Here is a 55,741-nt window from a genome sequence, read left to right as displayed (position 1 = left end):
CTGGCCCGGATGCCGGCCGATATCGCCCTGTTCCGCACGGTGGCCCATAATCCGCGCGTGCTGACGCGCTGGAAGGAGGGTGGGCTGCTTGACAGGGGTTCGGTCACCCTGCGGCAGCGCGAACTGGTGATCCTGCGCACCACGGCCCTGCTGAAGGCGGAATATGAATGGGGCGTGCATGTCGCTTTCTTCGCCGCCAAGGCAGGTTTCACACCGGCCGAAATCGCAGCTACGGTGCACGGTCAGGCCAGCAACTGGCAGGCCGAGGAAGCCATATTGATCCGACTGGTGGGGGCGCTGGTGCACAATGCTAGCATCGACGATGTCCTGTGGCGCGAAGCGAGCGCTTATTTCGATGCCGCGCAGATGGTGGAGATCATTTCGCTGGTGGGTTTTTACCACATGGTCTCGTTCATGGTGAACGCAACCAGCGTGGCGAGGGAACCCGGCACTCCGGCTTTTCCGACACGAGACGAGGCGGCTGCGGCTCAGTAGGCGAGCGCACAGCCGTCCTTGCGTGGATCCGAACCGGCCTGCAGCACGCCATTGGCGCGGTCGATCATGATGGCCTGGCCGCCGCCATGGGGCATTTCAGCCATCTTGATCTCATGCCCCAGCGCGGCGAGGCCTTTGAGTACGTCCTCACGGATGCCGCGTTCGGCCTCGAAACGGTTCATCTGATAAAAACCGCGGGCACAGTCGATCGCTTCCTGCACATTCATGCCGAAATCCAGGATATTGGTTAGGACGTGCGACTGGCCGACCGGCTGGAAGCCACCCCCCATCACGCCGAAGCACAGCCAGGGCTTGCCATCCTTCATCGCCATGGCCGGGATGATGGTGTGCAGCGGCCGCTTGTGCGGGGCCACGCAGTTGGGATGCGCCGGATCGACGCGGAAGCCGGTACCACGATTCTGCAGCAGCACGCCGGTTTTCGGGCTGCTCAGGCCTGTGCCGTAGGGCCAGAACAGCGAGTTGATGAAGGAACAGGCATTACCCTTCTCGTCCACCACGCTGATATAGACGGTATCGCGATAGGTGGTGCCGCCGGCCGGGCTCAGCACCGGCATCGCCTTCTTCAGGTCGATGCGGCTGCGCAATTCGTCGGCAAAGGCGGGCGACAGGATTTTCTCGACCGGCACGTCTGCGAAGGCCGGATCGGCGACATACGCATCACGCACCTGGAAGGCGAGCCGCGTGGCTTCCGCCTCGATGTGGAAACGCTCAATGCCCACCGGATCATATTTGCTCAAGTCGAAGCCGCTCAGGATATTCAGCATCAGCAGGGTGGTGATGCCCACGCCATTGGGCGGGATTTCCAGCAGTTCGACACCGCGATAACTGGTGCTGATCGGATCGACCCAGAAGGCCTCCTGGGTGGCGAAATCCTCCAGCGTATGGGTGCCGCCCAGGCTCCGCAGGTATTCCACCATGTCCTCGGCGACCCAGCCGGTGTAGAAGCCGTCGCGGCCCCTGGCCGCAATCTCCCGGAAGACTTTGGCATGCTCGGGCTGGCGGAATATCTCACCGGCCCTGGGTGGGCGGCCGTCCTTCAGCCACATGCGCGCCGTATTGGCATCGGCCTTTAGTTTGGCCTCGTTGCGGCCCCAGTCTGTGGCGACGCGCTCGGTGACGGGAAAGCCCTCTTCGGCGTGGCGGATGGCGGGCTGCAGCAATTCTGCCAGTGGCATGCTGCCGAAACGGGCGTTCAGTTTGCTCCAGGCATCTACAGCGCCGGGAATAGTGACGGCATGCACCGAAGTCAGGTCGATCTGCTTGATGCCCTGCTTCAGCAGATGATCGGCGCTCAGGCCCCGCGGCGCACGGCCGGAACCGTTCAGGCCATAGACCTTCCCGCCGGCACGCAGGTCGGTGCCGGCCGGCGCATAGAGCACGAAATTGTCACCGCCGATGCCGGTCGAACCCGGCTCGACCACGCATTGCACGGCACAAGCGGCGATGGCCGCATCGGTCGTGTTGCCGCCGTGGCGCAGGATTTCGATGGCGGCCTGTGTCGCGAGCGTGTGCGAGGTGGCGGCGGCGCCGTGGCGGCCCATCACGACGGAACGGCCGGGCAGTTGCAGATCGCGCATGTGAAATCCTGGCTGCTGAATCAAGACGGTGCTGCGCAGACTACACCAGCTTGTTTGGGGCGCGACAGACTTCCGCGTTCAGATATCGTCGCGTCGCGCACGCTGCTTGGCAAACGCATCGGCCGCCCGCGCTTCTTCGCGTTCGCGGCTGCGCAATTGGTACAATTGGTCCCGTCCGGCCTCGTATTGTTTCGGCCACGCCACGCCACGGTAGTCATAATCGGCAGCGGCATGCAGGGTGAAGTAAGGATCTGCCAGGTGGGGCCGGGCCAGAGCGCAGAGGTCGGCGCGGCCCGAGGCCACGATGGTGTTGACCTGGTCGGCGGTAGTGATCGCACCAACGGCGATGGTGGCGATGCCGGCTTCCTGGCGGACCGCATCGGAGAACGGAGTCTGGAACATACGGCCATACTGCGGTCTGGCCTCGGTTGAGGTCTGGCCGGCCGAGACGTCGACCAGATCGCAGCCATGGGCCTTCAGCATCTTCGCGATCGCTATGGAGTCCTCGATGCTCAGGCCGCGCTCGGGCACCCAGTCGACGGCCGATATGCGCACTGACATCGGTCTTTCCTGCGGCCAGACAGCGCGCATGGCATCAAACACCTCAAGCGGAAAACGCATCCGGTTCTCGAGGCTGCCGCCATATTCATCCGTGCGCGTGTTGCTCAGGGGTGAAATGAAATTCGAGAACAGATAGCCATGCGCCATGTGCAGTTCGATCAGGTCGAAGCCGGCATCGGTGGCAAGTTTTGTCGACTGCACGAAGTCGTCGCGCACGCGATCCATGTCGGTGCGGGTCATGGCTTTCGGCACCGGTCCGTCGGGCAGGTACGGGATGGCCGAGGCCGATAGGATCGGCCAGGCCTGATCGGGTGGCAAAGGCCGGTCGTAGCCGCCGGCCCAGGGCAGGCAGGTGGCGCCCTTGCGGCCGGCATGGGCCAGCTGGATGCCGATTTTGCTCCGGCTGTAGCCGTGGACGAAATCGGTGATGCGCCTCCAGGCCTTTGCCTGTTCAGCATTCCACAAGCCGGTGCAGCCTGGAGTGATCCGGGCCTCGGGTGCGATATCGGTCATCTCGGTCAGGATCAGGCCGGCACCGCCGATGGCGCGGCTGCCTAGATGGACCAGCGTCCAGTCATTTGGCACACCGTCGGTAGCCGAATACTGGCACATGGGCGACACCACCACGCGGTTTTCCAGTGTCATGCCGCGCAGGCGGAAGGGCGTGAACATGGGTGGAGGCGGGCTGGCCCCGGCAGGCAGGGTGGTGCCGGCCTGGCGGGCGGCTTTCTCGGCAAACCAGCGGTCGATCTGGGCGATGAAGCCGGGATCGCGCAGGCGCAGATTGTCATAGGTCACGCGCTTGGATCGCGATAGCAGGCTGAGGGCCAACTGGATCGGCTCGAAGTCGCGATAACGATCAGTCTGTTCGAACCATTCCAGCGAAACCTGGGCGGCATGCTGCAGGATCGACACTTCCGTCAGGCGGGCATCCTCGAAGGCTTTCAGCGCACTTGGCAGGTCCGGGTGGCCGGCATTCAGGGCGCGGTTCAGCGCAATGGCATCTTCCATCGCCAGTTTGGTGCCCGAGCCGATCGAGAAATGTGCCGTGTGCACAGCATCGCCAATGAGCACGACATTGTCATGGACCCAGCGCTCGCATTTGATGGTCGGGAAGGTGCGCCAGATGGAGCGGTTGCTCAGCAGCCGGTGACCCTTGAGGTGTGCGGCAAAGAGGGTCTCGCAATAGGCGATGGTATCGGCTTCACTGGCTGTATCGAGGCCCGCGCGGCGCCATGTTTCTTCGGTGGTTTCGACAATGAAGGTCGAAAGGCCTTCCTCAAAACGATAGGCATGCACCTGGAACAAGCCGTGCTGGTTGGCCTCGAAAATGAAGGTAAACGTATCAAGCGGCAAAGTTGTGCCTAGCCAGACAAACTTGTTGCGCCGCCAGTCCATGCTCGGGCGAAACCGGTCCTTCCAGGTTTCGCGAACCTGGCTGTTGATGCCATCGGCGCCGACCAGCAGGTCGCAATTGCGCCGCAGGGTCTCGAAATCATGCTGCTCGGTGCCAAATACGAGCTGGATGCCTTCTGCGGCGCAGCGGGCCTGCAGGATCTGCAGCAGGCGTTTGCGCGACAGGCCACAGAAACCATGACCACCCGAACGGATCGTTTCGCCCCCGGCCACCACGTCGATTTCGGTCCAGTAGGCGAAATTCTGCCGGATCGCCCCATAGGTGTTGGCATCCTCGGCCAGGAACTGGTTCAGCGTTTCATCAGAGAAGACCACCCCGAATCCGAACGTATCGTCCGGCTGGTTGCGCTCGTAGATGGTGATCTCGTGGCGCGTGTCTGCCTTTTTCATGAGCAGGGCGAGATAAAGTCCGGCCGGCCCGCCGCCAATGATCGTGACACGCATGGTTTTCCCCTGTCTGACAGACGGCGCAGGTGGGCGGCCGCCAGCAAGATATTTTATATTTAAAATATATTCCGGCAAGCTGGATTGGCGGGCCGGCCGAATTCAGGCTCAGCGCGCCTTGTGGGCCGTGGCTCCAAAACCGACCAGGGCGAGGCCTAGGGCAATCTTCGCCAGTGCCGGTGCCGGAATCGGTACAAAGCTGAGGTAGCGATAGCGGGCCAGCTCGGCCATGGCCATGCAGAAGGTTGCCAGCAGCAGCCAGCGGCCTGGCACCGGTCGGTAGCGGAGACCGGTCAGGGCCGCCAGCAACAGGACACCCAGCACGATCATCGGGAGGGGCAATATTCCTATAGGTAGTCGATCTGCCGCTACGGCAATCAGAACGGCCAGTCCGATACCGGTAAACAGGGTCAGGCGTTTGCTGCCCGGGGGAATGACCAGACTGAAGACGCCGCCCAGCGCCAGGGCGACCAGGCCAAGGCTGAGGGCCAGATATCGCAAATCGCCTTCCAGTCCGGTAAAGGCTGACCAGCCCAGGGCACTAGTGAATTCGGCGCCAGCGACGGCTGTGAACAGGAGCACCCCGACGCCCCAGAACAGGGCGGCGGGAAGGGGGCTGCGGCTGATCAGGATGAGGCCGGCTATGCCGCCCGTGAGGCAGGCGGCTTGGGCGATCAGGGTGATATCAGGCATGGCTGTACTATGCCCGGCCACCGCGCGCTTCGGCAAGCCGAGCAATGGTCCGGGCAATGGCCTTCCGGGGATGATGACCATCCCCCGAAAATCCCCCTGCGGTGAGACTTTCTGCGGGGTTGACGCATGCCTGGGGCGGGGCTATAACCCCCGCCTCGATTTGCGCCGCAAGGCAGTTCAACCATCGGAAATCACAAGCTATGGCTCAACACAAGTCCGCGGAGAAGCGCGCCCGCCAGACCAAGAAGCGTACGGCCGTCAACCGTGCGCGGCGCAGCAAGGTTCGCACCGCCGTCAAGAAGCTCGAAACCGCAATCGCCAGCGGCGACAAGGCTGTCGCCGTCGCCGCTCTGAAGGAAGCCCAGCCTGCGCTCGACAAGGGCGTGACCAAGGGCGCGGTGAAGTCGCGTACCGCCTCGCGCAAGCTGTCGCGTCTGAACGCCCGCGTCAAAGCTATGGCTTGATCGGCTGCCGCGCGGCAGCCCGCGCAGCAAAGATAGGTATCGGTTCAAAACATCGCCCGCCTGGTGACAGCGGGCGATGTTTTTTTATGCGACTGCGAAAGGCTTCATCGTCGATCTGCCGCGTTCGCGGACGTTTTCATCAAGGCGATTAGTCCGTGCGTTATACGCCCACAGCGTCAAAACGCCGGGGCAAGTTCCAATTCTGCAACAAGGAAAATTTTTTTCAGTGAGTCTTGATCTGTCCGCTTGCGTGGCCCCGGCGATTTCCCTTTAATGCCCTTGCTGCCGCGCGACGAAGAAGCCTGAAGCTGGCTCGTGAAGCGCTAGAAAGTGCTCCGCGATGCAAGGCGGACGGTCTTCGAAACCCGGTGGCACGCGTGACGGACAAGATAGATTTTTTAAACAATAAACGTGGCGCGAGGTTGGGGATGTTGGCTTCGGTGATGGCGGGGGATGAAGACTATGCTGGTGATGTCACGACTACCGAAGCCTGGAACCAGCTTGCGAGCGATCCTGACGCCCAACTGATAGACGTCCGAACCCAACCGGAGTGGAGCTTCGTCGGCACGCCTGATATCGGCAAGCTTGGCAAGCGCCCCATGTTCGTATCCTGGCAAGTGTATCCTGAAATGAGCGTCAATCCGCGTTTTGCCGATGAGTTGCGTGCCCATGGCGTTCGGCCGGGGCAGGCCCTGTTCTTTCTGTGCCGCTCCGGTGCGCGGTCTCGGGCCGCAGCAAAAGCAATGACGGCCGCGGGTTTCTCCCCCTGCTACAATGTTTCCGGCGGTTTCGAGGGCGACCTCGATGCCGAGAAGCACCGCGGACGATTGGGCGGCTGGAAAGCTGCTGGTCTCAGCTGGATTCAGAGCTGAGGTCGGTTATGGCGAAGTCATCCCATCCGCAGCCGCAGTCTGTCTCCATGCCCGCCGAACAGCCGGCCGACGGTGTACCCACTGTTCCGAATGGCGAACCGCTGGACGTCCAATGGCAGCGCGTGCGTGCCCGCCTGCGGGTTTCGTTCGGGGATGCCGCATTCAATTCTTGGCTCAAGCCGCTGGCGTTGGCCGACGAGGGCCTTGCCGATGACGGCGATGTTCATCTGGCCGTACCGACCCGTTTCATGCGGGACTGGGTCGCCAATCACTACAGCGAGCGCCTGCGTGAAATCTGGCGGTTGGAAAACGCCGCCGTGCGACGCGTGGTGATCCATGTGCGCCCAACTGGTGCCCTGCAGGCGCCGCAGGGCAAACCGGTCATGCCTGTGGGCGATCATCAGCCTGTTGCGACCTCTGTCGCTCGCCCGTCCGTTCCCCGCGTGCCGTCGACCCTGCCGGCTCTGCAGGTGCGCGACATGGACGATATAGAGCGCGAATTGTCCGCCCCGCTCGATCCGCGCTTCACCTTCGACAGCTTCATCACTGGCAAGTCCAACGAACTCGCTCGTGCGGCCGCATTACGCGTGGCTGAGAGCCCGACCGTGACCTACAACCCGCTGTTTCTCTATGGCGGTGTGGGCCTGGGCAAGACCCATCTGATGCATGCCATCGGCTGGCATATCCGCCAACGCTTCCCCGAGCGCCGGGTGGTCTATCTCTCGGCCGAGAAGTTCATGTACCAGTTCATCCGTGCCCTGCGTTTCAAGGATACGATGGCCTTCAAGGAGCAGTTCCGCTCAGTCGACGTACTGATGATCGACGACATCCAGTTCATCGCCGGCAAGGAAAGCACCCAGGAAGAGTTCTTCCACACCTTCAACGCGCTGTGCGACCAGAACCGCCAGATCATCGTATCGGGCGACCGATCGCCGTCCGACCTGGAAGGTATCGAGGAACGCATGCGCTCGCGTCTGGGCTGGGGCCTGGTTGCCGATATCCACCCAACCGATTTTGAGCTCCGCCTCTCTATCCTGCAGGCCAAGGCTGAGAAGAACGGTCTGACCAACATTCCGCAGGATGTGCTGGAATTCCTCGCTCGCCGCATCACGTCGAATGTACGCGAACTGGAAGGCGCGCTGAACCGTATCTCGGCCTATGCCAGCCTGGTCGGCAAGCCGGTCACCGTCACCTCGGCGCAGGAGGTGCTGCAGGATTTGCTGCGCGCCAACGACCGCAAGGTGACGATCGAGGAAATCCAGAAGCGTGTCGCCGAGCATTACTCGATCCGTTTCGCCGACATGCACTCGCCCCGTCGCGCGCGCGCCGTGGCGCGGCCCCGCCAGGTGGCGATGTACCTGGCCAAACAACTCACCTCGCGCAGCTTGCCCGAAATCGGGCGCAAATTCGGCGGTCGCGACCACACCACGGTGATGCATGCCGTGCGTAAGATCGAGGAGTTGCGGGAGATCGATGCCGCATTTGCGGAAGACATCGATTTGCTGCGCCGCAAACTGGAAAGCTGATTTTTAACAAATATTGTTTAATATCAATTACTTATTTGCAATCAGAGGCCGCCGTAAGGCGGCCTCTTCGCATATGCAAAAACGCTGTGGAACAGGGCCAAATCCCTCGCGTACAAAAGGGGGGTTTGGTATAGTCCTCGGACTCGGCAAAGCCTTGCCGGAACAACAAAAACATCACCGGTTTTCCAGCCATGAAACTCACCATCGAGCGTGCCGTCCTGCTCACCGCCCTGAGCCACGTCCAGAGCGTGGTCGAGCGCCGCAACACGATCCCGATCCTGTCCAATGTGCTGCTGGAAGCTGAGGGCGATCGCCTGGCGCTCACCGCCACCGACCTCGACATCGCCGTGGTCGAGAAGCTGCCCGCCAAGGTGGCGCAGCCCGGCGCCACCACGGTCCCGGCCCACACTTTCTATGACATCGTTCGAAAACTGCCCGAGGGCGCCGAGGTCGAACTGACCTACACGCCGGCTGAGCAGCGTCTCGACCTGCGCGCCGGCCGCTCCAGCTTCAAGCTGAGCTGCCTGCCCAAGGACGACTTCCCGGTGATGGCTGCCGGCGACCTGCCGCACAGCTTCATGCTGCCGGCCGAGCAATTGCGTCGCCTGATCGACAAGACGCGCTTTGCCATCTCCACCGAAGAGACCCGTTATTACCTGAACGGCATCTATGTGCATGCTGCCAGCAGCGCTGGCGTTCCGATGCTGCGCGCCGTGGCCACCGACGGTCATCGCCTGGCTCGCGTCGAGGCGCCGCTGCCGGCCGGCGCCGCCGGCATGCCCGGCGTGATCGTGCCGCGCAAGACGGTGAACGAGCTGCGCAAACTGCTCGAAGGCGGCGCCGCCGAGGCCAAGATCGAGCTGAGCGATACCAAGATACGTTTTGCCTTTGGCGATCTGGTCCTGGTGTCCAAGCTGATCGACGGCGCCTTCCCGGAATACGAACGCGTCATTCCGCGTGACAACGACAAGGTGATGGAAGTCGACAGCAAGGCGTTTGCTGCTGCTGTCGACCGCGTCGCCACCATCTCGACCGAGAAAAGCCGCGCCGTGAAGTTGTCGCTCAAGCCCGATGGTATCGAACTGTCGGCCACCAGCCCGGACCAGGGTTCGGCTTCCGAGCAGCTCACGGCTGCCTATAGCGCGAAACCGATCGAGATCGGTTACAACTCGCGCTATCTGCTGGATATCGCCAGCCAGATCGAGGGTGAGAATGCTCGCTTCCTGCTGGCCGACGCACTGGCGCCCACCGTTGTCCGCGATCCCAGCGACGACGGCGCGCTCTATGTGCTGATGCCGATGCGAGTCTGAGATTGGTGCGCAGCGCAGTTCTGGTTGCGGAACAGTCGTACGAAGGCGCGACAGCAGGCGGCACAGCCGTTCTCTCGCTCAGCCTGCGCGATTTTCGCAATTATGCCGAACTGCATCTGCGCCTGAGCGGTCAGCCAGTGGTGCTGACCGGTCCGAACGGGGCCGGGAAGACCAATATTCTGGAGGCACTCTCCTTCTTCAGTCCCGGTCGTGGCCTGCGCCGCGCCAGATTGTCGGAAGTGAGCCGCGTTTCCGGTCAGCCGCCGCGGCGCTGCTGGGCCGCCCATGCGGAACTTGCCAGCGCCATCGGCCCGGTGGAGATCGGTACCGGGCTGGCGGATGCTGCGGGCGACGAGGAAATGGCGGAGCGCCGTGTCGTGCGGATCAACGGCGAACCGGCGGCCAGCGCCAACGGTTTGGCTGAGTATCTGGATGTGGTGTGGCTGACGCCGCAGATGGATCGGCTGTTCGTCGAAGGCCTGTCGACGCGGCGCCGGTTCATGGACCGTCTGGTTTACGGTCTGGATGGCGGTCATGCCCGCCAGGTGGCGGCTTTTGAGCGGGCGATGCGGGAGCGCAACCGCCTGCTGAAGGTGGGCGGGGCTGACCCGGCCTGGCTGGCGGCGCTGGAAAGCCAGATGGCCGAGCATGGCGTGGCCGTGGCGGCGGCGCGGCGCGAGGCGCTGGGGCGGATCGAGGCCGGCATGGCGCTGGCAACCGGGCCGTTCCCGCGGGCGCGACTGGCGGCTTGTGGCCTGATCGAGGGCTGGCTGGCCGACATGCCGGCGCTGGCGGCGGAAGAGAAGTATCGGGCCAAGCTGGCCGAGCGGCGCGGCATCGACCGCGAGGCCGGCGCAGCCACCGAGGGTCCGCATCGCAGCGACATGGCGGTATGGCATGAAGAGAAGGACCAGCCGGCGGCGCAATGCTCGACCGGCGAGCAGAAAGCGCTGCTGATCGCCATTACGCTGGCCAATGCGCGTCTGATCCGCGCCCGGCGCCAGATAGCGCCGCTGATGCTGCTGGACGAGATTTCAGCGCATCTCGATGCCCGGCGTCGGACGGCGCTGTATGAGGAATTGCTCGCGCTCGGCGGGCAGGTATGGCTGACCGGCACCGATGACGACCTGTTCGCAGGGCTGGCCGGTCAGGCTGAGTTTTTCACGGTGGCTGACGGCGTGGTGACGCCGCGCGCCATTGGAATATGATCGGTTCTTAGTTGAGGCAGTGAGACCATGAGCGAAGCAGTGGCGCCGCGCGACGGTGAAAACGGCGAGAATTACGACTCCTCGGCGATCAAGGTGCTGAAGGGTCTGGATGCGGTTCGCAAGCGTCCAGGCATGTATATCGGCGATACCGACGATGGTACCGGTCTGCACCACATGGTCTACGAGGTGGTCGATAATGCCATCGACGAAGCCCTGGCCGGCTATTGCGACGAGGTCTATGTCGGCCTCAATCCCGATGGCTCCTGCACCGTGCGTGACAACGGCCGCGGCATTCCGGTCGACATCCATCCGGAAGAAGGCGTTTCGGCCGCACAGGTCATCATGACCCAGTTGCATGCCGGCGGTAAGTTCGATCAGAATTCCTACAAGGTTTCCGGCGGTCTGCATGGCGTGGGTGTGTCGGTGGTGAACGCGCTGTCCACCACGCTTGATCTGAAGATCTGGCGCGGGGGCAAGGCCTATGCCATGCGCTTCCGCCACGGCGACCCGGAAGCGCCGCTGGCCGAGGTTGGCGAGGCAGAGGGCAAACGCGGCACGGAAGTGACCTTCCTGCCGTCGACGGAAACCTTCACCAAGACCGAATTCGACTACGGCACGCTGGAGCACCGCCTGCGTGAGTTGGCTTTCCTCAATAACGGCGTGAAGATCGTGCTCGAGGACATGCGCGGCGTGGAGCCCAAGCGCGTGGAACTGCGTTACGAAGGCGGCGTCGAGGCTTTTGTCACCTATCTCGATCGTAACAAGACGCCACTGCACAAGCCACCGATCGCCATCCGTGGCGAGCGGGACGGCATCGGCATCGAAGTGGCGCTGGAATGGAACGATGGCTACCACGAAACGATGCTGTGCTTCACCAACAACATCCCGCAGCGCGATGGTGGCACCCACTTGGCCGGTTTCCGCGGCGCGCTGACCCGCTGCGTGAACAACTACGCCAACGAAAGCGGTATCGCCAAGAAGGAAAAGGTGTCGCTGACCGGCGACGATGCACGCGAAGGACTGACCTGCGTGCTGTCGGTGAAGGTGCCGGATCCGAAATTCTCCTCCCAGACCAAGGACAAGCTGGTGTCGTCGGAAGTGCGTCCGGCGGTGGAAAGCCTGGTCAACGAGATGCTGGCCTCCTGGTTCGAGGAACATCCCTCCGACGCGCGTCAGATCGTCGGCAAGGTGGTCGAAGCCGCCGCCGCCCGCGAGGCGGCCCGCAAGGCGCGTGAGCTGACGCGGCGCAAGGGCGCGCTGGACATCTCCTCGCTGCCCGGCAAGCTGGCAGACTGCCAGGAGCGCGATCCGGCCAAGGCCGAACTTTTCCTGGTCGAGGGTGACTCGGCGGGTGGTTCGGCCAAGCAGGGCCGCAACCGTGCTTTCCAGGCTGTGCTGCCCCTGCGCGGCAAGATTCTCAATGTCGAACGCGCACGCTTCGACAAGATGCTGTCCTCGCAGGAAATCGGTACGTTGATCACGGCTTTGGGTACCGGCATCGGCCATGACGATTTCGATCCGGCCAAGCTGCGTTATCATAAGATCATCATCATGACCGACGCCGACGTGGACGGCGCTCATATCCGGACCCTGCTGCTCACCTTCTTCTTCCGCCAGATGAAGCCGCTGATCGATGCCGGGCACCTCTATATCGCTCAACCCCCGCTCTACAAGGTCAAGCGCGGCCAGTCCGAGCGCTACCTGAAAGACGAGGCGGCGCTGGAGGACTTTCTGATCAACGAGGGGATCGAGAATGCCGTGCTGTATCTGCATGACGGCAGCCAGCGCGCCGGCAGCGACCTCAAGCTGCTGCTGGATCACGCCCGCATGGCCAAGGCTCTGCTGACCGCCATCGGCAAGCGCTACAATCCCTGGATCGTCGAGCAGGCGGCCATTCTGGGCATGCTGCTGCCTGAGATTGTTGCCGATCCGGCAAAAGCCGGACCGGCGGGCGCGGCGCTGGCCCGGCGACTTAACGCGCTGACGCCTGAACTGGAACGGGGCTGGGTCTGCGAACTCGCCGGCGAGGGCGCGCTCAGCGTGAAGCGCAGCCTGCGCGGCTATACTGAAAGTTATCTTTTGGACGGCCCGCTATTCCGCTCGGCCGAGACGCGCAAACTGAACGAGATGGCGGTAGAACTGCAGGCCGTGTATCTGCGGCCGGCCGAACTGCGCCGCAAGGACGAGGCGCATGTCGTGCAGGGCCCGCTCGACCTGCTTGAGCGTGTGCAGGCCACTGGTCGTCGCGGCATCACCATGCAGCGCTACAAGGGCCTGGGCGAGATGAATCCCGACCAGTTGTGGGAAACGACCCTTGATCCGGAAGCGCGCAGCCTGCTGCAGGTGAAGGTCGATCACGCCGAGGACGCCGACAACGTGTTCGAAACTCTGATGGGCGACGTGGTGGAGCCGCGCCGCGATTTCATCCAGAGCAACGCGCTGAATGTGGTGAATCTGGATATCTGAGCCGGGCTTTCCGTTACGATAGCTGCCCGGCCTGACGCTGGGGCAGGGTGCATGCACAGCTTGCAGCCGGCCGCGGCTGGGATAATCTGGCGCAAACAGAAAATCCGGAGGCGAGGAAATGGACCTGAATTTCACAGCCGAGGAACTGGCCTTCCGTGACGAGGTCCGCCGGTTCATTGAGCAGAATTTCGACAGCGAGATGCGGGCCGCCATGGCGCGCACCCGCACCGGCTACATTGCCAAGCATCTGCATATCCGCTGGCAGAAGGCGCTGAATGAAAAGGGCTGGTTGGCGCCGAACTGGCCGGTCGAATATGGCGGCCCGGGCTGGACGCCAACCCAGCGTTACATCTACGAACAGGAGATGAGTTCGGCGGGCGCGCCCATCGTGGTGCCCTTCGGTCCGCGCATGCTGGCGCCGGTGATCATGAAATTCGGCACCGAGGCGCAGAAGAAGAAGTACCTGCCCGATATTCTGGCCAGCAACACATGGTGGTGCCAGGGCTATTCCGAGCCCGGCGCCGGCTCCGACCTTGCCAGCCTGCAGATGAAGGCCGAAGACAAGGGCGACCATTTTCTGTGCAACGGCAGCAAGATCTGGACCTCCGAGGCCCAGCATGCCGACATGATCTTTTGTCTGGTGCGCACGGCGCAGACGAAAAAGCCGCAGGAGGGTATTTCCTTCCTGCTGATCGACATGAAGTCGCCCGGCGTAACGGTCTCGCCGATCATTACCATCGACGAGGGGGGCGAAGGCATGCAGGAGGTCAATCAGGTTTTCTTCGACGACGTGAAAGTGCCGAAGGAGAACCTCGTCGGCGAACTGAACCAGGGCTGGACCTGCGCGAAATACCTGCTGGAATTCGAACGGGGCAACGCCTATTCGGGTCATCTCAAGCGTCACTTGGCGCATCTGCGCAGGATTGCCAAGGCCGAACAGGCCCATGGCCGACCGCTGGCGCAGGATCCGGATTTCGCCGCCAAGCTGGCCCAGGCCGAGATGGACATCATGGCCATGGAGATGCTGGAACTGCGCGTGCTGGGCGGTACCAAGAGCGGTCAGAACCTCGGCGCGGCCTCTTCCATGCTGAAGACCCGCGGCACAGAGCTGCAGCAACTGGTCACGGAACTTTCGGCCGAAGCCGTTGGCTATTATGCCTCGCCCTTCACGCCGCTGATCGAAGGCGGCAACGAGCCGATCATCGGCCCTGACTACGCCGATGGCGCGGCGGCGCGTTACCTCAACATGCGCAAGGTGACGATCTATGCCGGATCGAATGAGATCCAGCGCAACATCATGTCCAAGCTGATCCTCGGGCTCTGACCGGCCTGCCTGCCGGCCCTCTGACCGGCAGGCGCCGCCTCTACGGGCTTGGCGTGGTCTGGCTGCATCCTAAATTCTGGCATATTCTCGGCCCGCATGGGGCCGGGACAGGATGGAGCAGGCCATGATTCGCGTTAGCATTCTTTTGACCGTTCTGGCGGTGGCGGCCGGTGCCGCCCTGGCGCCGCGCGATGGCCTGGCGGCCGACCTGCCGCTGATCGATGCCCATGTGCATTACAGCCACGATGCCTGGCAGATGGTGCCCACGGCCGATGCCATCGCCATCCTTCGCCGGGCCGGCCTGCGCAAGGTTCTGGTCTCCAGTTCCAGCGACGATGGCACGCAGAAACTATACGAGGCTGCGCCCGACCTGATCGTGCCTGAATTGCGACCCTATCGTAGCCGCGGCGAGATCGGCAGCTGGATGCGTGACGAGACGGTGTTGCAGCATATCGAGACGCGGCTTGCGAAATACCGCTATGTCGGGATCGGCGAATTCCATGTCTACGGCGCCGACGCCGACCTGCCGGTGCTGAAACGCGTGGTAGCACTGGCCAGGGAACACAGGCTTTTCCTGCATGCCCATAGCGATGCCGATGCGGTGGAGCGATTGTTCAGGCACGATCCCCAAGCCCTGATCCTGTGGGCGCATTCCGGGTTCGATCGGCCCGATGCCGTGCGGGCCATGCTCAGCCGTTATCCCAACCTTTGGGCCGATCTTGCTTTTCGTAGCGACCACGCATCCAACGGCAAGGTCGACCCAGCTTGGCGCGCGCTGTTCGAGGAATTCCCTGACCGGTTCATGGTCGGCACCGACACCTTCACGCCGGAACGGTGGTTCTATATCGAGGAACATGCCAAGTGGTCGCGTGCCTGGCTGGCCGATCTGCCTGGGGTGCTGGCGGAAAAGATCGCCTGGCGCAATGCCGAGGCACTGTTTGCGCGCACCGGCTTCAAACCAAGCCACTGACGACCATGCTGCGCCTCGCCCTGTTTGCCGCATTGCTGCTGGCGCCGCTCCCCGCCTGGGCCTGTGATCAGATTGCCGCCGCGGCGCGGGTGGTTGAAGGTCCGCGTTTCAAGCTGGTCGTTTTGGCCGATCCGATGCCGATTCCGCTCAACACGCCTTTTGCGCTGGATATCAGGCTATGCGAGGCCCGCCTGGCAGAGTTGTCGCGGTTGGCGCGTGTCGACGCCTGGATGCCGGCGCATCGCCATGGGATGAATTATGCCCCCACCGTTACCAAGCTTGACTGGGGACATTACCGGGCGGAGGGCCTGCTGCTGCATATGCCGGGCGAATGGGAGGTTGTTTTCGACTTCGCCGGTGCAGATGGCGAGCAGCGGCTGGCTTTCCGCTTCAATGCGGAATGATCATGCGCTGCACCTGGCTGGGCCTGCTCCTGCTGCTACTGGCCCCGGTTGCTGCAGCAAATGAACATCCCATCCCCGTTTTCGATCCGTCCCAGCTTCGGCTGATCCGAAGTTTCGGCCCATGGCCGCCACCCTTCCATGGCGATAGCGGCAATCCCTTGTCCGGCCGACCCGATGGCATACGGCTGGGCGCGGTCCTGTTTGCAGAATCTCGCCTGTCGAGGGACGGCGCGCTGTCCTGCCAGAGTTGTCACCAGCCGCAGCATGGCTGGGCGGAGCCCAAGCCGCGCAGCCACGGGCTGGAGCAGTTGGATCGCAATGCGCTCGGCCTGCTCGATAGCCGGCTGCAGCGCTGGTTCGGCTGGGACGGCGCCAGCGACAGCCTGTGGGCTGCGGCGATTCGGCCAATCCTCGACCCGCGCGAGATGGGGGGGAGCACCGCTGCAACGGCCGAACTGCTGCGGCGCGACCCGGCGCTGTCCTGCCTGGCCCGCCGATCGGATATGGCCGCGGCGTCTTCGCCAGATGACGAGGCGGTGCTGGTTCTGGCGGCCCGAGCATTGGCGGCATTCCAGGAAACGCTGGCCAGCGCCCGCACGCCTTTCGATGATTTCCGTGACGCTCTGCTGGCTGGCGATCTGGATGGCATGGCGCGTTATCCCGCTGCGGCCCAGCGCGGCCTATCCCTGTTCACCGGTCGCGGGCAATGCGCCACCTGTCACAGTGGTCCGGCCTTCACCAACGGCGAATTCCACGATATCGGCCTGCCTTTCTTCGTTACGGCTGCAGATGGTAGCCGAACCGTCGATCCCGGTCGGCATCGCGGTATCGCGCGATTGAAGGAAAACCCATTCAACCGGCTCGGACGCCATAATGCCGCCCCGCTATCGCAAGCCACGATCCCGGTTCGTCACGTGGTGCAGCAGCATCGCAATTTCGGCGAATTCAAAGTGCCGAGTCTGCGCAGCCTGCGATTCACCGCGCCCTACATGCATGACGGCAGCATGCCCGGACTGGCCGATGTCGTTCGTCATTATTCCGAAATGGACGAGGATCGCCTGCACAGCGATGGCGAGGCGCTCCTGAGGCCCTTGCGGCTGAATGCCCAAGAAAGCGCGGACCTGGTCGCATTTCTGGAAAGCCTGAGTGCTTCCACCGATGCGCCGGCCGCCGGCTATGATGCCTTGCTGGCCGATGCGCGCCGGTTATGCCCCTGAATTGATCCGGCGCAACGGCAGGGTAATGGTTGCGACCGTACCCCGGTCAACCTCGGAAGTCAGAGTGAGCCGTCCGCCATGCAGTTCGGCCAGTGCCTTCACCAGCGGCAAACCCAGGCCCGTGCCCTGATGCTCACGGGTTAGCACGCCGCGCACCTGGCCGAATGGCGCCAGCGCTTTCGGGATATCCGCCGCCGCCATGCCGATGCCTGTATCGTGCACACTGATGCTGAGAGCCCCATCATCGCTGCGGGCCGAAACCCAGGCCCGTCCGTCGCGGGGGGTGAATTTGACGGCGTTGCTCAACAGGTTGAGCAGTATCTGTCGCAGCATGCGTTCGTCGGCCGGTACCAGTGGCAATTCCACCGGCAAATCCTCGCTTAAGGTCACGCCGGCCTGCTGGGCCTGGCCGCGCATCATTTCCAGGCTGTCCTCGATGGTCAGGCGCGCATCCACCATCTCGATATGGGGTTCCATCCGGCCGGCTTCCACCTTGGCCAGATCAAGCACGTCGTTGATCAGTTGCAGCAGGTGCACTCCGGATTTATGGATGTCGTTGACATACTCGGTCTGCTTTTCCGACAAAGCGCCAAAATAGCCACCCAGCAGCGATTCCGAGAATCCGATGATGGCATTCAACGGCGTGCGGAATTCATGGCTCATATTGGCCAGGAAGGCGCTTTTCGAACGGTTCGCCACTTCGGCCATTTCCTTGGCACGCAGCAACTCGCGTTCGGTCGCCTCGCGTTCTGCGATATAGCGCGTCAAGGCCTCGGTGCGTTCCTCGATGCGCGCCTCCAGTGTATCGGCCAGTTCGCGCAACTGATCCTGGGCTCGCCGTAGATCCGTAATGTCGGAATAGGATGTAACGAACCCCACGCTGGCGATCGGCGTGCCGATCACCTCGATGATCCGGCCATTGGGCCGTCGCCGCTGGAAACGATGCGGTGCCATGCTGCGTGCCAGTTCGACCCGTTCCTCGATGAGCGATTCCACGTCGCCAGGGCCGTATTCGCCATGCTCGACATTCCAGCGTACGAAGGTCTCGAAGGGGGTGCCCGGCTTGGCGAAGTCTGCGGGGTATTCCAGCAGGTCGAGGAAACGCTGGTTGCAGACAAGCAGCTCCAGATTGGTGTCGAACAGCGTGATGCCGTGGCTGATGTTTTCGACCACGACATCCAGCAGGCGTTTCTGGTCCTGAAGTTCGGCCGTGCGTTCCTGTACCTTGCGCTCCAGCTCATGGTGCGCATGCAGCAAGGCCCGTTCGCTGCGCCGTATGGCGGTAATGTCGCTGTAGATCGTGACCCATCCGCCGCCGGGCAGAGGGGCGCCGCGGATGTCCAGCACCGTGCCGTTGGGGCGCTGGCGTTCCAGATGATGAGGCAGGAATTGGCTGGCCAGTTCGACGCGTTCGCGCACCAGCGTATCGATATCGCCAGGGCCGTATTCACCGCGTTCCGCATTCAGGCGGAAGAAGCTTTCTGCCGGCGTCCCGGGTTGCGCGAGTTCGTAGGGAAAGCCCAGCAGATCGAGATAGCGCTGGTTGCAAGCCACCAATCTCAGCTCTTTATCGAAGATGCTGATGCCCTGGTCGAGATGGTCGAGACCCTGCAGGAGCAGCGCATTCTGGTGCACGCCGCCGATCTCCGTTTCTGTTCAAATACGGATGTAGAATATTGCGCGGCGTCGGATATGGAAACCGCCATGAAAAAAGCCGCCCGGAGGCGGCTTCGTTCCTATCGCATCACCGATGTGTGGCTTACATCGAGCCTTCGCGCTGCGCACGCTTGCGGGCCAGCTTGCGGGCGCGACGGATCGCCTCGGCCTTCTCGCGGGCCCGGCGCTCGGACGGCTTCTCGTAATGACCGCGCAGCTTCATCTCGCGGAAAATGCCCTCGCGCTGCATTTTCTTCTTCAGCGCCTTCAGGGCCTGATCGACATTGTTGTCGCGAACCAGGACTTGCACGTCGGTTCCATCCTTTCGGGTTGGCAATAAAATTCCGGTTGCGGGGCGCCTAGCCCCGGCAAGTCGCGCCTTCTAGCACGCCCCCCCGGCTTTGTGAAGCGGCTTTATGCCCGCGCCGGGGGATAAAAGGGTCGGGGAAAGGCCCTTTTTTGGCAATTATTTGCAGATTCCAGGCTGCCCCTTGGCCAGTCGGGAACGCTGGCCTAGGTTAGAATTCATGGCAATCCTGAAAATCGCCCGCATGGGGCACCCAGTGCTGGCGCGGCCAGCCGACTCGGTGCCCGATCCCACCGCCCCGGAGATCCGGCAACTGATTGCCGACATGGTGGATACCATGGTGGATGCGCCCGGCCAGGGCCTGGCCGCGCCCCAGGTGCATGTGCCCCTCCGGGTGGCGATCTTCCTCACACCTGACGAGGGTGATGGCCAGCGGGAGCTGGTGACCCTGGTTAATCCACGCTGGCAGCCGCTGGGGGCGGAAAAGGACCTAGCTTGGGAGGGCTGTCTCTCGGTACCCGGCCTGCGCGGCCTGGTACCACGCTATACCCGCATCGCCTATGAGGGCGATCTGCCGGACGGTCGCCGGCTGGCACGCGAGGCGGAGGGCTGGCATGCCCGTGTGGTACAGCATGAACTGGACCACTTGGATGGCATCCTGTATCCGCAGCGCATGGCCGACCTTAAAGACCTGGTTTTCGAGAGCGAGTTGCGGCATCGCGCCAGCCTGCGCCCGCAGGAACAGGAAGATTGACGGAGGCTAGGATGCAGCAGGATAACCATCTGATTGCCGAAAAGCGCGCATTGCTGGAAGCGATGCTGATCCATGTGCCTTTCGATGGCTGGACAGCCAAAGCCATGGCGCAGGCGGCAAAGGATTGTGGCTATGAGCCCGGCCAGCTGGCACGGGCTTTCCCGAACGGAGCAGTCGAGGCGCTGGATTTTTGGGTGGCCGAAACCGACAGCGCGATGCTGCGCGTGCTGGAGGGGCGCGATCTGGCTGCCATGAAAATCCGTGAGCGGGTAAGGACGGCAGTTCTGGTGCGGCTGGAACTCGCGGCTCCGCATCGAGAAGCGGTTCGCCGCGCACTGAGTCTGGAAGCTCTGCCGCAGCACGCGCCGCGCGCGTTGCAGCAACTCTACCGTACTGTGGATGCAATATGGTACGCCGCAGGCGACACCGCGACGGATTTCAATTTTTACACCAAACGAATGCTGCTGGCTGGCGTTTATGCCGCCACGCTGATGCACTGGCTGGACGACAAGTCAGAGGGTTTCGCCTCCACGGCGGCTTTTCTGGATCGCCGGCTTGCCGATGTCATGCGCATACAACAGGCAAAAGGTAAGCTGGGCAAACTGCTTGACCGTTTGCCCAGTCCTTTTGAACGTGTCCGCCGCGCCTGAAGCGCAGCCGGCCGATATCACACCGACAGGCTGACCAGCCGTCCCGACTGGGCCGGGTTCTGCTGGCTGTTCGGAACGCCGTTGGACCCGTAGTTGATTGCCGAGTCGCGCGTGCCGGGAGACTGGGCCTGATCCTGCTGCTGTAATTGCTGGGTCAGGGTGTTGATGATGGTGCCGCCGTCATTTGTGCCGCCCGGCTGCGGGGTTTCGCTATCGTTGCCGGGACGGGTCTGCGGCACCGCATTGGCGGTCTGTGTCGGGGCGGGCGGTGCAGAGGGAGGCGCCGTGTTGATACGGCTGCTCTGGTCGTTGTTCTGCAGGGTGTCGCGCACGGCATTGTTGTCAGTCCCGCTGGCCGGACTAGCCGATGGCGGGCGGACCGGGAATTGCGGCGCGACGATGCCGGACGAAATGCTGTCGATGGCCATACCATTCACTCCACCCGGACGCCGCGCGATTCTGGCGCTCGTGCCGGCCTGACCGCCGTTCTCGGCGATCATGGAGATTACTAGCTATTAGTATAGGTCACGATCCCCGACTCGCCAAGGGAAACGGAGAGTCGATTTTACCACCTAAGGCTGCGGACTCTTGCCGGTTGGGTAGAGCCGGGTGACGTGCCCCATCTTCCTCCCGGGCCGGGCTTCGGCCTTGCCATAAAGATGCAGCTTGGCATTCGGCTCGGTCAGCAGGGCGGGCCAGGTTTTGACCTCGTCTCCGATCAGATTTTCCATCACGGCGTCGCACAGCCGTTCCGGAGATCCCAGGGGCAGGCCACAGATGGCGCGGATATGCTGCTCGAACTGCGATGTGATCGCGGCATCCAGGGTCCAATGGCCGGAATTGTGCACGCGCGGCGCCAGTTCATTGACCAGGATCGCCGTGCCGCAATCAAACAATTCAACCGCGAGCACGCCCACATAATCCAGCCCCTCGACCAGGCTGGTGGCGAGTTGTTCCACCTGCACGGCCAGTGATTCATCGATCACCGCCGGAGCATGGGTACGCCACAGGATGTGGTTGCGGTGAATGTTCTCGACCGGTTCCCACGAGGCGATGCTGCCATCCAGGCCACGTGCCAGCACGACTGACAATTCGCGGCGGAAGCCGATGAATCCCTCGGCGATCAGCGCATCGGATTTCAGTGCGGCAAAGGCCGGCGCGGTATCCTCGGTGGAGACGATCTTGAACTGCCCTTTGCCGTCATAGCCCATGCGGCGGGTCTTGAGTATCAGCGGCAGGCCAAGCGCAGTGGCGGCGGCGCAGAGATCCGCCGGATTGGCCACGGCACGGTAAGGGGCAGTGGCGATGCCGCGACTGGTGCAGAAATCCTTCTCGAACAGCCGGTCCTGGGTGATGCGCAAGGCCTCTATGCCGGGCCGCACCGGCACCAGCCCTGCTATCGCCTGTACCGGTTCGTAGGGGATGTTCTCGAATTCGTAGGTCACAACGGCGCAGCTTCTGGCGAAAGCGGCCATGGCGGCAGCATCGCTGTAATCGGCGCGCGTATGTTTCGCGGCGACTTCTGCCGCCGGCGGATCGGCTTCCGGGCAGAAGATGTGACAGTGATAGCCCAGGCGCGCGGCGGCAATCGCAAGCATGCGGCCAAGCTGGCCGCCGCCCAGGATACCGATCATGCTGCCGGGCGGAAGCGCGCTCATCTCAGGCCGTCGGCGTCAGCTTGATGGCCTTGGTCTGTCTGGCGCGCCATGCCTGAAGGCGCTTGGACAGGGCCGGGTCATTCAGGGCCAGGATGGCGGCGGCCAGCAGGCCGGCATTGATCGCACCGGCCTTGCCAACGGCGAGTGCTCCCACCGGGATGCCGCCCGGCATCTGCTGGATCGACAGCAGGGAGTCGAGTCCCTTGAGCGCCTTGCTTTCCACCGGCACGCCCAACACCGGCAGATGGGTCATGGCAGCGGCCATGCCGGGCAGGTGAGCGGCACCGCCGGCGCCGGCGATGATGACTTGGATGCCTCTGCCGGCCGCGCTGTGGGCGTAATCGTAAAGGCGTTGAGGGGTGCGATGGGCCGACACGATGCGATGCTCGGCCGGCACCTTAAGCGCCTTCAGGATTTCGGCGGCATGTTCCATGGTCGCCCAGTCAGACTGGCTGCCCATGATGATGCCCACCAAAGGCTTTTGACCGGACGAACCTTTACGCGCCGCCATCGTTTGCTCCTGTTGTGGAAAGCGGCGGATTATAGGGGGCGGGGTTGGGCTGTAAAGCGGTGCTGGGCGCCAGCTTTCAGCGGCCATGGTGGCCAGGCCGGCCGATCCATGATTTGTTAACGCCTGCCGAGGCAAGACTAAGGCAGGATACCGTCCGACCAGGCGGAGCATGACCAAGATCGAGGATCGTCGACCGGCAGGGCTCGGGCCCGGCGCCGCGCCTATCGGGGCGTCGGGCGGCGGCGCGCGCCCGATTGCCGTGACGGCTACGCAGGCGGCCACTCCGCCCCAGACCGTAGCCCAGCCAGCGGCCACCGCGACTGTGATGGGCATTCCCGAGCCCGAACTCACACCGCGCGTGCGCGACGCCATCATGCGGCTGATGGGCGAGGTCGACCAACTACGCAACGAGCTGAACCGCACCCGTCACCGTCTGGCCGAGCTGGAGCGGCTGGCCGACCGCGATACCTTGACCCCGCTTTACAACCGCCGTGCCTTCGTGCGCGAGCTCTCTCGCGCCATGGCCCATGTCGAGCGCTACAACCGGCCGTCCTGCCTGATCTACTTCGACCTGAATGGCCTGAAGGAAATCAATGACAAATACGGCCATGCCGCTGGCGATGCCGCCCTGATCCAGGTGGGCCAGATCCTGCTGGACAATACCCGTGAAGTGGATGTTATCGCCCGCCTGGGCGGCGACGAATACGGCGTGATCTTAAGCGAGACTGATGCCCAGCAGGGCCGCGAGAAGGCCGATCAACTGGCCGAGGCGATCCGCCGCCGGCCGCTGCATTGGGAAGGCAAGAGCCTGCCGCTGGATGCCGCCTATGGCGTCTATCCGCTCAAGCCCGGCGAGGATCCGGGCTCGGCCTTGGCCGCCGCCGACCAGATGATGTACAGCCACAAGCTGGCCCGCCGCGCCGCCAGGGCCTGATCTGCGACAGGGTCATCCCCATATCGGTCGACCGAGACCTAGATTTACGATGGCCAGAAACACCAAAAAAGATTAGAACATATAAAGAACATATCTGCGGAGCCCACAGGTCATGCCGGCTGACGATTTCACCGCCTATGCCTTGGATTGCCTGAATGCGGCCCGGGCCGGACCGGTGACGCGTGAGCGGCTGTTCGGCGGCAGCGGTCTGCGCATCGACGGAGATCTGTTTGGCGTGATCCTGCGCGGTACGCTCTATTTTGTGGTCGACGATCAGACCCGGCCGCGGTTCATCGAAGCCGGCATGGGGCCGTTCCGATACAGCCGCAAGGACGTGCAGCAGGCGATCGAACGCTGGTACGAACTGCCCGAGGATGTGCTGCTCGATCCGGCCGAGCTGCGCGACTGGGTAAGGGATGCGCTGGCTGCCTCGCGTCGCACGGCCAAGCCGAATAAGCCGAAGCGGTCCAAGGCAGGACAGGTTTTGGCGAAGCGCGCCGCGGCGAGGAATCGCGTCAGGAAGAACTGATCAGAAATCCTGTCGGCGCAGATCGCGCAGGGCCCGCATCAAGGGCAGGGCGCTGAATAGGGCAGCGATGCCGGCGGCCTCGGTCCAGTCGATTGCGCCCCAGCTCACAAGTCCGTCTGCCACCAAGAAAAACAGGATAATGGCCAGGGCCAAGAAGAAAACGGCGCCGGGCGAAGTCGTGGGCGAAGTCATGACGGTCTCCACGCAAGGGGAATGCGTGGAGGCTAGACGCAACGGCATCGATCCGCCGCCGACAAGGCTGTGACGGCTGTGACAAGGTTGTGACCAAGCGATGTTCAGCGCTTGCCGTAGCGTTTCTCGATTGCGGCATAGAGAGCGCGCAGACCCGTGGCCTCGGCGCCGAGTGGCCGGCCGGGGCGGGCTTTAGGGTTCCAGGCGAACATGTCGAGATGGGCATAGGATTTCGTCTTTGTCACGAATTCCTTCAGGAATAGGGCCGCCGTGATTGAACCGGCAAAAGGCGTATCTCCCGAATTGCTAAGATCACCCACCTTGCCCTCGATGTATTCGCGATAGGGCTGGTGCAACGGCAGGCGCCACAGCGGATCACCTACGGTGAGCCCCGCATCCAGCAGGGCCTGGGCCATGACATCGTCGGTCGAGAACAGCGCGGGCAGGTCAGGTCCGACGGCGACGCGCGCCGCGCCGGTCAGCGTGGCGGCATCGATCAGCCAGTCGGGCTTCTCGGAATCGGCCTCGGCCAGCGCATCGCCCAGCACCAGGCGACCCTCGGCATCGGTATTGCCGATTTCCACCGTCAGCCCTTTGCGGCTGGGCAGCACGTCGCCCGGGCGGAATGCATTGCCCGATATGCTGTTTTCCACCGCGCCGATCAGCACGCGCAGCCGCACCGGCAGCTTCATCGCCATGATGGCGGCAGACAGGCCCAGCATCACCGCGGCGCCGCCCATGTCCTTCTTCATCAGCAGCATGCCGGAGGAGGGCTTGATATCCAGGCCACCAGTATCGAAACAGACGCCCTTGCCGACCAGGGTGAGTTTCGGGTGCTTGGGGTTGCCCCAACGCATGTCGATCAGGCGCGGCAGGCGATGCGAGGCCCGGCCCACCGCATGGATCATCGGATAGTTCCGCTCCAGCAATTCCTCGCCGATGATGCAACTGAATTCCGCCCCGCCGATCAGTGCAATGGCCCGCGCGGCCTCAGCCAATTCGGCCGGGCCCATGTCCCCGGCCGGGGTATTGATCAGATCGCGGGCCAGCACGATGCCGTCATAAAGCGCGACGACGCGCTGCTTGTTGGCCTTCGCCGGCCAGATCAGGCGGGCGGACTTCCTCTCGATCTTTCTGTAGCGGTCGAAACGGTAATTCGCGAGTGCCCATCCAAGCGCCGCCGCATCGCCGGCTTTGCCGTCGGTTAGCCGGTATTCGCCGCTGGGTAGAACGGCGGCGATGGCGGCATAGGACCACAGGTCGGGCTGCTCGGGCAGGCCGGCGATCACGCGGGCGGGCCTACCGGTTTTAGCATCCGGCAGCACCAGCACCTGGCCAGGCTTGGCCTTGAAGCCCTGGCTTTCGGCCAGGCCGGGCACCGGCGCCTTCTCGCGCGCCATGCGGGCCGGCCATTGTTTGGCAGTGAAGGTGTCGACGGGGATGGCGACGGCGGCCTTGGCAGTAAGGGTTGCGGTCACTGGTGCCTCGGAAATGATGGGTATGGCAATGTCTGTGCGAATTGACCTGTCTCGTTTATAAGGGCTGCGCGACCGGAACGAAATACGCGGCCACAACCAGGAGCCCCCCGTGAGCGATCTTACCCTTGTCATCGGCAACAAGAATTACTCGAGCTGGAGCCTGCGGCCATGGCTGGCGCTGAAGGCCACCGGCCAGGCTTTCGACGAGGCCCTGATCGTCCTGCGTCAGGCCGAGACCAAGGCAAAGATCCTGGGGTATTCCGCCGCGGGCAAACTGCCGGTGCTCAAGCATGGCGACCTGTTGATATGGGACAGCCTGGCCATCTGCGAATACGTCGCCGAGACCTGGCCCGAAGCGAAGCTACTACCCGAGGACCGTCGTGCCCGTGCGGTTGCCCGCAGCGTGATGAGCGAGATGCATTCGGGTTTTACCGCACTGCGCCGCGATCTGCCGATGGATATTTGCCGACTGGGCAAGGCACCGGGGATACCCTCGGATGAAGCCCGGCACGACATCGCCCGCATTCAGCAGATATGGCAGGATTGCCGCGGTCGTTTTGGCGAAAAAAGCGGGGATGGCAGCGGCGATTTCTTGTTTGGCCGCTTCAGCCTCGCCGATTGCATGTATGCCCCGGTGGCAACCCGATTCCGCACCTATGGCGTATCGCTCGATCCGGTAAGCGCAGCCTATGTCGACGCCATCTATGCGCTGCCTGCGATGCAGGAGTGGATTGCCGCGGCCGCACAGGAGCAACCGCTTCCTGAGCCCTGAGGCCGCCCCCGGATCAGGTGATCAGCTTCATTTCGCGGTAAAACCTTTCGGCGCCGCGGTGCAGCGGGGTCGAGACGCCCAGCAGGGCGGTCCCCAGCCTGATCTTCTGTGCCATGGCCGGGCCGGCATCGAGGATGCGGCGGTTTTGTGGATGCCACAGGGCACGGAGGATCTCGTAGGCCAGATCCGCATCCAGACTCTCCGGCACCACCCATTGCATGCCGATGCTCAGTGTTTCGGTTTGGTCTACACCGGCATAGGTGGAGGCGGGGATCAGGTCCCGGCTGAAAAAATGATGGCGGCGCAGAGCACCTTCAATCTGCCGGCCGGCCAGCGGCACCAGATCGGCGATGCCGCGGTCGGTCAGGTCGCCCACCGTGGGCGCTGGCTGGCCCGAGATCAGGAAGAAGGCGTCCAATTCGTTACGCGCCATCAGATCTGCCGCCTCACCCGGGTCGACCTCGAGCATCTTCAGCTGCTGCAGCCGAACGCCATACGCTGCCAGAATGATCTCGGCATTGAAGCGGGTACCAGAGCCGGCGCGATCGATCGAGACGCGCTTTCCAACCAAGTCGCGCAATTCGGCAATACCGCTGCCGCGCCGCACCACCAAGTGCACGGTCTCAGGATAGAGGTTTGCCAGCACCCTGAGATTGGCCTGCTTGGCGCGCCGGAAATACAGTCCTTCACCCTGCCAGGCGCTGTATACTAGGTCGGCCTGGGCGAAGCCTGATTCGATGCTCTCGTTGCCGACTGCGGCGAGATTGGCGACCGATCCTGCACTGGACAGCGCCACCGCGATCATGCCGGGTACGCCGCAGGAGCCGCCCTTCTCGCAGGGCCGGCTGCCCGGCGGATTGGAGATGGCGGAGGCGATGGTGACGCCGACCGGGAAGGCGGTGGTGTGGGCCGAGCCGGTGAGGATGCGGAAAAAGCCGCCGGTGACGGGCGCGGCCGGGGCGGGCCTTTCCTGTGCCAATGCCAGGCTCGAGCCGATGGTCAGGCCCGAGGCGATCGTGCTGGCAAGGAAATCGCGGCGGCGCATAGTTTTATTATACGCCGGCCGCCGGGGACTGGCCAGCAAAGGTTCCGTGACTAGTCCTGAGATCCGGCGTGTTCGGCCTTGCGGTTCCGCGGCCGATCGAATTTGAGCTTGGCGGCCAGTACGGCCGCAGTGAGGCACAGCGTGACCAGGTTGGCGGCGATCAGGCCAGGCGAGCCGATCATCAGGCCGTAGACCAGCCACAACGCGATGCCGGCATTCATCAGCAGGAACATGATCAGCGAGATATCGCGTGCGGTGCGGCTGCGCCAAACTTTCAGCACCTGGGGCACATAGGCCAGGGTGGTGAGGAAACCGGCGACGAGGCCGGTGGACTCGACAAGTTCAGAGGGCATGGCCGCAGTATAGGCGGTCAGACGCGGGTGATGAAGGCGTTCTGCAGGCGGGCGATGGTGCTGCGCAGGGCGGCATCCTCGTAGGGCCGGGAGGGCAATTTGCCCCAGATCGGGCCCGGCCAGGCCGGATCTTCGCGGAACCGGGCGACGACATGAACATGAAGCTGGGGCACCATATTGCCAAGGGCGCCAACATTCAGCTTGTGCGGTTCGAAGCAGTATTGCAGCACCCGCTGGGCCTGGGCGATCTCGTTGATCAGCAGCTTGCGCTGCTTCTCGGTCAATTCGTGAATTTCGGTGATGTTCTCCACCGTCGGGATCAGCACCAGCCAGGGGTACTGGGCATCATTCATCAACTGCACGAGGCAGAGCTTCATGCGGCAGACCGGAAGAGTGTCCCGGCGCAACTGGTCATGCAGGGTGAACATCGTCTATCTTCGCTTTCTGAACGAGCGATACGCGTCGTGTATCGGCTGATAAACCATTCGCAGAGGACTTGTCCATGGCCGCGAAAACGCTGCCCGTATTGCGCGTGAAAGCACGCGAAGAGCGCCGTGTGAAGGGTGGACATCCTTGGGTGTACTCCAACGAAATGGAACTCGACGCCACGGCGAAAGCGTTGCCGCCGGGCACGATGGTGCGTCTGTTCGATGCTCACGGCGCGGGTATCGGCGTGGCAAGCTTCAATCCCCATTCGCTGATTGCCGCACGTTTGTGGTCCCGCGATACCGAGGCGCGCATTGATGCAGGTTTTCTCAGCGCCCGGCTGCAATTTTCAAAAATGCTCCGGGATCGCTGTTTCTCGTCGCCATATTACAGGCTGGTCCATGCCGAGGCCGATGGCATGCCCGGCGTGGTGATCGACCGTTACGACGATGTGTTCTGCCTGCAGGCCAACACCGCTGGCGCCGAGATGCTTACGCCGTTGCTGGTTGAAGCGCTGCAAACGATGTTCCGCCCACGCGCCATCGTGCTGCGCAATGACGCCGCCGTGCGCAAGCTGGAAGGCCTGGAACAGGAGATCAGGCTCGCCGCCGGTGCGCTGGACAAGCCGGCCATGGTGGAGGAAGGCGGCGTGCGGTTTGCCCTCGATCTGCTGGAAGGCCAGAAGACCGGCTGGTATTTCGACTTGGCCGGTGCGCGCGCCATCCTGGCCTCGCTGGCGAAAGGTCAGAAGATGCTGGACTGCTACTGCAATTCCGGTGCTTTCGCCTTGACGGCGGCGAAGGCCGGCGCAAAAAGCGTGTTGGGCATCGACCGGTCCGAACTGGCCTTGGCACAGGCAACGGATGCCGCGAAACAGAACGGCCTGGCGAAAATCGCGCGCTTCGAGAAGGGCGAGGCTTTCGACGCGCTGGAAAAGCTGAACCAGTCGGGAGAGCAGTTCGGCATCGTGGTCACCGATCCGCCGAATTTCGTCAAAAGCCGCAAGGATCTCGGGCCGGGTAGCCGCGCCTACCGCAAGCTGGCCAAGCTGGCCGCGCCGCTGGTGGCGCCGGGCGGATTGTGGTTCGTGGCCTGCTGCGCCCATCTGCTGCCGGGCGAGTTGTTCGCCAAGGAAGTGGCGATCGGCCTGAGCAATGCCGGCCGCAGCGGCCGCATCCTCTATCAGGGCGGCGCCGGCCCCGACCATCCGGTGCATCCGCACCTGCCGGAGAGCGCCTACCTGAAATGGCAGATCTTGCAGCTCGACTGAGCTAGCGCCGGTTCAGGCTTCTGAACCATGGTTCCAGACGGCGGATCGCTTCGTCGACCACGCTGGCATCCATGCAGAAGGAAAAGCGTAGGAAGCGGCGGCCATCGGCGGTATCAAAATCGACGCCCGGCGCGGTCACCACGCCGGTTTCCTCCAGCATGCGCTTGCAGAAAGCGACGGAATCGTCGCTGAAATCGCCGATATCGGCATAGAGGTAGAAAGCGCCATCGGGCGGTGCGAAGCGTGTGATGCCGAGGCGTGGCAGAGCGGCGAGCAGGGCATCGCGGTTCCGTTTGTAAGCCAGCACGCGAGGCTGCAGTTCCTCGTCGGCACTCAGCGCGGCCACGCCGGCAAGCTGGGAGAGCGTCGGCGCGGAAATCTGCAGGCTGCCATGCAGCGCCTCGATGCGCGGCACCAGCCGTTCGGGCAGCACCAGCCAGCCAAGCCGCCACCCGGTCATCCCCCAGTATTTCGAAAAGCCGTTGATCACGACGGCATCGTCGCCGGCCGAGAGGATCGTGTCGGCTGGCTGGTCATAGGTGACGCCATGATAGAGTTCGTCGACGATCAGCCACAGTCCGTGCAGGCGGCAGGCCTCATAGATGGCGCGCAGCTCGGTCGCAGACAGCATGGTGCCGGTGGGATTCGCCGGACTGGCGACCACAATGCCCTTCACCTGTGGCGGCAAGCTCGCGATCATCGCCGGCGTGACCTGGAAACGCGTGGCGGCATCGGTGGCCACCCGATACGGGATCAGGTCGAGCGCCTTCAGCGTGCCGCGATAGGCCGGATAACTCGGCTCCACCACGGCCACTGTGTCGCCGGCGGAAAAGCAGGCGAGAAAGGCCAGCATGAAACCCGATGACGTGCCGATGGTGGCGGCGACGCGCGAAGCCGGAATGTCCAGGCCATGACGGCGACGATAAAGCCCTGCTATGCCCTCGCGCAGCGGCATGATGCCGAGTGCCTCGGTGTAACCGAGCTGCCGCCCGCTGCCCAGCGCCTTCTGCGCGGCGGCGATGGCGGCCTGCGGCGGCGGCAGGGTCGGTTCGCCCACCAGCAGGTTCACCACCTCGCCGCCTGCCTTCACGCGGGCATTCACCGCCTTGAAGATCTCCCACATCTGGTAGATCTCCACATCGCTGCGCGGTGAAGGCTGGGGCCCAGTTTGGGGCGCGGTGAAAACGCGGTCGGCACTGGCGAGCATGCTGGTATCAATCCACTGAGAAGGTTACGGCTTCGATGCGATAGCCGTCTGGATCGAATATGAAGGCGGCGTAATAGGTCGGCGTGTATTGAGGGCGCAGGCCCGGGGGGCCATTGTCGCGGCCGTTCTGCGCCAGCGCAATGGCATGGAAGGCATCCACGGCATCGCGCGTATCGGACCGAAAGCAGATATGCAGCCCTGATTTTGGATCGTCGGGCACCGGGCTGGGGCTGGTGTCGAGCCAGAATTGCGGCCGGTCGCGGCCATAACCCAGGCCATGCGAGCCCTCATAAAGCCGTCTGTAGCCCAGCGGAAGCAGGACGGCATCGTAGAAACGGCCCGAGGCGACCAGGTCGCGCACCCCGATGGAAATGTGGTCGAACATGCCTATATAACCTCCTTAACGGTTAGTAGGAATGTAGCGGGACAACGCGCCATTGGCCAGCGCCACGCCCAGGCTGACAGCGGCGATGCCGGCCCAGGTTATCAGGGTCGGCCATTCGCCCAGCAGCGGAATGGCGAGTAGCGCGGTGAGGGCCGGTGTAAGGGCGCCAAAGGCGGAAGCGCGCGCAGCGCCCAGGCGCCGTACAGCAAAACCATAGGCGGCCATACTGAGCAGGCCGGAGGCGACCGACTGGAAAAGCTGCACGCCGATCTCGAACAACGGCGCAGCCAGCAGGCGGCTTTCCAGCGCCAGCAGGTAAAGCGGCAGATAGGTTAGGAAGGAGACGACATAGACCAGCGCGGCGGCCTGCCAGATGCCCAGGCCGCTTTTTTTCATGGCGATGGTGTAGCAGGCCCACATGGCGCCGGCAGCGACGAACATCAGGTCGCCGCGCCAGGTTTCGCCGATCCAGTTGCTGCCGATATCATCCAGCACCTGCCAGCCGCCGACCGCCATGGCACCGGCCAGCATCAGGCCCATGCCGAACCTGCGTGAGGATGTGAAGCGCTCGCCCAGCAGCAGCGCAGCCAGCAAGGCGGCGAACAGGGGCATCAGGCCGGGCATCAAGGCGCCGGCATGGGCGGCCGGCGCGAAGACCATGCCGCCGCTGCTGGTCAGGATGAAGGGTAGGCCGGCGCCGCTAACCAGCACGGCCAGCAGCAGCGGCCAGCGCGACCGGCCGATGGCCGCCGACGGGGCGCGCGGTGGATGCCGCAGCAGTACGGGCAGCAGGATCAGGGCCGGCAGCAGCAGGCGCAGGAATATCACATCCCACAGAGTCAGGCTTCCGGTGACGCCGAATCGGGTCGCCACAAGGCCTGCGGCCCAGAGGATGACGGTGAATAGGGCGGCCGCCCCGCCCAGCAGGCGGGTCGGTTCCGCCTGACGCGCTTCCGGGCGGGTCGGTGAGCCGGGGGCTGTGAGGCTGCTGTCGGTGGTCATGCTGGAATCTCAAGGTTGGAATGGCGGCAGAATGGCCTGCGATACCCAGGCATGTCCTTGCGATTTCTGCCTTATATGTCATAATTTGAGCAATACTATGGTATTTCTAGTTCACTTTTAGGCATATCATGCCAAATTCACCACTTGATGCTTTCGACCACAAAATCCTCGCCGCTTTGCAGGAGGATGGCCGGCTCAGCAATGTCGACCTGGCCGACAAGGTTGGTCTGTCGCCGTCGCCTTGCCTGCGGCGGGTGAGGCGGCTGGAGCAGGAGGGCTACATTCGCGGTTATCGTGCAGTGCTCGACCGTCGGAAGGTCGGATTGGGTCTCACGGTCTACGTCGATATCAAGGTGGAGAAACATTCCACCGAGAACGCAGCCATGCATCAGCGCCTTCTGGAGGCGATCCCTGAAGTGGTGGCAGCCCATATGGTGTCTGGCGAGGCGGATTTTGTGGCAGAGGTGGTGGTGCCCGATCTGGCGGCCTATGAGGAACTGCTGACCGAGCGGCTTTTAAGCCTGCCGATGGTGAAGGATATCCGGTCGAATTTCGTGATCCGGCCGGTGAAGACCGATGCCGCGCTGCCCCTCAGGCATCTCGATCGCGACGGATGACCGGGTACAATGCATAAACTGCCGTCCTCTCGACTCTTTTCGGGCGTCACCGTATAGTCCGGCGACCGCCGCAAAGCCGCCATATTGACCGCCTAATCACCGCCCTGCCGGAAACCGGCACAGGGCGGGGCGGAACGATACGGAGCGCTGCCGGCCAGGGTCGTGGTTCGTATCTCTCTGCAGGCTGTCATGCGCTATTCGGGACTTCTTGTCCTTTTCCTGGTTGCCGTCCTCAACCTGGCCGGCTGGGCCTACATGAATCGCCCGATCGAGCCGCGGCCCTGGGGCGAGGTGATCAACGGCGTCGACTATTCGCCTTTCCGCGCCGATCAGGATCCGCGCAACAACCGCTTCCCCACCGAGGCCGAGATCGAGCAGGACATGCAGTTGCTGTCCGGCCAGGTCAAGCAGATCCGGACCTACTCGATGCTGGAGGGCCAGGGGGAGATCGCCAAGATCGCAGGCCGCTATGGTCTGGAGGTGATGCAGGGCATCTGGCTCGATGGCCGCCTGGAACGCAACGAGCAGGAGGTTGAGGCGCTGATCGCTGCCGCCAGCAGCCACAGCAACATTCGCCGAGTACTCGTCGGCAACGAGACGATGCTGCGTGCCGACATGCCGCTTGAGGATCTGGTCAGCTATATCCGCCGCGTGCGCACCGGCCTTGCCGGTAAGCACATAGAGGTCTCCACCGCCGAGACCTGGGACATCTGGCTGCGCTATCCGCAGCTCGGACGCGAGGTCGATTTCATCGCCATCCACCTGCTGCCTTACTGGGAGGGCCAGGCGCCCGAAAAAGCGGTGGAATATGCGCTCAGCCGCTATCAGCAGGTCAAGGACGCCTTTCCGACCAAGAAGGTGGTGATCACCGAAATCGGCTGGCCGTCGGAAGGCCGCATCCGTCGCGACGCGGTGCCCAGCCCGACCAGCCAGGCCGCCTTCCTGCGCGGTTTTCTCAACATCGCCAACCAGCGCGGCCTCGACTATTTCATCCAGGAAGCCTTCGACCAGCCATGGAAGCGCAATATCGAAGGCTCGGTTGGCGCCTACTGGGGCGTCTACAATGCCGACCGCACGCCTAAGTTCCCCATGGTCGGCCCGGTCAGCGACCGGCCGCACTGGCCGCAACTGGCCGCGGCCTCGATCCTGCTGGCGCTGCCGCTGATGGCTTGGTTCCTGGCGCGCTGGTCGGACCTGCGCTTCTCGGGCCGCTTCTTTTTCATCGCCCTGATCCAGGTCGTCACCAGTGCGCTGGTGATGGTGGTGGATTCCGGCTTGAGCAGCTACATGAGCCCGGGCATCGCATTGATGTGGGCGATGCTGCTTCCCCTGCTGCTGCTGCTGTTCATGGTGGTGCTGGCAGAGGGGCTTGAGCTTTCCGAGGTGATCTGGGCCAATCGGCGCCAGCGCCATTTCCTACCTTTCAAGACCGATGTGGAACGCAACTGGCCGAAAGTGTCGATCCACATTCCGGCCTATAACGAACCGCCGGAGATGCTGAAGAAGACCCTGGATGCCCTGGCGCGGCTGGATTATCCGAATTTTGAAGTCCTGGTGATCGACAACAACACCAAGGACGAGAAGGTTTGGCGGCCGGTGGAGGAGTATTGCCTGGAGCTGGGCGAGCGATTTCGCTTTTTCCATGTCTCGCCGCTGAAGGGCTTCAAGGCCGGCGCCCTGAACTTCGCCCTGCGTCATACCGCCAAGGATGCCGAGATCGTTGGCGTGATCGATGCGGATTACCTGGTCGAGCCCGACTGGCTGAAATCCCTGGTGCCGTATTTCGACCGCGCCGATATCGGTTTCGTGCAGGCGCCGCAGGATCATTACGACTGGAAAAACGACACATTCAAGGAATTCATCAACTGGGAATATGCCGGCTTTTTCCAGATCGGCATGGTCCAGCGCAATGAACGCGATGCCATCATCCAGCACGGTACCATGACCCTGGTCCGTCGTGCCGCCATTGAGCATGTTGGTCCCTGGGCGGAGTGGTGTATCTGCGAGGATGCCGAGATGGGCCTGCGTCTGCTCGCTGGCGGCTGGCACTCGGTCTATACCGACCGCCGCTTCGGCTACGGTCTGACGCCGGACAGCTTCGGTGGCTACAAGAGCCAGAGGTTCCGCTGGGCCTATGGCGCGGTGCAGATCATCAAGCGGCACTGGCGCGACATGTTGCCGGGCGACGAGCGCAAGCTTGACCCGATGCAGCGCTATCACTTCATCACCGGCTGGATGCCATGGTTCGCCGATGCGCTTGGCCTTGTCTTTGCCATCGCCTCGCTGGTCTGGACGGTGGGCGTGCTGGTGCTGCCGAAATATTTCGAGCTGCCGCTGGCGCTGTTCCTTCTGCCGGTGGTGGCCGTGTTCGGAGCCAAGCTGGCGCAGTTCCTGTGGCTCTACAAGATCCGCGTACCCTGCACCCTGCGTCAGCGCCTTGGCGCAGGCCTGGCCGGTCTGGCGCTCACCTATACCATCGCCAAGGCGATGCTGTATGGCTTGTTCACCTCCAAGCTGCCCTTCATCCGCACCCCCAAGTACGAAGACCAGGCGGCGTTCGTGCAGGCACTGATCATGGCGCAGGAAGAAGTGCTGTTGGGCGTGTTGCTGGTGCTGGCGGGCATCGGCATGTGGAATTTCCAGGGTGGCGAAGACCCCGAGGCGCGCCTGTGGGCCATCGTGATGTGGGCTCAGTCGGTGCCATACTGGGCCTCGCTTGCGTTGGCGGCCATCAGCACCGCGCCAAAGTCCCCCAGCAAGGGGGCGTCGGTGCCGGCGCAGACTTCACCCACCGTCGGCGCCTCCGCCGAAGGCACGCCGGCCCAATGACCCAGGGCCCAGCGATGGCCGCAGCACCCCTCTAGCGTAACGGATTGAGACATGCATGCGCCGACGCCGCAGCCGGCCACCCGCTTCCTGCAACTCTTGCTGTTCGTCCTGCTGGCCGCCGCCCTGACCATCCTGGTCTGGTGGCTGCCGAACCGTGCCCAGCCGGCCGGGTACGGGCAGGGTAGCCAGATCGCCGTTGCGGCGAAAGCGAATGTCATCGAAAGCCTGTCCTTCGCGCCGTTCCGGCGCGGGCAGAGCCCCCTGACCCGTGTGTATCCATCGGCCGAACAGGTGGAAGAGGACCTGGCCAGCCTGAAGGGCATCGCCAGGGGCGTGCGGACCTACACCGCCCGCGAAGGACTGGAGGTGGTGCCCGTCAAGGCGGGACAATACGGCCTGCAGGTGATGCAGGGCATCTGGCTCGGTCGCGAATCCGCCATCAACGAAGCCGAGGTGGAGGCGGGCATCCGGCTGGCCAACCAGTATCCCGACACGATCAAGTCGGTGATCGTCGGCAACGAGGTGCTACTGCGCAAGGATCTCACCGTCGATCAACTCATCGCCCAGATCCGCAGAGTGAAGGCCGCAGTCAAGCAGCCGGTCACCTATGCGGATGTTTGGGAATTCTGGCTGAGGTTTCCGCAGCTTCTACATGAGGTTGATTTCGTCACGGTGCATTTCCTGCCCTACTGGGAGGACATGCCGATCGGTGTGGCGCATTCCATGCCGCATATCATGGAGGTCTACCGCCAGGTGCAGGCTGCTCTGCCCGGCAAGCCGGTGGTGATTGGCGAGGTCGGCTGGCCCAGCCAGGGCCGTTCGCGCCGCGATGCCGTCCCATCGCCGGTCGAGGCGGCATCCTTCATCACCGATTTTCTTCAGCTCGCCGAGCGCGAGGGGCTCTCCTACAATCTGGTTGAGGCCTTCGATCAGCCCTGGAAGGAACGGCTGGAAGGCACCGTCGGCGCGGCATGGGGCGTATTGGACGAACTGCGTGAGCCCAAATTCGAAATCGGCGGCATGGTTTCCAATCTGCCGCAATGGCCGCTCTTCGCCGGATTGTCGCTGTTGATTGGCTTGATCCTGATGGTGGTGCGTGCCCAGCAACTCGTTGCGCTGCCGCCGCGCGCAATGCTGGTCGCCGTGCTGTATGCGCAGGGGCTTGCCGCGTTGTTGGGCGCCACCATCGAGCATGGTCTTGAATACAATTATTCGGCCAGACACCTGATTGAGTTTGCCCTGCTCGCAGCCGTGCAGGGCGTTTTTGCCGCACTTCTGTTCGCCGAACTGCTCGACCGCCTCGCTGGCCTGTTGCCGGCTGGCGTGCCGCTGCGTCCATTGGGGCTGGCTTTTGCCGAGTTGCCTCGGTTTGGCCCGCTTTGTCTCGGAATGGGCCGGGGGAAAGCCGACCCCGAGACCCTAGCCAGCCATGCGGCATTGCTGCGCGCGCGGCTGGCGGAATGGATCTATGGCCTTTTGGCGCTGTGGGCGGTCTATCATGGCGTGATGCTGGTGGTGGCCGGTCGTTATCGCGATTTTCCCATCGACTATTTCCTGCTGCCGATTGCCGGCTTCCTCATGCTGCGCCTGCTCACTGGAGGCTTGGCGGCCGGAACTGCCGGCCTTGCTCTGACGGCCGGTTTCACGCGCCCCAAGGCCTCAGAGCCTGGCCGGCTGCGTATGGCTTGGGAAGCGGGCCTAGCCTTCCTGCTGCTCAGCCTGCCGGTGCTGGTGCTGCTGATTGAAACTTTACACAACAGGGAGGCAATTTACTGGTGCATCGTCATGGCTCTGTACGCAGCGCCTCTGCTGGGTAACCTCTTGGCCGCACAGAGTGTTGAGCTGGACCGGGGCGGGGCGGCGGACAAAGCATTTGCCCAATCCGCCCCCAGCCGGTAAAACCGACGCTCACCTATCTGACGTAACGTTAAGTACTGGGAGGATCCGAATGAGCTATATCCGCCGGACATTTGTCGCCGCCGCGGCGCTGTCCCTGTCTCTTGCTGTTGCTACCGGCTCGGCCAAGGCGCAGGAATTCATCAACATCCTGACCGGCGGCACCTCAGGTGCCTACTACCCGATCGGCGTCGCGCTATCGAACGTCTACTCCAAGGCGATTCCGAATGCCAAGGTGCAGGTGCAGCCGACCAAGGCGAGCGTGGAGAATCTCAATCTCCTGCATACCCGCAAGGGCGAAATCGCCTTCACCCTGGGCGATTCCTTGAGTGATGCCTGGAACGGCAAGGCCGATGCCGGCTTCAGCACCAAGCTGAGCTCGCTGCGCGCCATCGCCGCGATCTATCCGAACTACATCCAGATCGTCGCCAATGCCGATTCCGGCATCAAGACGCTTGCCGACCTGAAGGGCAAGCGCATCTCGGTCGGTGCCCCGAAATCGGGTACCGAACTGAACGCGCGCGCGGTGCTCGGCGCCGCCGGCCTGTCCTATAAGGACTTTTCCAAGGTCGAATATCTCGGCTTCGGCGAGTCGGTCGATCTGATGAAGAACCGCCAGATCGACGTCACCCTGCAGTCGGCGGCGCTGGGCGTGGCTTCGATCCGCGATCTGGCAGCTTCGATCGCCATCACCATCGTCGCCGTGCCGGCCGACCTGGTGCCGAAGATCGGCGATCCGGCTTATGTCGCGACCACGATTCCGGCCAACACCTACAATGGCCAGGCTGCGGCCGTGCCGGCGGTGGCGGTGAACAATTTCCTGGTCACCAACGACAAGGTCAGCGATGACCTGGCCTACAAGATGACCAAGGCGCTGTTTGACGATCTCGGCACGCTGCATGCCGCCCATGCCGCGGCCAAGGCGATCACGCTGGAGAACGGCCCGAAGAATGCGCCGGTGCCGCTGCATCCTGGCGCCGCCAAGTTCTACAAGGAAAAAGGGCTGATCAAGTAAACGATCTGCCACCTACTGCGAACGCCGGCGCCATATTCATGGTCGCCGGCGTTTTACATTCGGTTCGAAGGGGGAGTTTCCATGACCGCGAATAATGCCGTCGACAATAATGCGTCAGCCGTCGTCGATCGCGAGAATCCGTCTCACAGCCTGACCCAGTTGGTGGGCTGGCAGGGGCAGACGGTTTTTTATATCGCGGTAGCCTTTACCTTCTTCCAGATCATTACCGCCGCCTTCAGTCCACTGTCGTCGCAGGTGCTGCGCAGCATGCATGTGGGCTTTCTGTTGCTGCTCACCTTCGCGCTGTTTCGCTTCCGCAAGGGCCATGTTGAACGCGCACCCTGGTATGACTGGCTGTTCGGCCTGACCGGTTTTGTCCTGGCTTTCTATCATTGGATATTCGAGGCCGATCTGATCCAGCGCGCCGGAGATCCGACCATGGTCGACCTGGTGGTTGGCGTGATCGTGGTCGCCCTCGTGGTCGAAGGCGCGCGACGTATCATGGGCTGGGAACTGCCGCTGATTTGTGTGGTGTTCATTCCTTATGCCCTGTGGGGACGCTATCTGCCTGATTTCATGGTGCATCGTGGATTCGACCTGGATCAGGTGATCGACACGCTCTATCTCGGCACGGAGGGCATATACGGCACGCCGACCTTCGTTTCCGCTACCTTCATATTTTTGTTCATCCTGTTTGGCGCGCTGCTCGAACGTGCCGGGATGATCCAGCTGTTCAACGACATCGCGTTGGGTACGGTCGGCCACCAGAAGGGCGGTCCGGCGAAAGTGGCGGTGATCTCGTCGGGCCTCATGGGCACCATCAATGGGTCTGGCGTCGCCAACGTGCTGACCACCGGCCAGTTCACCATTCCGCTGATGATGCGCTTCGGTTACCGGCCGCAATTCGCCGGGGCGGTAGAGGCTACGGCTTCCATGGGTGGCCAGATCATGCCGCCGGTCATGGGCGCGGTGGCATTCATCATGGCAGAAACCATCGGCGTGCCGTATTCGCAGATCGCGCTGGCTGCGGTGATCCCGGCCCTGCTGTATTTCGGCTCGGCATTCTGGATGGTGCATTTGGAGGCGGGCCGCCGCAACCTGGTTGGGCTGCCCAAATCCGAATGCCCGAATGCCTGGGCCGCGATCAAACGGCAATGGTATCTGCTGCTGCCGCTTGTCGTGCTGGTTTATCTGCTGTTTTCAGGCTTCACGCCGCTGTTCTCCGGGACAATCGGCATGGCGCTGACGGCAGTGCTGATCCTCGGCCAGAAGGCCGTCGGTGCCGCGCGGGTCCTGCTGCTGCGGGTGCTGTTCTGGGTTGTACTCGGAATCCTGGCGGCAGTGCTCTACAAGGTGATCGGCCTGCGCATCGAGTCGGCTGCCATCGTGCTGGTGGGCCTGCTGGTCGTCGGCACCTGGTTCGTCAAGGGCGGCATCGAGACGCAGAAGCTGCTGCTGCAGAGCTTTGCCGATGCGGCCAAGGGTGCGCTGGGTGTCGGCATGGCCTGCGCACTCGTCGGCATCCTGATCGGCATCATGCAGATGACCGGTCTGGCCAACGACATCGCCCGCGCGATCCTGGCCGTGGCTGGCGACAATCTGCTTCTGGCGCTGGTGATGACCATGGTGGTCTGCCTGGTGCTCGGGACAGGCCTGCCGACCATTCCCAACTATATCATCACCAGCGCCATGGCGGCGCCGGTGCTGCTCGAGATGGGTGTCCCCCTCATCGTCAGTCACATGTTCGTGTTCTATTTCGGAATCATGGCCGATCTTACGCCCCCGGTGGCGCTTGCGGCATTGGCCGCCTCTTCGATCGCCAAGGAAAGCCATATGAAGATCGCCATCACGGCGACCAAGATCGGTATCGCCGGCTATGTCGTGCCCTTCATGGCCGTCTACACGCCGGCACTGATGCTGCAGGGCGGCACTTGGTTCGATACCGGATACGTCCTGATCAAGGCGGTGATCTCGGTCGGCCTGTGGGGCGGCGCTGCCAGCGCCTGGCTGCTGGGGCCGATGACGTGGCCAGAGCGCATATGGGCCACGGTGGCGGCCTTTATGCTCGTCGTGGCGCTGCCGATCACCGACGAGATCGGGTTCGCCCTAGCGGCGGCCTTCCTTGTCTTCCACTGGTGGAAGACAAAACGGGGCAGGGCCGTTGCCTGATGCCGGCGCTTTGCCTGGCGCTGGGCGCGGCGATCGCTGCCCTGGGTGCCGATGTGGCGGAGCTGCGGTGGACCCATAGCGTGCAGAAGACGGAATGGCGCGAGACATGGCGCGCCACCGGTGATGGTTTGCGTATCGAGCGCGCTGCCGTCCAGGGCAGCGGCGCTGGCATGGAGCCGGGCGAGGGCGCGATGCTGGAGCGTGGTTTCTGGGTCTGGCGGCCCCAGCGGCCGCCGCAGCCGGAGATCATCCTGACCCGATCGGGCTTCACGGGAAGCGACTGGCAGATCTGCATCGATGGTGTCTGCCGCACGGTCGGCAGCTATTTCCCAGGCAGCGCGCCGGATGAAAACGTGACTTTGAGGCCTTGCCCCTAAAGGGCCACAGGCAAGCTGCGCAAACGCTGGCCGCTGGCGGCGAAGATGGCATTTGTCAGGGCCGGCGCCACCGGCGGAACGCCGGGCTCGCCTATGCCGCCCGGCGGGGCATCACTCTCAACGAGATGCACATCAATGGGCGGCGTATCGGCCATCGAGAGCATGCGGTAGCTATCGAAGTTACCTTCCTGCACGGCGGCATCCTTCAGCGTCAGCCGGCCATGCAGGGCTGCGGTCAGGCCAAAGATCGCGCCGCCCGAAAGCTGGGCCTTCACAATGGCGGGATTGATCACGGTGCCGGCATCGGCGGCAATGGTGAGGCGGTCGATCTTCAGCTTACTATCGTGCAATGCCACCTGTACCACGATGGCAACGATGCTGCCGAAGCTTTCATGTAGGGCGATGCCGCGACCCTCGTTCTCGCCAAGCGGCGTACCCCATCCGGCTTTACCGGCCGCCAGTTCCAGTACGCGGCGATGGCGCGGACGGTTGGCCAGAAGCTGCAGGCGATAGTTCAGCGGATCCTGCTTTGCAGCATGGGCGGCCTCGTCGACCAGGCTTTCCTTTACGAAGGCCGAGTGGGAATGCCCGACCGAGCGCCAGAAACCGACCGGAACCGGCGTGTCGACGGCGACATATTTCACCGCCGTGTTGGGAATGGCATAGGTGTCGTCGAGACATCCTTCGATGGCGGTTTCATCCGGCCCTAGCCAGGTGGCGGCGGCGAAGATGCGCTTCATGATCGAGGGCGATGCCAGGGCGTGTTTCCACGCCACCAGACGGCCCTGGACATCCAGGCCAAGCTTGACCCTGTGCAAGGCGGCCGGACGGTAGAAATCGCGCCGCATGTCCTGCTCACGGGGCCACATCACCTGCACGGGCTTGCCGGCCACTGCCTTGGCCACGGCAGCGGCAACCGAGACAAAATCGGCCTCTGCGCGCCGGCCGAAACCGCCGCCTAGATAGGTGGTGTGGATGCGAACCCGATCTTCCGACACGCCGGTAACGGCCGCGGCGGCCTTCTGCGCCATGGTCTGGGCCTGGGTTGGCACCCATACGTCGACGCCATCCGGACCGAGTCGGACAGTGGCATTCATCGGTTCCATCGTGGCATGCGCCAGGAAGGGCAGGCGATAGTCGGCGCTGATCACCGTGGCTGCCGCGCCCAGAGCCTTGTCTACATCGCCAGCCTTGTGCGCTTCCTTGCCTTCGGTATCGACCATCGCGTTGAGCCGGCGCCAGAGCATGGCATCGTCAAAGCCGCCATCCACGTCAGGTCGCGCCCATTCTGCATGCACTTCATCGCAGGCCTGCATGGCACGCCAGGTGTTGTTGGCCACCACGGCAAAGCCGTCGGCCAGCCGCACCACGGCCTTTACGCCGGGGCGGGCCAGGGCGGCCCTGTCGTCCAGTCCCTTCAACGTGGCACCAAAGGCCGGCGCCCAGCGGATGGCGGCGAAAAGCTGGTCTGGTTCGCGTATGTCGAGCCCGAAATCAGCACTGCCGTTGATCTTGTCGATTATATCGACGCGCCTGTCATGCCGACCGATCAATCGCCAGGCAGAGCGTGGTTTCAGCGCCGGATCGCCCGCCGCATCCAGCGCGGCTGCCGCATCCGCCAATGCGCCGTAGCTGAGGCTGCGGCTGCCTGACCTGTCCAGAACCATGCCATTGTCGGCCCGGCATTCCGAGGCGGGTATTTTCCAGCGCTCGGCCGCTGCCTGTATCAGGCGCATCCTGGCTTCGGCACCGGCGCGGCGCAGGCTGTCATACCCGCCACGGATCGATGTCGAGCCGCCAGTCACCTGCTGGCCGATCAGTCGTCCGATCTGCTCCAAACCCCAGAGCGGCAGACCGCTTAACGATTCCGCCTTGCCGCCGCTCAGCATGCTCTTGATCATGTAGACATTGCGATAGGCCTTGTCGGCCGGCGCATTGCGGACAGTTACTTTCAGCGGATCGACCTCAAGTTCCTCGGCTAGCAGCGTGGTCAGACCGGTATGGGCACCCTGGCCCATCTCGGAACGGTCGATCAGGAAAGTGATGCGGTCGTCGCGGCCGATATGCAGCCAGGCATTGAAACGCGCGACCAAGGGAAGTGAAACGGCGCTTTGTCCGCGCGCCGCCTGCACCGGCAAAGTTGTCCCGATCAGCAGGCCGCCGGCAGTAAGCCCTGCGCCGCGCAGAAGGCCGCGGCGGGTGGGGGAGAACGGGCGAACGGCACGGTCTTCAGGGCGCGCGGGCGGCATCGATATCTCCCGTGGCGGCGGACCGGGCCAGAATACAGGGCGGCCCGGCTATCCGCAAAGATGCAATCAGACGGCCTTGTCTCGGTTGTGTTTCTGGCCCGGCAGGGCTAAGTCGATGCATCAGTCATAATGATACCGTCCGCCATGCCGTCCCCGTCCCTAGAAGTTGCCATCCGCAGCCAGCGCCTTGCCTTGGCCGGATTGGTGATTGGCGCGCTTGCCATTGCCTTTTCGCCAATTTTCGTGCGTCTGTCGGAGGTTGGGCCGACGGCTACCGGATTTTATCGCACCATTCTGGCCGTGCCGCCGCTCTGGCTGTTCTGGCATTTCCGTCCGGCCAGCGCAAAAAGCATGGACGCGCCGGGCCTGCCGCCGCTGAGCCTGATCCTGATCCCCGGTCTGCTGTTCGCTGGCGACCTGTTCTTCTGGCATCTGTCGATCCAGTACACCACGGTGGCCAACGCCACGCTGCTGAGCAACTTCGCCCCGGTGATCGTCACGCTCGGGGCCTGGCTGGTGCTGCGCGAGAAGATCACGCCATCCTTCCTGGTCGCCCTGCTGGTGTCGATCTGCGGTGCGCTGATGCTGGTGGGCGCCAGTTTCCAGCTCGGCGGCGATTATGTCTTTGGTGATATGCTCGCTTTCACCACGGCGATTTTCTACGGCGCCTACATGATCGCGGTAGCCAAGTTGCGCGGGCGGCACAGCACACAGCAACTCATGTTGTGGTCCAGCTTGGTCAGCGGTCTGGCCCTGCTGCCGATGGTATGGGTGATGGGCGAGGGCCTGCTGCCACCGACCCTGGGCGGCTGGGCCATCCTGTTCGGTCTGGCCTGGGTCAGCCATGCCCTGGGCCAGAGCCTGATCGCCCATGCCTTGGGCCACCTGCCGGCGTCGTTTTCCTCACTGGTGGTGCTGATCCAGCCGGTGGCGGCGGCATTCTTCGGCTGGCTCTGGCTGGGCGAGGGGCTGCAGCCGCTGCAGGTCGCGGGCGGCATCGTGGTGCTGGGCGGCATCCTGCTGGCCCGCCGCGCGCAGCTCAAGGCCGGCTAGGCGACCGAACCGACAGCGCGTTTCGCCGCAAAATCTACGAACCAGCCCAGACTGCCTGGATTGGCCATCGTGCCGGGATTGGAAACCTTTTCAGCCGGCTGGCCGAGCAGGATCTTCTTCACCGGCACTTCCAGCTTCTTGCCCGACAGCGTGCGCGGTACTTCCGCCACCTGGAAGATGTCGTTGGGAACAAAGCGCGCCGAGACCGTCTTGCGGATCGCCTGATTGATCCGCTCCTTCAGCGCGGTATCCAAAGCGATGCCCGGACGCAGGACAACGAAGAGCGGCATGTAGGAGTCGCGGCCCAGATATTCTAGATCGATGACCAGGCTGTCGAGGATCTCAGGCAGTTCCTCCACCGCACGGTAAATCTCGGCGGTGCCCAGCCGCAGGCCGTAGCGGTTGATGGTGGCATCCGAGCGACCGTAGATCACGGCGCCGCCGCGCGGCGTGATTCTGATCCAGTCGCCATGACGCCAGACACCCGGATACATGTCGAAATAGCTGTCGCGATAGCGCTGGCCGTCTTTGTCGTTCCACAGGAACAAGGGCATGGACGGAATCGGCGACACGCAGACCAGTTCGCCCACCTGATTGTCCAGCGGCCGGCCCTGGTCGTCATAGGCCTGGATGTCGGCCCCGAGGCAGCGCACCTGCATTTCCCCGGCATAGACCGGCAGCATGACACAGCCAGCGACGAAGGCGCCGGCGAAATCGGTGCCGCCGGATATTGATGTCAACCAAACATCCTGGCCGAGTTCGCCATAGACCCAGGCATAAGATTCTTCCGATAGCGGCGAACCGGTTGAACCGACACTGCGCAGCTGCGACAGGTCGGCGATCTGCCTTGGCTTCACGCCTGCTTTCTGGCAATTGGCGTAGAAGGCGGCGCCAGCGCCAAAGAAGGTGGCCTTCGTCTCGCCCACAAAGCGCCACAGCGTGGTCCAGTCCGGGTGGCTGGGGGCGCCGTCGTAGATGGCGATGGTGGCGCCGACCAGCAGGCCCGAAACCTGGGCGTTCCACATGATCCAGCCGGTGCTGGAATACCAATGAAAGATATCGTCAGGCCCAATGTCGTTATGCAGCGCCATCATCGCCATGATGACCATCAGGATGCCGCCATGACCATGCACGATAGGCTTGGGTAGGCCTGTCGTGCCTGAGGAATAGACCACCCAGAGCGGATGATCGAACGGCACGGCCTCGACGGCGAGGCTGGCCGGTTTCACGACTATCTCGGTCCAGTTGCCAATACGGACATTCGCAGACATGGCATGGGCGCTAATACCCGGCATCAGAATCAGGTCGGTCAAGGTTGGAAGGGCGGCGATCATTTGGGCCAGCACCTCGCCCTTGTCATGATGTTTGCCGTTGTAGCCGCAGGACGGCACGGCGAACAGCGCCTTGGGTTCGATCTGACGGAAACGGTCGAGTACTGCGTTCAGGCCCATATCGGGCGAGCAGACCGACCAGATGGCGCCAAGGCTTGCGGCCGCCAGAAAGGCGATGATGGTCTCTGGGGTGTTTGGCGCGTAGGCAACCACACGGTCGCCGCGCCCGATCCCCTGGCTGCGCAGATAGGCGGCCATGCTGCCGATCTTTTCGCGCAGTTCGCGCCACGACATCTGGCGCAACGATTGGGTTTCGGAAGCATATAGGATGGCCGGCCGCGCCTCGGTTTCATGCCGCAGCACCTGATCGACGAAATTCACCTCGGCGCCGATGAACCATTCCGCACCAGGCATCTCGCGCTTGCCCAGCACTTTCTTGTACGGCTTGTGGGCCTTGATCTCGAAATAATCCCATAGCGAGGCCCAGAAGCCTTCCAGGTCGTTGACCGACCAGTGCCACAATGCGTCGTAACCGTCGAAATTCCGGCCACGCTCGCGTTTCAGCCACTCCATGTAATGACGCAGGCGGCTGTCAGCGATGCGCTCAGCCGTCGGCGACCACAACAGGGCAGGGGCATCGTTCGCACTCATGGTTCCTCCGGAGACTCTCAAGCCTTTTCAATCAGCTTAGCGATCTCAGGGGAAAATGCACCATCCAGCAGGATGAAGGCCATGCGTGCAGAACTGGTTTCCGAAGGGTTTTCCCAGGCATGGTCGGTGCCGCGCTGTACCACCACGTCGCCTGCTTTCAGCAGCGTGCGCGAACCATCGTCCAGCACCAGGACGATCTCACCCGATACGACAATGCCGTAATCTACCGATTCCGTGCGGTGCATCATCGGATGCGGGCTGTCGGGCCTCCAGGTCGAGGCATGAGCCGAGCCGACCAGCGCGAAGGCGGCTTCCGCCATTTCGCGCGTCATCGGCGGGCGGCTGGCCTGTTTCGGGCCGAAATCGACGAAGCGGATGATGCTGCCTTGCTTCGGCGGCTCGATCTGCAGCGGGCGTCGGGTTGGGTCGGCACCGTTGTCGACGCGCACCGGACTGCCGGCGGTGTTCCAGATTTCATAGAAGGCGACGCCGATCTCGGGCTTGTCCAGCGTCGGCTGCATGGCGGTGTCCATGGCGACGACGGATTGGCCGTTGCTGTCATGGCCGGTGACGATGCGGCGGGGCGAGCGGTTCATGGGCGGTCCTTCCAGTGTACCATCGGCAGGCCGGCGACCGGGCTGCGGAACCACGGGATGTTGGTGCCGAACAAAGTCCCGATATACGCATTGCGCAGGTCGGGGCCGCCGAAGGTGATGCTGGCGATCCAGGGCGTGACGCTGCTGCGGGTCGCCATCAGCAACTCGGGTGTGGCCTTGCCAGCCTGATAGGCGGACTCAAGGGCTGCGATGGCCTGCGGATTGCCGTCATCGAACAGGGTCAACAGCTCACCTTCGGGCGTGAGCGCAACCAGCTTCTCGGCCATCACCAGCGTGACCCATAGATTGCCGAAGGAATCGAAGGCGCAGCCATCGGGGAAACCGGCCGGACCGAAATCACGGGGGCCGAATATCTCGCGGTTGCTCAGGCTGCCGTCCGAGTTGGCCCGGAAGCGGGTGATGCGGCGGCCGCAGGTTTCCACCGCATATAGATACTCCTCGCCGGCATCGAAGCGTATTTCGTTGGTGAAATGCAGGCCATCGGCCACAATGCGCAGGCCGCGCTCGTCGGCCAGTGCAATGAAACCATCGTCGATGCCCGGCCGGATCGCCTCCATCCAGTTCTTGATGCGGGTGGAAACGGTGAGCCAGATGCGGTCTTTCGAATCGCGCAGCACGAAATTCACTTTGCCGATGGGGCGGCCGTCGATTCTGTCATGCAACACGCGGCTGCGGCCCTCGCGATCCATCACTTCCAGCCGGTCGGTGCCGAAATTCGAGATCAGGATGTCGCCATTGCGGGCAAAGGCTAGGCCATTGGGCAGCGTGCCTTCGGTGAAGCGTTTGGCCAGATCGGTCGTGCCGGCGAAGTGGCTATCAGCCTGCTGGGCAATCAGGCGCTGGCTGCCGTCGGGGGCTATGCGCATCACGCCGCCGCGGGCATCGGCCGACCACAGCGTGCCATCGGGTTCGGCCAGGATACATTCTGGCCGCTGCAGGTCGTGGCCGATGAAGTTCAGGTCGTCGAGTGTGAGGCGAAAACCTTTCAGCGGGTTGACGGCAGTCATATCAGACCAGGGCTAGAGTGAGTTTCGGGAAGAGCACCAGGATGATCAGGGTCAGCAGCATGATCGCGGCAAAGGGCAAGGCGCCGACAAAGATGGTGCGCAGGGTGATCCTGGAATCGTTGAGCGTGCTCTTGATGACAAAGACGCTCAATCCGAAAGGCGGCGTCAGCAGGCCGATCTCGACGGCGACAATGGTGATGATGCCGAACCAGATCAGGTTCATGTCGAAGCCGCTGGCTATGGGGAGCATCAGTGGCAGCACGATCAGCAGAATCGAACTGGAATCGATGAAGCAGCCGAGGATGACGATCAGCAGGATATAGACGGCCAGGAAGGCGAAGGGACCGAGGCCGGCGGCGCTGATCTCCGAGACCAGGAATTGCGGCACGCCGGAAAGCGCCAGCATGCGGGTGTAGAGGCTGGCGCCGATGATCAGGAATGAGACGGCGACGGTGACATGACCGGTTTCGACCAGAACCTGCCAGAATTTCTTCGGATCCAGCTTGCGCTTCCACAGCGCAATCAGCAGCGCGCCGGCGGCACCCACCGCGCCGGCGTCGGTGGCGGTGAAAAAGCCGGCATAGATGCCGCCCAGCACCACTCCGATCAAAGCCATGATCGGCAATATCTTGGCGGCCATCTCGGCGCCGCCCATCAGCTTTTCATGAGCGGCATCGCCCTCGGGACGGCCGCCCACATATGACGGCCAGAAGCGTGCCATCAGCATGATGCCAACGGAATAGGTGAATGCCAGCAGCAGGCCCGGCACCACGCCGGCCATGAACATGGCACCCACGGAAACCTCGGCCAGGAAGCCATAGAGGATCATCAGCAGGCTGGGCGGAATCAGCATGCCCAGCACGGAGGAGCCGGCGACCACGCCGGTGGCGAAACCCGGCTTGTAGCCGTAGCGCAGCATCTCGGGCACGGCGACGCGGGTGAATACGGCGGCCGAAGCGATCGAGATCCCGGTAATGGCGGCAAACACGGCATTGGCGGCGACTGTGGCAACGCCTAGGCCGCCACGCAAACGGCGCAGTCCCTGGTTGGCGACCTCGAAGGCATCCTTGCCGATATCGGCGATGGAGACGAGGAACCCCATCAGGACGAACAACGGCACCACGCCGAAGATGTGGCTGGCGATTGAGTCCGAGGCGCCCTGGGCTAGCATCGACATGGCGACATCGGGGCTGTCTTTCAGCAGCCAGACGCCGATGAAGGAGGTGAGGCCCAACGCGACCGCGACATGCAGGCCGAGCCAGATCAGCAGCATCATGCCGGCCAGGGTGAGGAAGCCAATTTCAAGGCCGGTCATTTGCCACCTGCAAAAACGAAACGGAAATCCTGCCAGGCCATGACCAGGTATTGCAGGCCGGTGGCAGCCGAGCCGATCAGGATCAGTAGCCGGATTGGCCAGGTCGGGGCAGTGAAATCGCCGGCGGCGCCGACATATTCGCCGATCTCGATGGCTTCATTGAACGGCGCGATGCTGCCCCAGAAGATGATGGCGAGTAATGCCGCGCCGAGCAGGGCGAACAGGCCCTGGAGGGCGCGGCCGAAACGCGGATTCTTTACCAGAAGGGTTTCGATGACCATGTCGGATCGTGTCATGCGGCCGACCATGAGGGCATGGCCAAGCTGCAAAAACACGATGCCGACGATGGAGAGCGACAGCAATTCGGTGGTACCGCGCACGGGGCTGGAAAACAGCTCTCGTCCCAGGATGTCGGAATTGATCAGCACCATGAGGAGAAAAATCCACACGGTGCCGAGGGCGTTCATCGCCCCCAGCAGACGGGCATACATTGCGGCACCACCGAATTAAGCGGTTACTCTTTGCTCCAGTCGCGCGGGAACTGCACGCCGGCGGCGCGGATCTCGGCAACGAAGGCGTTCAGCACCTGGGTGCCCGGCAGGCCCTTGGCATCGAGATCCTTGGCCCAGGGCAGTGCCACATTGGGCAGCACGGCGGCCCATTGTTTGCGCTCTTCCGGGCCCAGTTCACGCACCTTGGCGCCTCCTTCCACCATTTTCTGCATCAGCGAGGCAGAGGTGGCGGTCAGCAATTGAGCGAACTTGGCGTCGTATTCGGCGCCGACTTCCATGACGATCTTCTGTGCGTCCTTGGGCAGCTTGTCGAACACGCGCTTGCTCATCACCAGTGCGCCGGCGAACTGGGCGCCGTAATTCACCTTGGTGATGTGGGGGGCAACCTCGGTCAGCTTGGCCGGAAAGGCCCCGGTGGCGAAGGTCAGCGCGCCCTCGGTCACACCGGTCTGGATGTCGTTGTAGTAGGTTTGCAGCGTGCCGGCGACAGCCACCGCGCCGGTGCCCTTCACCCAGTTGGCCGAGGGGCCAGGAGCGTTGATCTTCTTGCCGTTCAGGTCTTCCAGCTTGTTGATCGGGGTCTTGGTGAACAGGTGATAGCTGTCCAGGCCGGTGCCACCCAGGAAGATCATGTTGTTCTTGGTCCAGGCTTCGGCCATGGCCGGAATCTTAGCCTGCATATTCTTGATCGCCTTCGACATCACGGCGATATCGTCGGTCATGAACGGAGCGACGTAGGACACGTTCTGCAGAGGGAATTTCGGCGCCTCGAAGATGGTCGAGACGAAGGCCAGTTCGGCCAGGCCATCCTTGATCGCGCCGGATTCGCTGCCCAGCTTAACGGCGGTGCCACCCCAGGCCTTGGTCCACTCGAACTTCGCCTTGCTGCCGGCGGCGGCCAGGCGCTTGTCGACCTCGGGGATGAAGAATTCGTCAGCCAGCTTCACCCAGGGGAAGATCACCGGATGGCCCGCCACGGCGGTCATCTTCACGGTCTGGGCCTGCGCATGGCCTGCCAGCAGCAATGCGGCCGTGGCACCGATGGTGCAGGCAAGGGTCTTGATCGCGGTCATTGGTTTCCTCCCGAAGGTTATCCGCGGTTATTGGTTGACGGCATCCTCCAGTCGTTTACTGGCGCCGTCAGGGCCGAAACAAAAATGATAGGTATGGCCGAGGTGATGGTGCAGCATGGCGCAAGCCTCATCTGCCCTGCGTGCCAGCACCAGATCCATGAGCTGTTTGTGCTCATCCATGATCCCGGTGCCCTGTTCGACCAGGAAATTCTGCATCATGCCGTGGCGGTAGCGTTCTGCCTGATCATACAGCCTGCCCTGTTCGTCCAGCAGGCGCGGCGATCCGCAGGCGGCGACCAGTGCGACATGGAAGGCTTTGTGCAGTTCGCCGAACTCGGCCAGGTTTTCCACCGGTCGGCCGCCCAAGCGCGCGACATAACGGTCGAGTCGGTGATAGGCCGCCAGAATGTTACCTTCCCAGGCGTCGTCGCCGCGTTCGATGGCGCGCTGCAACGCCGCGGTCTCGATTACCTGGCGGGCCAGCGTGATATCGGCCAGGTCTTCAGGGCTCATGGCGGCGACACGGAAGCCGCGCTGGCTTTCCACCGAGACGAAACCCTGACTGATCAGTCGGGCCAGAGCCTCGCGCAGGGGGCTGGCACTCAGGCCGTAGCGGGTCTTAAGTTCGTCGATCTGCAGTTTGACGCCGGGCGGGAACAGACCGGCGATGATGTCAGTGCGAATATTCCGGTATGCGAATTCGGTCAGGCTGCCGGCTTCGGCCGCCAGATCGCGGATATCCGCTTTTGTCCTCCCATCAGTCATGGTGCCACTGTGAGAGTGCTGGGGGGCAGTGTCAACGACAAAAAGAAAAAAAATCGACAAAATTAATCTTCGTCGTTATTGTTGTGCCCTGCAAGCGGTCTGTCAGAGCCGGCCAAGGAGGAAATATGCCCCGTCGCTTCGTCGACCTTTCCATTTATCTCGAAAACGACGTGCAGTCCGATCCACCGGGCTTCAGCCCGAAGATCGAGTATGTCCGCCATCAGCAGAGCGCATCCGACGTCATCAAGTTCTTCCCTGGCCTGAAGGAAGAAGACCTGCCCGATGCGGAAGGCTGGGCGGTGGAGAACGTGACCCTCAACACCCATAACGGCACGCACCTGGATGCGCCGTATCACTTCCACTCAACGATGAATCACGGCGAACGGGCCTGGACCATCGACGAGGTGCCTCTGGACTGGTGCTTCGGCGACGGCGTGAAGCTCGATTTCACTCGTTTCCCCGACGGCTATGTGGTGACCGACAAGGACGTCGAGGCCGAACTGAAGCGGATCGGTTATGAACTGAAGGAACACGATATCGTCGTGGTCAATACCGCCGCCGGGAAGGCCTATGGCCAGCCGAACTATGTCAGCACCGGCTGTGGCATGGGCTACAAGGCCACGATGTATCTGCTGGAGCGCGGCGTGCGCGTCACCGGCACCGATGCCTGGAGCTGGGACGCGCCTTTTGTGCATACCGCCGAGAAATTCAAGGAAAGCCATGATGCATCATTGATCTGGGAAGGCCATAAGGCCGGCCGCCATATCGGCTACTGCCATCTGGAAAAGCTGCATAACCTGGAAGTCCTGCCGCCGTTTGGCTTCACTATCTCCTGCTTCCCGCACAAGATTCGCGGCGCTTCCGCCGGCTGGACCCGTGCGGTTGCTATTTTTGAAGAATAATGGCGCCATTTTCGAGGAATAATCAGATATGAAATTCTGCACTTTCAGCCATCCGGCGCGCGGTTCCATGCGCCCCGGCGTGCTCACCAGCGACGGCGCCGCAATCGTTGATCTGGGTGATGCTTTTCCCGACATGCTCGCCATCATCAAGGGCGGCGACGAGGCCAAGGCGAAAGCCCGCGCGCTGCAGGAGAAGGCGGAAATCCGCTTGCCGCTGAATGAAGCCAAGCTGCATGCGCCAGTACCGGTGCCCGAGCAGATCCGCGATTCCATGTTGTTCGAGAAGCATGTGCAGCAGGCAATGGAGCGCATAGCCATCATGCGCAAGCCATTGCTGGGTCCGCTGCTGGTCAAGCTGGGCATGATCAAGGTGGCACCGACCTGGTACCAGATCCCGATCTACTACAAATCCAACCGCTTCTCGGTGAATGGACCGGATGGCGACGTGATCTGGCCGCGTTACAGCCAGGTGATGGATTTCGAACTGGAATTCGGCTTTTTCCTCGGCAAGGGCGGCAAGAACATCAAGCCAGGCGATGCCCGCGATCACATCTTCGGCTTCACCATCTTCAACGACTTCTCGGCGCGCGATGCCCAGAGTATTGAGATGCAAAGCATGCTGGGGCCCTGCAAGGGCAAGGATTTTGATACCGGCAACAGCATGGGCCCGTTCCTGGTGACGCTGGACGAGATCGGCGATCCCTACAAGTTGCGCATGCAGGCGCGCGTGAATGGCGAGACCTGGTGCGACAGCAATTCCAGCACCATCCACCACAAATTCGAAGACCTGCTGGCCCGCGTCTCGGCCGATGAAACCGTGCATGCCGGCGAATTCTTCGGTTCGGGCACGGTCGGAGATGGCTGCGGCCTCGAGCATGGCCGTTTCCTGAAGGATGGTGACGTGGTGGAGCTGGAGGTCGAGAAGATCGGCATCCTGCGCAACCGCGTGGTCAGGCAGAAATAAAGGGCGTTTCCGGCAACCCCGGGATGTCGACGCCAATGCTGAAAATGCCGCCGGCCAGCGGCATTCTTGCTAGTTCTTCGGGCGTGTGTTTCTGCCGCGCCGTGGTGATAAACAGCGTGCGCAGATCCGAACCGCCGAAGCAGGGCATGGTCGGCGCCTTCGCCGGCAGATGGATTTCGCGCAGGCGTTCGCCGGCCGGCGAGAACTGTACCACCTTGCCGGCGCCATAGAGCGCCAGCCAGTAATTGCCGGCGCTGTCCACCGTCGCGCCATCGGGCCGCTCATTGTCGACGGTCAGATCTAGAAACAGTCGGCGATTCGAAAGCTCTCCGGCCGCGATGTCGTAGTCATACGCGTGCACCTGCATGGTCGGCGTATCGGCGTGATACAGGATGCGGCCGTCGGGGCTCCAGGCCAGACCATTCGAGGTGGTGATGACGCCGGGCAGTTTTGTTTCGATAAAGCGGGTGCCATCAAAGCGATATAATGCGCCATGGGGCTGGCGGTCGTCGGTGATGGTGCCGGCCCAGAACCGACCCTGGCGGTCGCAGCGGCCATCGTTGAAGCGCATGCGCGCGGTATCATAAGGCGCTGCCGCAAGCAGGCGGTGCCTGCCATGGGAAAGATCGAGCCGGTACAGGCCATTGCGGAGCGCAGCGATCAGCCCGCCATCGCGATCCCGCGCGATGCACCCAATGGCGGCCGGCATCGTCCAGCGCCGGCAAGCTCCGCTCGCCGGATCGAACCGGTGCAGGCCGTGCATATTGATGTCGACAAACCACAAGGCCTGCTCCGCAGCCGACCAGACCGGCGATTCCGCCAGATCGAAACGGCCATCGATGATGCAGGCTGGTTTTGTCATCCCGTACCCTCGGCAAGGTTGGCGACATATTCGCCCAGCGCCAGCGACGCCGTCAGGCCTGGGCTTTCAATGCCGAACAGGTTGATCAGGCCCGGCAAGCCGGTCTGTTCCGGGCCATGGATGACGAAATCATCCGCCTTGCCTCCGGATGGTGAGAGCTTCGGACGGATGCCGGCATAACCCGGCTGGATCGCTCCATCGGGCAGGCCGGGCCAGTAGCGCCGCACGGCGGCATAGAATTTCTCACCGCGCGCCGGATCGACGGCATAATCGATGCCCTCCACCCATTCCACGTCGGGGCCGAAACGCATCTGGCCGCCAAGGTCGATGGTGACGTGGATGCCCAGGCCACCGGGTTCTGGCACCGGATAGATCAGCCGCGAAAACGGCGGTTTCATGCCGGACAGGATGAAATAGTTGCCTTTGGCATAGTAGCAGCCCGGCACGCTCTCGGTCCGGATGCCGTCAATGGCTGCCGCGATGCGCTGGGCATTGAGTCCGGCCGCATTCACCACCAGGCGCGCCGTTAGCTGCATCGGCTCGTTTCCGCCGGTCTCAATCACGATGCCATCATGGGCGGCCCTGCCGCGCAGCACCGGAGACCCCAGGGCCAGCATCGCACCGTGGTCCTCCGCCTCGCCCTGATAGGCCAGCATCAGGCCATGGCTGTCGATGATTCCGGTGGAGGGCGAGAGCAGGGCGGCGATGCAGTGGAGCTGAGGCTCCAGCACCAGGGCCTGGTCGCGGGTGAGCCATTGCAGATCGTCGACGCCGTTGGCTTCGGCCTTCTTCTTCAGTGCTTCCAGATCGGCGATCTGTGCCTCGTCGGCGGCGACAATCAGCTTGCCGCAGCGCTTATGCGTTATGCCGCGTTCGTCGCAATAGGCATACAGTGCCTTTTTGCCATCCACGCACAGCCGGGCTTTCAGGCTGCCGGCCGGATAATAGATGCCGGCATGGATCACTTCCGAGTTGCGCGAACTGGTCTCGCTGCCGATCAGGCCGGCGGCCTCGACGATCACCACCTCATGGCCCCGCCGGGCCAGGGCGCGAGCCACGCCCAGCCCCACCACGCCGGCCCCGATCACCAGGCACTCCACCGTATCCATCTGCCGCCAATCTCCTGCTCGACCCGTCCGTTATCGGCAGGGCGGCGGGGCAAGGCAAGCCCCGTCGGGGGCATCGTGAGATACCTGCGGGATAACGTTTGGGGGCGCTTGACTTCTCCGGGCCGGAGCCGTAAAGACACGCCTCGGTCGCGACGGTCGCCTATCCGGACCCCGCACCGCCTGCCCAGGTGGCGGAATTGGTAGACGCGCTAGCTTCAGGTGCTAGTGACCGAAAGGTCGTGTAAGTTCGAGTCTTATCCTGGGCACCAATTCCTCGATTGCCGCGCCGTATCCCGAGCGCACCCGCAAGAGAGTGCCGCACCCTAGAGAG

General features: G+C 63.1%; 52 protein-coding genes and 1 tRNA gene (1 of these 53 only partly in view). 27 read left to right on the top strand and 26 right to left on the bottom strand.

The features are described 5' to 3' along the window. A protein-coding gene (locus ACK4FK_RS01610; RefSeq protein ID WP_409740164.1) for a carboxymuconolactone decarboxylase family protein crosses the window boundary here: on the top strand, window positions 1-495 show its 3' portion. It extends 54 nt beyond the left edge of the window; only the last 495 of its 549 coding nucleotides appear in the window; its start codon lies beyond the left edge, outside the window; it ends in the stop codon at window positions 493-495. Here the strand turns inward: ACK4FK_RS01610 and ggt are convergent. From ggt to ACK4FK_RS01595, 3 genes are all read right to left on the bottom strand, one after another. Then, complete coding sequence (ggt, locus tag ACK4FK_RS01605) at window positions 489-2,093, bottom strand: gamma-glutamyltransferase (protein WP_409740161.1); 1,605 nt, start codon at window positions 2,091-2,093, stop codon at window positions 489-491. The genes ACK4FK_RS01610 and ggt overlap by 7 nt on opposite strands. Before the next feature lie 78 nt (window positions 2,094-2,171). Further along, window positions 2,172-4,514 (bottom strand): bifunctional salicylyl-CoA 5-hydroxylase/oxidoreductase, encoded by a 2,343-nt coding sequence (locus ACK4FK_RS01600; RefSeq protein ID WP_409740158.1) that lies wholly within the window; start codon window positions 4,512-4,514, stop codon window positions 2,172-2,174. A gap of 108 nt (window positions 4,515-4,622) precedes the next feature. Beyond that, window positions 4,623-5,207 (bottom strand): hypothetical protein, encoded by a 585-nt coding sequence (locus tag ACK4FK_RS01595; protein WP_409740155.1) that lies wholly within the window; start codon window positions 5,205-5,207, stop codon window positions 4,623-4,625. Between the two features lie 200 nt (window positions 5,208-5,407). Between ACK4FK_RS01595 and rpsT the strand changes: the two genes are divergently transcribed. The 10 genes from rpsT to ACK4FK_RS01545 all read left to right on the top strand — a co-directional run bounded on the left by rpsT (window position 5,408) and on the right by ACK4FK_RS01545 (window position 16,968). Continuing rightward, entirely contained in the window at window positions 5,408-5,671 is a 264-nt protein-coding gene (gene rpsT, locus ACK4FK_RS01590; RefSeq protein ID WP_409740152.1) for a 30S ribosomal protein S20, read from the top strand. Between the two features lie 377 nt (window positions 5,672-6,048). After that, window positions 6,049-6,543 (top strand): rhodanese-like domain-containing protein, encoded by a 495-nt coding sequence (locus ACK4FK_RS01585; protein WP_409740149.1) that lies wholly within the window; start codon window positions 6,049-6,051, stop codon window positions 6,541-6,543. A gap of 47 nt (window positions 6,544-6,590) precedes the next feature. Next, complete coding sequence (gene dnaA, locus ACK4FK_RS01580; RefSeq protein ID WP_409740649.1) at window positions 6,591-8,069, top strand: chromosomal replication initiator protein DnaA; 1,479 nt, start codon at window positions 6,591-6,593, stop codon at window positions 8,067-8,069. A 191-nt stretch (window positions 8,070-8,260) separates the two neighbouring features. Beyond that, a complete protein-coding gene (gene dnaN / locus ACK4FK_RS01575; RefSeq protein WP_409740146.1) occupies window positions 8,261-9,379 on the top strand; it encodes a DNA polymerase III subunit beta in 1,119 nt (372 codons plus the stop codon). A gap of 5 nt (window positions 9,380-9,384) precedes the next feature. Continuing rightward, complete coding sequence (gene recF, locus ACK4FK_RS01570) at window positions 9,385-10,587, top strand: DNA replication/repair protein RecF (RefSeq protein ID WP_409740142.1); 1,203 nt, start codon at window positions 9,385-9,387, stop codon at window positions 10,585-10,587. Between the two features lie 27 nt (window positions 10,588-10,614). After that, complete coding sequence (gyrB, locus tag ACK4FK_RS01565) at window positions 10,615-13,053, top strand: DNA topoisomerase (ATP-hydrolyzing) subunit B (protein ID WP_409740139.1); 2,439 nt, start codon at window positions 10,615-10,617, stop codon at window positions 13,051-13,053. A 118-nt stretch (window positions 13,054-13,171) separates the two neighbouring features. Then, window positions 13,172-14,377, top strand: a complete 1,206-nt coding sequence (locus tag ACK4FK_RS01560) for an acyl-CoA dehydrogenase family protein (RefSeq protein ID WP_409740137.1) — start codon at window positions 13,172-13,174, stop codon at window positions 14,375-14,377. A 124-nt stretch (window positions 14,378-14,501) separates the two neighbouring features. Beyond that, a complete protein-coding gene (locus tag ACK4FK_RS01555) occupies window positions 14,502-15,347 on the top strand; it encodes an amidohydrolase family protein (RefSeq protein WP_409740134.1) in 846 nt (281 codons plus the stop codon). Window positions 15,348-15,352: 5 nt separating this feature from the next. Continuing rightward, window positions 15,353-15,751 (top strand): hypothetical protein, encoded by a 399-nt coding sequence (locus ACK4FK_RS01550; protein ID WP_409740131.1) that lies wholly within the window; start codon window positions 15,353-15,355, stop codon window positions 15,749-15,751. 2 nt (window positions 15,752-15,753) lie between these two features. Continuing rightward, a complete protein-coding gene (locus ACK4FK_RS01545; RefSeq protein ID WP_409740129.1) occupies window positions 15,754-16,968 on the top strand; it encodes a cytochrome-c peroxidase in 1,215 nt (404 codons plus the stop codon). Here ACK4FK_RS01545 and ACK4FK_RS01540 read toward each other — a convergent pair. Together ACK4FK_RS01540 and rpsU are read right to left on the bottom strand one after the other, a co-directional pair. Next, window positions 16,957-18,603, bottom strand: coding sequence for a PAS-domain containing protein (locus tag ACK4FK_RS01540; RefSeq protein ID WP_409740127.1), 1,647 nt, complete (start codon window positions 18,601-18,603; stop codon window positions 16,957-16,959). The two genes, ACK4FK_RS01545 and ACK4FK_RS01540, sit on opposite strands and share 12 nt — an antisense overlap. Window positions 18,604-18,727: 124 nt before the next feature. Further along, a complete protein-coding gene (gene rpsU, locus ACK4FK_RS01535; protein WP_144069020.1) occupies window positions 18,728-18,934 on the bottom strand; it encodes a 30S ribosomal protein S21 in 207 nt (68 codons plus the stop codon). Window positions 18,935-19,151: 217 nt separating this feature from the next. Between rpsU and def the strand changes: the two genes are divergently transcribed. Together def and ACK4FK_RS01525 are read left to right on the top strand one after the other, a co-directional pair. Then, window positions 19,152-19,685 (top strand): peptide deformylase, encoded by a 534-nt coding sequence (gene def / locus ACK4FK_RS01530; protein ID WP_409740125.1) that lies wholly within the window; start codon window positions 19,152-19,154, stop codon window positions 19,683-19,685. 11 nt (window positions 19,686-19,696) lie between these two features. Continuing rightward, window positions 19,697-20,335: a COQ9 family protein gene (locus tag ACK4FK_RS01525; protein ID WP_409740124.1), complete on the top strand. Its 639-nt coding sequence runs from the start codon at window positions 19,697-19,699 to the stop codon at window positions 20,333-20,335. 17 nt (window positions 20,336-20,352) lie between these two features. On the opposite strand, the gene ACK4FK_RS01520 is transcribed toward ACK4FK_RS01525, so the two are convergent. From ACK4FK_RS01520 to purE, 3 genes are all read right to left on the bottom strand, one after another. Then, the gene (locus ACK4FK_RS01520) at window positions 20,353-20,835 is read right to left on the bottom strand and encodes a hypothetical protein (RefSeq protein ID WP_409740123.1); all 483 of its coding nucleotides are present in this window, start codon (window positions 20,833-20,835) and stop codon (window positions 20,353-20,355) included. Between the two features lie 72 nt (window positions 20,836-20,907). Then, the gene (locus tag ACK4FK_RS01515; RefSeq protein ID WP_409740121.1) at window positions 20,908-21,993 is read right to left on the bottom strand and encodes a 5-(carboxyamino)imidazole ribonucleotide synthase; all 1,086 of its coding nucleotides are present in this window, start codon (window positions 21,991-21,993) and stop codon (window positions 20,908-20,910) included. A gap of 1 nt (window position 21,994) precedes the next feature. Continuing rightward, window positions 21,995-22,504, bottom strand: a complete 510-nt coding sequence (gene purE / locus ACK4FK_RS01510) for a 5-(carboxyamino)imidazole ribonucleotide mutase (RefSeq protein WP_409740119.1) — start codon at window positions 22,502-22,504, stop codon at window positions 21,995-21,997. Window positions 22,505-22,673: 169 nt separating this feature from the next. Between purE and ACK4FK_RS01505 the strand changes: the two genes are divergently transcribed. Together ACK4FK_RS01505 and ACK4FK_RS01500 are read left to right on the top strand one after the other, a co-directional pair. Then, entirely contained in the window at window positions 22,674-23,438 is a 765-nt protein-coding gene (locus tag ACK4FK_RS01505) for a GGDEF domain-containing protein (RefSeq protein WP_409740116.1), read from the top strand. A 112-nt stretch (window positions 23,439-23,550) separates the two neighbouring features. Beyond that, the gene (locus tag ACK4FK_RS01500; RefSeq protein ID WP_409740113.1) at window positions 23,551-23,967 is read left to right on the top strand and encodes a TfoX/Sxy family protein; all 417 of its coding nucleotides are present in this window, start codon (window positions 23,551-23,553) and stop codon (window positions 23,965-23,967) included. Here ACK4FK_RS01500 and ACK4FK_RS01495 read toward each other — a convergent pair whose 3' ends face one another. Both ACK4FK_RS01495 and ACK4FK_RS01490 read right to left on the bottom strand, forming a co-directional pair. Further along, entirely contained in the window at window positions 23,968-24,159 is a 192-nt protein-coding gene (locus tag ACK4FK_RS01495) for a hypothetical protein (protein WP_409740111.1), read from the bottom strand. 104 nt (window positions 24,160-24,263) lie between these two features. Further along, on the bottom strand, window positions 24,264-25,637 hold the full coding sequence (locus tag ACK4FK_RS01490; RefSeq protein ID WP_409740109.1) for a leucyl aminopeptidase family protein: 1,374 nt from the start codon (window positions 25,635-25,637) through the stop codon (window positions 24,264-24,266). Window positions 25,638-25,746: 109 nt separating this feature from the next. Here ACK4FK_RS01490 and ACK4FK_RS01485 point away from each other — a divergent pair, with 109 nt between their 5' ends. Next, window positions 25,747-26,409, top strand: coding sequence for a glutathione S-transferase family protein (locus ACK4FK_RS01485; protein WP_409740106.1), 663 nt, complete (start codon window positions 25,747-25,749; stop codon window positions 26,407-26,409). A gap of 13 nt (window positions 26,410-26,422) precedes the next feature. On the opposite strand, the gene ACK4FK_RS01480 is transcribed toward ACK4FK_RS01485, so the two are convergent. Genes ACK4FK_RS01480 through ACK4FK_RS01470 form a run of 3 tightly spaced genes read right to left on the bottom strand, consistent with a single transcriptional unit; the run spans window position 26,423 to window position 28,235 of the window. After that, window positions 26,423-27,454 (bottom strand): TAXI family TRAP transporter solute-binding subunit, encoded by a 1,032-nt coding sequence (locus ACK4FK_RS01480; RefSeq protein WP_409740103.1) that lies wholly within the window; start codon window positions 27,452-27,454, stop codon window positions 26,423-26,425. A gap of 50 nt (window positions 27,455-27,504) precedes the next feature. Continuing rightward, window positions 27,505-27,807 (bottom strand): SemiSWEET family sugar transporter, encoded by a 303-nt coding sequence (locus tag ACK4FK_RS01475; protein WP_409740101.1) that lies wholly within the window; start codon window positions 27,805-27,807, stop codon window positions 27,505-27,507. A gap of 17 nt (window positions 27,808-27,824) precedes the next feature. Beyond that, a complete protein-coding gene (locus ACK4FK_RS01470) occupies window positions 27,825-28,235 on the bottom strand; it encodes an HIT family protein (protein ID WP_409740099.1) in 411 nt (136 codons plus the stop codon). Window positions 28,236-28,309: 74 nt separating this feature from the next. On the opposite strand from ACK4FK_RS01470, the gene ACK4FK_RS01465 reads away from it, so the two are divergent. Further along, a complete protein-coding gene (locus ACK4FK_RS01465; protein ID WP_409740096.1) occupies window positions 28,310-29,503 on the top strand; it encodes a class I SAM-dependent rRNA methyltransferase in 1,194 nt (397 codons plus the stop codon). 1 nt (window position 29,504) lies between these two features. Here the strand turns inward: ACK4FK_RS01465 and ACK4FK_RS01460 are convergent, their stop codons facing one another. The 3 genes from ACK4FK_RS01460 to ACK4FK_RS01450 are packed head-to-tail and all read right to left on the bottom strand — an operon-like array spanning window position 29,505 to window position 32,097. Next, the gene (locus ACK4FK_RS01460; protein ID WP_409740094.1) at window positions 29,505-30,710 is read right to left on the bottom strand and encodes a pyridoxal phosphate-dependent aminotransferase; all 1,206 of its coding nucleotides are present in this window, start codon (window positions 30,708-30,710) and stop codon (window positions 29,505-29,507) included. 7 nt (window positions 30,711-30,717) lie between these two features. Beyond that, window positions 30,718-31,095, bottom strand: a complete 378-nt coding sequence (locus ACK4FK_RS01455; RefSeq protein ID WP_409740091.1) for a VOC family protein — start codon at window positions 31,093-31,095, stop codon at window positions 30,718-30,720. Window positions 31,096-31,110: 15 nt separating this feature from the next. Continuing rightward, window positions 31,111-32,097, bottom strand: coding sequence for a DMT family transporter (locus tag ACK4FK_RS01450; RefSeq protein ID WP_409740089.1), 987 nt, complete (start codon window positions 32,095-32,097; stop codon window positions 31,111-31,113). 128 nt (window positions 32,098-32,225) lie between these two features. On the opposite strand from ACK4FK_RS01450, the gene ACK4FK_RS01445 reads away from it, so the two are divergent. From ACK4FK_RS01445 to ACK4FK_RS01420, 6 genes are all read left to right on the top strand, one after another. Beyond that, on the top strand, window positions 32,226-32,714 hold the full coding sequence (locus tag ACK4FK_RS01445) for an Lrp/AsnC family transcriptional regulator (protein ID WP_409740087.1): 489 nt from the start codon (window positions 32,226-32,228) through the stop codon (window positions 32,712-32,714). Between the two features lie 189 nt (window positions 32,715-32,903). Further along, window positions 32,904-35,543: a glycosyltransferase gene (locus ACK4FK_RS01440; protein ID WP_409740085.1), complete on the top strand. Its 2,640-nt coding sequence runs from the start codon at window positions 32,904-32,906 to the stop codon at window positions 35,541-35,543. 51 nt (window positions 35,544-35,594) lie between these two features. Then, window positions 35,595-37,442, top strand: coding sequence for a hypothetical protein (locus ACK4FK_RS01435; protein WP_409740084.1), 1,848 nt, complete (start codon window positions 35,595-35,597; stop codon window positions 37,440-37,442). Window positions 37,443-37,491: 49 nt separating this feature from the next. Continuing rightward, a complete protein-coding gene (locus tag ACK4FK_RS01430) occupies window positions 37,492-38,454 on the top strand; it encodes a TAXI family TRAP transporter solute-binding subunit (RefSeq protein ID WP_409740082.1) in 963 nt (320 codons plus the stop codon). A gap of 81 nt (window positions 38,455-38,535) precedes the next feature. Then, window positions 38,536-40,623 carry a TRAP transporter permease gene (locus tag ACK4FK_RS01425; RefSeq protein ID WP_409740080.1) on the top strand — a complete coding sequence of 696 codons (2,088 nt, stop codon included), beginning with the start codon at window positions 38,536-38,538 and terminating at the stop codon, window positions 40,621-40,623. Next, window positions 40,623-41,000 (top strand): DUF1850 domain-containing protein, encoded by a 378-nt coding sequence (locus ACK4FK_RS01420; protein WP_409740079.1) that lies wholly within the window; start codon window positions 40,623-40,625, stop codon window positions 40,998-41,000. The genes ACK4FK_RS01425 and ACK4FK_RS01420 overlap by 1 nt, the downstream gene beginning before the upstream one ends. Here the strand turns inward: ACK4FK_RS01420 and ACK4FK_RS01415 are convergent. Further along, window positions 40,997-43,249, bottom strand: coding sequence for a molybdopterin cofactor-binding domain-containing protein (locus ACK4FK_RS01415; RefSeq protein ID WP_409740077.1), 2,253 nt, complete (start codon window positions 43,247-43,249; stop codon window positions 40,997-40,999). The genes ACK4FK_RS01420 and ACK4FK_RS01415 overlap by 4 nt on opposite strands. A gap of 144 nt (window positions 43,250-43,393) precedes the next feature. On the opposite strand from ACK4FK_RS01415, the gene ACK4FK_RS01410 reads away from it, so the two are divergent. Continuing rightward, on the top strand, window positions 43,394-44,302 hold the full coding sequence (locus ACK4FK_RS01410; RefSeq protein ID WP_409740075.1) for a DMT family transporter: 909 nt from the start codon (window positions 43,394-43,396) through the stop codon (window positions 44,300-44,302). On the opposite strand, the gene ACK4FK_RS01405 is transcribed toward ACK4FK_RS01410, so the two are convergent. From ACK4FK_RS01405 to ACK4FK_RS01375, 7 genes are read right to left on the bottom strand one after another with little or no spacing between them, the layout of a single operon-like run. After that, window positions 44,299-46,284 (bottom strand): acetoacetate--CoA ligase, encoded by a 1,986-nt coding sequence (locus tag ACK4FK_RS01405; RefSeq protein ID WP_409740072.1) that lies wholly within the window; start codon window positions 46,282-46,284, stop codon window positions 44,299-44,301. The genes ACK4FK_RS01410 and ACK4FK_RS01405 overlap by 4 nt on opposite strands. A gap of 17 nt (window positions 46,285-46,301) precedes the next feature. Continuing rightward, entirely contained in the window at window positions 46,302-46,880 is a 579-nt protein-coding gene (locus ACK4FK_RS01400) for a cupin domain-containing protein (protein ID WP_409740071.1), read from the bottom strand. Further along, window positions 46,877-47,908 (bottom strand): SMP-30/gluconolactonase/LRE family protein, encoded by a 1,032-nt coding sequence (locus ACK4FK_RS01395; protein ID WP_409740068.1) that lies wholly within the window; start codon window positions 47,906-47,908, stop codon window positions 46,877-46,879. The genes ACK4FK_RS01400 and ACK4FK_RS01395 overlap by 4 nt, the downstream gene beginning before the upstream one ends. Before the next feature lies 1 nt (window position 47,909). Continuing rightward, the gene (locus ACK4FK_RS01390) at window positions 47,910-49,223 is read right to left on the bottom strand and encodes a TRAP transporter large permease (protein WP_409740066.1); all 1,314 of its coding nucleotides are present in this window, start codon (window positions 49,221-49,223) and stop codon (window positions 47,910-47,912) included. Further along, window positions 49,220-49,714 carry a TRAP transporter small permease subunit gene (locus tag ACK4FK_RS01385; RefSeq protein ID WP_409740063.1) on the bottom strand — a complete coding sequence of 165 codons (495 nt, stop codon included), beginning with the start codon at window positions 49,712-49,714 and terminating at the stop codon, window positions 49,220-49,222. Before ACK4FK_RS01385 ends, ACK4FK_RS01390 begins: the two co-directional genes overlap by 4 nt. 23 nt (window positions 49,715-49,737) lie before the next feature. Further along, on the bottom strand, window positions 49,738-50,808 hold the full coding sequence (locus ACK4FK_RS01380) for a C4-dicarboxylate TRAP transporter substrate-binding protein (RefSeq protein ID WP_409740061.1): 1,071 nt from the start codon (window positions 50,806-50,808) through the stop codon (window positions 49,738-49,740). Between the two features lie 27 nt (window positions 50,809-50,835). Continuing rightward, the gene (locus tag ACK4FK_RS01375) at window positions 50,836-51,573 is read right to left on the bottom strand and encodes an FCD domain-containing protein (protein WP_409740059.1); all 738 of its coding nucleotides are present in this window, start codon (window positions 51,571-51,573) and stop codon (window positions 50,836-50,838) included. Window positions 51,574-51,698: 125 nt separating this feature from the next. Here ACK4FK_RS01375 and ACK4FK_RS01370 point away from each other — a divergent pair, with 125 nt between their 5' ends. Both ACK4FK_RS01370 and ACK4FK_RS01365 read left to right on the top strand, forming a co-directional pair. Continuing rightward, window positions 51,699-52,475, top strand: coding sequence for a cyclase family protein (locus ACK4FK_RS01370; protein ID WP_409740057.1), 777 nt, complete (start codon window positions 51,699-51,701; stop codon window positions 52,473-52,475). A gap of 28 nt (window positions 52,476-52,503) precedes the next feature. Beyond that, complete coding sequence (locus tag ACK4FK_RS01365; protein WP_409740056.1) at window positions 52,504-53,439, top strand: fumarylacetoacetate hydrolase family protein; 936 nt, start codon at window positions 52,504-52,506, stop codon at window positions 53,437-53,439. Here the strand turns inward: ACK4FK_RS01365 and ACK4FK_RS01360 are convergent. Together ACK4FK_RS01360 and ACK4FK_RS01355 are read right to left on the bottom strand one after the other, a co-directional pair. Continuing rightward, window positions 53,426-54,301: an SMP-30/gluconolactonase/LRE family protein gene (locus tag ACK4FK_RS01360; protein ID WP_409740053.1), complete on the bottom strand. Its 876-nt coding sequence runs from the start codon at window positions 54,299-54,301 to the stop codon at window positions 53,426-53,428. The genes ACK4FK_RS01365 and ACK4FK_RS01360 overlap by 14 nt on opposite strands. Further along, the gene (locus ACK4FK_RS01355) at window positions 54,298-55,410 is read right to left on the bottom strand and encodes an NAD(P)/FAD-dependent oxidoreductase (protein WP_409740050.1); all 1,113 of its coding nucleotides are present in this window, start codon (window positions 55,408-55,410) and stop codon (window positions 54,298-54,300) included. The genes ACK4FK_RS01360 and ACK4FK_RS01355 overlap by 4 nt, the downstream gene beginning before the upstream one ends. Window positions 55,411-55,592: 182 nt before the next feature. Between ACK4FK_RS01355 and ACK4FK_RS01350 the strand changes: the two genes are divergently transcribed. Next, window positions 55,593-55,679, top strand: a tRNA-Leu gene (locus tag ACK4FK_RS01350). Window positions 55,680-55,741: the final 62 nt, after the last annotated feature.

The sequence above is a fragment of the Ferrovibrio sp. genome (genome assembly GCF_046297895.1).
Lineage (GTDB): Bacteria > Pseudomonadota > Alphaproteobacteria > Ferrovibrionales > Ferrovibrionaceae > Ferrovibrio.
Note: the sequence above shows the minus strand (reverse complement) of the source record. Positions and strands in the feature narration are given on the sequence as shown.

Excerpts from the sequence above, each read along its gene's own strand:
- ggt (WP_409740161.1), bottom strand. The coding sequence starts at position 2,093 with ATGCGCGATCTGCAACTGCCCGGCCGTTCCGTCGTGATGGGCCGCCAC.
- ACK4FK_RS01600 (WP_409740158.1), bottom strand. The coding sequence starts at position 4,514 with ATGCGTGTCACGATCATTGGCGGCGGGCCGGCCGGACTTTATCTCGCC.
- ACK4FK_RS01595 (WP_409740155.1), bottom strand. The coding sequence starts at position 5,207 with ATGCCTGATATCACCCTGATCGCCCAAGCCGCCTGCCTCACGGGCGGC.
- rpsT (WP_409740152.1), top strand. The coding sequence starts at position 5,408 with ATGGCTCAACACAAGTCCGCGGAGAAGCGCGCCCGCCAGACCAAGAAG.
- dnaA (WP_409740649.1), top strand. The coding sequence starts at position 6,591 with ATGCCCGCCGAACAGCCGGCCGACGGTGTACCCACTGTTCCGAATGGC.
- dnaN (WP_409740146.1), top strand. The coding sequence starts at position 8,261 with ATGAAACTCACCATCGAGCGTGCCGTCCTGCTCACCGCCCTGAGCCAC.
- gyrB (WP_409740139.1), top strand. The coding sequence starts at position 10,615 with ATGAGCGAAGCAGTGGCGCCGCGCGACGGTGAAAACGGCGAGAATTAC.
- ACK4FK_RS01560 (WP_409740137.1), top strand. The coding sequence starts at position 13,172 with ATGGACCTGAATTTCACAGCCGAGGAACTGGCCTTCCGTGACGAGGTC.
- ACK4FK_RS01555 (WP_409740134.1), top strand. The coding sequence starts at position 14,502 with ATGATTCGCGTTAGCATTCTTTTGACCGTTCTGGCGGTGGCGGCCGGT.
- ACK4FK_RS01550 (WP_409740131.1), top strand. The coding sequence starts at position 15,353 with ATGCTGCGCCTCGCCCTGTTTGCCGCATTGCTGCTGGCGCCGCTCCCC.
- ACK4FK_RS01545 (WP_409740129.1), top strand. The coding sequence starts at position 15,754 with ATGCGCTGCACCTGGCTGGGCCTGCTCCTGCTGCTACTGGCCCCGGTT.
- def (WP_409740125.1), top strand. The coding sequence starts at position 19,152 with ATGGCAATCCTGAAAATCGCCCGCATGGGGCACCCAGTGCTGGCGCGG.
- ACK4FK_RS01525 (WP_409740124.1), top strand. The coding sequence starts at position 19,697 with ATGCAGCAGGATAACCATCTGATTGCCGAAAAGCGCGCATTGCTGGAA.
- ACK4FK_RS01520 (WP_409740123.1), bottom strand. The coding sequence starts at position 20,835 with ATGATCGCCGAGAACGGCGGTCAGGCCGGCACGAGCGCCAGAATCGCG.
- ACK4FK_RS01515 (WP_409740121.1), bottom strand. The coding sequence starts at position 21,993 with ATGAGCGCGCTTCCGCCCGGCAGCATGATCGGTATCCTGGGCGGCGGC.
- purE (WP_409740119.1), bottom strand. The coding sequence starts at position 22,504 with ATGGCGGCGCGTAAAGGTTCGTCCGGTCAAAAGCCTTTGGTGGGCATC.
- ACK4FK_RS01505 (WP_409740116.1), top strand. The coding sequence starts at position 22,674 with ATGACCAAGATCGAGGATCGTCGACCGGCAGGGCTCGGGCCCGGCGCC.
- ACK4FK_RS01500 (WP_409740113.1), top strand. The coding sequence starts at position 23,551 with ATGCCGGCTGACGATTTCACCGCCTATGCCTTGGATTGCCTGAATGCG.
- ACK4FK_RS01495 (WP_409740111.1), bottom strand. The coding sequence starts at position 24,159 with ATGACTTCGCCCACGACTTCGCCCGGCGCCGTTTTCTTCTTGGCCCTG.
- ACK4FK_RS01480 (WP_409740103.1), bottom strand. The coding sequence starts at position 27,454 with ATGCGCCGCCGCGATTTCCTTGCCAGCACGATCGCCTCGGGCCTGACC.
- ACK4FK_RS01475 (WP_409740101.1), bottom strand. The coding sequence starts at position 27,807 with ATGCCCTCTGAACTTGTCGAGTCCACCGGCCTCGTCGCCGGTTTCCTC.
- ACK4FK_RS01470 (WP_409740099.1), bottom strand. The coding sequence starts at position 28,235 with ATGTTCACCCTGCATGACCAGTTGCGCCGGGACACTCTTCCGGTCTGC.
- ACK4FK_RS01465 (WP_409740096.1), top strand. The coding sequence starts at position 28,310 with ATGGCCGCGAAAACGCTGCCCGTATTGCGCGTGAAAGCACGCGAAGAG.
- ACK4FK_RS01460 (WP_409740094.1), bottom strand. The coding sequence starts at position 30,710 with ATGCTCGCCAGTGCCGACCGCGTTTTCACCGCGCCCCAAACTGGGCCC.
- ACK4FK_RS01455 (WP_409740091.1), bottom strand. The coding sequence starts at position 31,095 with ATGTTCGACCACATTTCCATCGGGGTGCGCGACCTGGTCGCCTCGGGC.
- ACK4FK_RS01450 (WP_409740089.1), bottom strand. The coding sequence starts at position 32,097 with ATGACCACCGACAGCAGCCTCACAGCCCCCGGCTCACCGACCCGCCCG.
- ACK4FK_RS01445 (WP_409740087.1), top strand. The coding sequence starts at position 32,226 with ATGCCAAATTCACCACTTGATGCTTTCGACCACAAAATCCTCGCCGCT.
- ACK4FK_RS01440 (WP_409740085.1), top strand. The coding sequence starts at position 32,904 with ATGCGCTATTCGGGACTTCTTGTCCTTTTCCTGGTTGCCGTCCTCAAC.
- ACK4FK_RS01435 (WP_409740084.1), top strand. The coding sequence starts at position 35,595 with ATGCATGCGCCGACGCCGCAGCCGGCCACCCGCTTCCTGCAACTCTTG.
- ACK4FK_RS01430 (WP_409740082.1), top strand. The coding sequence starts at position 37,492 with ATGAGCTATATCCGCCGGACATTTGTCGCCGCCGCGGCGCTGTCCCTG.
- ACK4FK_RS01425 (WP_409740080.1), top strand. The coding sequence starts at position 38,536 with ATGACCGCGAATAATGCCGTCGACAATAATGCGTCAGCCGTCGTCGAT.
- ACK4FK_RS01420 (WP_409740079.1), top strand. The coding sequence starts at position 40,623 with ATGCCGGCGCTTTGCCTGGCGCTGGGCGCGGCGATCGCTGCCCTGGGT.
- ACK4FK_RS01415 (WP_409740077.1), bottom strand. The coding sequence starts at position 43,249 with ATGCCGCCCGCGCGCCCTGAAGACCGTGCCGTTCGCCCGTTCTCCCCC.
- ACK4FK_RS01410 (WP_409740075.1), top strand. The coding sequence starts at position 43,394 with ATGCCGTCCCCGTCCCTAGAAGTTGCCATCCGCAGCCAGCGCCTTGCC.
- ACK4FK_RS01405 (WP_409740072.1), bottom strand. The coding sequence starts at position 46,284 with ATGAGTGCGAACGATGCCCCTGCCCTGTTGTGGTCGCCGACGGCTGAG.
- ACK4FK_RS01400 (WP_409740071.1), bottom strand. The coding sequence starts at position 46,880 with ATGAACCGCTCGCCCCGCCGCATCGTCACCGGCCATGACAGCAACGGC.
- ACK4FK_RS01395 (WP_409740068.1), bottom strand. The coding sequence starts at position 47,908 with ATGACTGCCGTCAACCCGCTGAAAGGTTTTCGCCTCACACTCGACGAC.
- ACK4FK_RS01390 (WP_409740066.1), bottom strand. The coding sequence starts at position 49,223 with ATGACCGGCCTTGAAATTGGCTTCCTCACCCTGGCCGGCATGATGCTG.
- ACK4FK_RS01385 (WP_409740063.1), bottom strand. The coding sequence starts at position 49,714 with ATGTATGCCCGTCTGCTGGGGGCGATGAACGCCCTCGGCACCGTGTGG.
- ACK4FK_RS01380 (WP_409740061.1), bottom strand. The coding sequence starts at position 50,808 with ATGACCGCGATCAAGACCCTTGCCTGCACCATCGGTGCCACGGCCGCA.
- ACK4FK_RS01375 (WP_409740059.1), bottom strand. The coding sequence starts at position 51,573 with ATGACTGATGGGAGGACAAAAGCGGATATCCGCGATCTGGCGGCCGAA.
- ACK4FK_RS01370 (WP_409740057.1), top strand. The coding sequence starts at position 51,699 with ATGCCCCGTCGCTTCGTCGACCTTTCCATTTATCTCGAAAACGACGTG.
- ACK4FK_RS01365 (WP_409740056.1), top strand. The coding sequence starts at position 52,504 with ATGAAATTCTGCACTTTCAGCCATCCGGCGCGCGGTTCCATGCGCCCC.
- ACK4FK_RS01360 (WP_409740053.1), bottom strand. The coding sequence starts at position 54,301 with ATGACAAAACCAGCCTGCATCATCGATGGCCGTTTCGATCTGGCGGAA.
- ACK4FK_RS01355 (WP_409740050.1), bottom strand. The coding sequence starts at position 55,410 with ATGGATACGGTGGAGTGCCTGGTGATCGGGGCCGGCGTGGTGGGGCTG.